General features: G+C 39.6%; 56 protein-coding genes and 1 tRNA gene (2 of these 57 cut by a window edge). 23 read left to right on the plus strand and 34 right to left on the minus strand.

Going from position 1 to position 57,671, the window contains the following annotated elements; translation table 11 throughout:
* Positions 1–281 carry the 3' portion of a CNNM family magnesium/cobalt transport protein CorC gene (gene corC, locus GQR47_RS04635; RefSeq protein ID WP_007585597.1) on the plus strand. 604 nt of this gene lie to the left of the window's left edge, so the window shows 281 of its 885 coding nt (coding positions 605–885); the start codon falls outside the window, past its left edge; the stop codon is at positions 279–281.
* Positions 262–1,812, plus strand: coding sequence for an apolipoprotein N-acyltransferase (gene lnt, locus GQR47_RS04640; RefSeq protein ID WP_279167430.1), 1,551 nt, complete (start codon positions 262–264; stop codon positions 1,810–1,812). Before corC ends, lnt begins: the two co-directional genes overlap by 20 nt.
* Before the next feature lie 55 nt (positions 1,813–1,867).
* Here lnt and GQR47_RS04645 read toward each other — a convergent pair whose 3' ends face one another.
* A complete protein-coding gene (locus GQR47_RS04645) occupies positions 1,868–3,454 on the minus strand; it encodes a TIR domain-containing anti-phage reverse transcriptase (protein WP_165723589.1) in 1,587 nt (528 codons plus the stop codon).
* A 246-nt stretch (positions 3,455–3,700) separates the two neighbouring features.
* Positions 3,701–4,711 carry an RDD family protein gene (locus GQR47_RS04650; protein WP_165723590.1) on the minus strand — a complete coding sequence of 337 codons (1,011 nt, stop codon included), beginning with the start codon at positions 4,709–4,711 and terminating at the stop codon, positions 3,701–3,703.
* 223 nt (positions 4,712–4,934) lie between these two features.
* On the opposite strand from GQR47_RS04650, the gene GQR47_RS04655 reads away from it, so the two are divergent.
* Both GQR47_RS04655 and GQR47_RS04660 read left to right on the plus strand, forming a co-directional pair.
* Entirely contained in the window at positions 4,935–5,510 is a 576-nt protein-coding gene (locus tag GQR47_RS04655; protein ID WP_024591117.1) for a hypothetical protein, read from the plus strand.
* 17 nt (positions 5,511–5,527) lie between these two features.
* Positions 5,528–6,076: a hypothetical protein gene (locus GQR47_RS04660; RefSeq protein ID WP_024591118.1), complete on the plus strand. Its 549-nt coding sequence runs from the start codon at positions 5,528–5,530 to the stop codon at positions 6,074–6,076.
* 63 nt (positions 6,077–6,139) lie between these two features.
* Here GQR47_RS04660 and GQR47_RS04665 read toward each other — a convergent pair whose 3' ends face one another.
* Complete coding sequence (locus GQR47_RS04665) at positions 6,140–7,228, minus strand: alkene reductase (protein ID WP_165723591.1); 1,089 nt, start codon at positions 7,226–7,228, stop codon at positions 6,140–6,142.
* A 180-nt stretch (positions 7,229–7,408) separates the two neighbouring features.
* On the opposite strand from GQR47_RS04665, the gene GQR47_RS04670 reads away from it, so the two are divergent.
* Together GQR47_RS04670 and GQR47_RS04675 are read left to right on the plus strand one after the other, a co-directional pair.
* Complete coding sequence (locus GQR47_RS04670) at positions 7,409–8,185, plus strand: hypothetical protein (RefSeq protein WP_024594699.1); 777 nt, start codon at positions 7,409–7,411, stop codon at positions 8,183–8,185.
* A gap of 67 nt (positions 8,186–8,252) precedes the next feature.
* Positions 8,253–8,777, plus strand: coding sequence for a CIA30 family protein (locus GQR47_RS04675; RefSeq protein WP_024594700.1), 525 nt, complete (start codon positions 8,253–8,255; stop codon positions 8,775–8,777).
* 144 nt (positions 8,778–8,921) lie between these two features.
* Here GQR47_RS04675 and GQR47_RS04680 read toward each other — a convergent pair whose 3' ends face one another.
* The 4 genes from GQR47_RS04680 to GQR47_RS04695 form a co-directional block, all read right to left on the minus strand.
* Entirely contained in the window at positions 8,922–9,176 is a 255-nt protein-coding gene (locus GQR47_RS04680; RefSeq protein WP_002958531.1) for a hypothetical protein, read from the minus strand.
* Positions 9,177–9,201: 25 nt separating this feature from the next.
* Positions 9,202–9,678, minus strand: coding sequence for an FKBP-type peptidyl-prolyl cis-trans isomerase (locus tag GQR47_RS04685; RefSeq protein WP_024594701.1), 477 nt, complete (start codon positions 9,676–9,678; stop codon positions 9,202–9,204).
* A 2-nt stretch (positions 9,679–9,680) separates the two neighbouring features.
* The gene (locus GQR47_RS04690) at positions 9,681–12,104 is read right to left on the minus strand and encodes an AAA family ATPase (RefSeq protein ID WP_024594702.1); all 2,424 of its coding nucleotides are present in this window, start codon (positions 12,102–12,104) and stop codon (positions 9,681–9,683) included.
* Between the two features lie 77 nt (positions 12,105–12,181).
* Positions 12,182–12,640, minus strand: coding sequence for a zinc ribbon-containing protein (locus GQR47_RS04695; RefSeq protein ID WP_165723592.1), 459 nt, complete (start codon positions 12,638–12,640; stop codon positions 12,182–12,184).
* 196 nt (positions 12,641–12,836) lie between these two features.
* On the opposite strand from GQR47_RS04695, the gene leuS reads away from it, so the two are divergent.
* The 13 genes from leuS to lipA all read left to right on the plus strand — a co-directional run bounded on the left by leuS (position 12,837) and on the right by lipA (position 25,585).
* A complete protein-coding gene (gene leuS / locus GQR47_RS04700) occupies positions 12,837–15,425 on the plus strand; it encodes a leucine--tRNA ligase (protein WP_024594703.1) in 2,589 nt (862 codons plus the stop codon).
* A 1-nt stretch (position 15,426) separates the two neighbouring features.
* Entirely contained in the window at positions 15,427–15,918 is a 492-nt protein-coding gene (gene lptE, locus GQR47_RS04705; protein WP_024594704.1) for an LPS assembly lipoprotein LptE, read from the plus strand.
* Complete coding sequence (gene holA, locus GQR47_RS04710; RefSeq protein WP_002958525.1) at positions 15,918–16,955, plus strand: DNA polymerase III subunit delta; 1,038 nt, start codon at positions 15,918–15,920, stop codon at positions 16,953–16,955. Before lptE ends, holA begins: the two co-directional genes overlap by 1 nt.
* A 17-nt stretch (positions 16,956–16,972) precedes the next feature.
* Positions 16,973–17,608 carry a nicotinate-nucleotide adenylyltransferase gene (nadD, locus tag GQR47_RS04715; protein WP_024594705.1) on the plus strand — a complete coding sequence of 212 codons (636 nt, stop codon included), beginning with the start codon at positions 16,973–16,975 and terminating at the stop codon, positions 17,606–17,608.
* 55 nt (positions 17,609–17,663) lie between these two features.
* Positions 17,664–17,981 carry a ribosome silencing factor gene (rsfS, locus tag GQR47_RS04720; protein WP_002958523.1) on the plus strand — a complete coding sequence of 106 codons (318 nt, stop codon included), beginning with the start codon at positions 17,664–17,666 and terminating at the stop codon, positions 17,979–17,981.
* 37 nt (positions 17,982–18,018) lie between these two features.
* Positions 18,019–18,489: a 23S rRNA (pseudouridine(1915)-N(3))-methyltransferase RlmH gene (gene rlmH, locus GQR47_RS04725; RefSeq protein ID WP_002958522.1), complete on the plus strand. Its 471-nt coding sequence runs from the start codon at positions 18,019–18,021 to the stop codon at positions 18,487–18,489.
* 9 nt (positions 18,490–18,498) lie between these two features.
* Positions 18,499–20,367, plus strand: a complete 1,869-nt coding sequence (gene mrdA, locus GQR47_RS04730; RefSeq protein WP_154903378.1) for a penicillin-binding protein 2 — start codon at positions 18,499–18,501, stop codon at positions 20,365–20,367.
* Positions 20,364–21,470 carry a rod shape-determining protein RodA gene (gene rodA, locus GQR47_RS04735; RefSeq protein WP_002958520.1) on the plus strand — a complete coding sequence of 369 codons (1,107 nt, stop codon included), beginning with the start codon at positions 20,364–20,366 and terminating at the stop codon, positions 21,468–21,470. The genes mrdA and rodA overlap by 4 nt, the downstream gene beginning before the upstream one ends.
* Positions 21,470–22,234 carry a septal ring lytic transglycosylase RlpA family protein gene (locus tag GQR47_RS04740; RefSeq protein ID WP_024603580.1) on the plus strand — a complete coding sequence of 255 codons (765 nt, stop codon included), beginning with the start codon at positions 21,470–21,472 and terminating at the stop codon, positions 22,232–22,234. Before rodA ends, GQR47_RS04740 begins: the two co-directional genes overlap by 1 nt.
* 99 nt (positions 22,235–22,333) lie before the next feature.
* A complete protein-coding gene (locus tag GQR47_RS04745) occupies positions 22,334–23,497 on the plus strand; it encodes a serine hydrolase (RefSeq protein WP_002958518.1) in 1,164 nt (387 codons plus the stop codon).
* A 174-nt stretch (positions 23,498–23,671) separates the two neighbouring features.
* On the plus strand, positions 23,672–23,950 hold the full coding sequence (gene ybeD, locus GQR47_RS04750; protein ID WP_002958517.1) for a DUF493 family protein YbeD: 279 nt from the start codon (positions 23,672–23,674) through the stop codon (positions 23,948–23,950).
* 19 nt (positions 23,951–23,969) lie between these two features.
* Positions 23,970–24,623, plus strand: coding sequence for a lipoyl(octanoyl) transferase LipB (lipB, locus tag GQR47_RS04755; RefSeq protein WP_010554695.1), 654 nt, complete (start codon positions 23,970–23,972; stop codon positions 24,621–24,623).
* Complete coding sequence (lipA, locus tag GQR47_RS04760; RefSeq protein ID WP_002958515.1) at positions 24,620–25,585, plus strand: lipoyl synthase; 966 nt, start codon at positions 24,620–24,622, stop codon at positions 25,583–25,585. The genes lipB and lipA overlap by 4 nt, the downstream gene beginning before the upstream one ends.
* Before the next feature lie 80 nt (positions 25,586–25,665).
* Here the strand turns inward: lipA and GQR47_RS04765 are convergent, their stop codons facing one another.
* Positions 25,666–26,952: a VCBS domain-containing protein gene (locus tag GQR47_RS04765; RefSeq protein ID WP_024597053.1), complete on the minus strand. Its 1,287-nt coding sequence runs from the start codon at positions 26,950–26,952 to the stop codon at positions 25,666–25,668.
* A gap of 242 nt (positions 26,953–27,194) precedes the next feature.
* Here GQR47_RS04765 and GQR47_RS04770 point away from each other — a divergent pair, with 242 nt between their 5' ends.
* A complete protein-coding gene (locus GQR47_RS04770) occupies positions 27,195–27,434 on the plus strand; it encodes an RNA-binding protein (protein WP_002958513.1) in 240 nt (79 codons plus the stop codon).
* Between the two features lie 394 nt (positions 27,435–27,828).
* Entirely contained in the window at positions 27,829–29,448 is a 1,620-nt protein-coding gene (locus tag GQR47_RS04775) for a M28 family metallopeptidase (protein WP_024597052.1), read from the plus strand.
* 36 nt (positions 29,449–29,484) lie between these two features.
* On the opposite strand, the gene GQR47_RS04780 is transcribed toward GQR47_RS04775, so the two are convergent.
* From GQR47_RS04780 to GQR47_RS04900, 25 genes are all read right to left on the minus strand, one after another.
* On the minus strand, positions 29,485–30,432 hold the full coding sequence (locus GQR47_RS04780) for a PDC sensor domain-containing protein (RefSeq protein ID WP_024603579.1): 948 nt from the start codon (positions 30,430–30,432) through the stop codon (positions 29,485–29,487).
* A 220-nt stretch (positions 30,433–30,652) separates the two neighbouring features.
* Complete coding sequence (locus GQR47_RS04785; protein WP_024597051.1) at positions 30,653–30,868, minus strand: EF-hand domain-containing protein; 216 nt, start codon at positions 30,866–30,868, stop codon at positions 30,653–30,655.
* A gap of 80 nt (positions 30,869–30,948) precedes the next feature.
* The gene (locus GQR47_RS04790) at positions 30,949–31,155 is read right to left on the minus strand and encodes a hypothetical protein (RefSeq protein WP_024597050.1); all 207 of its coding nucleotides are present in this window, start codon (positions 31,153–31,155) and stop codon (positions 30,949–30,951) included.
* A gap of 169 nt (positions 31,156–31,324) precedes the next feature.
* Positions 31,325–31,537 carry a calmodulin gene (locus GQR47_RS04795; RefSeq protein WP_007585535.1) on the minus strand — a complete coding sequence of 71 codons (213 nt, stop codon included), beginning with the start codon at positions 31,535–31,537 and terminating at the stop codon, positions 31,325–31,327.
* Between the two features lie 597 nt (positions 31,538–32,134).
* On the minus strand, positions 32,135–32,350 hold the full coding sequence (locus GQR47_RS04800; RefSeq protein WP_024596091.1) for a TIGR02450 family Trp-rich protein: 216 nt from the start codon (positions 32,348–32,350) through the stop codon (positions 32,135–32,137).
* A 70-nt stretch (positions 32,351–32,420) separates the two neighbouring features.
* The gene (locus tag GQR47_RS04805) at positions 32,421–32,774 is read right to left on the minus strand and encodes a cupredoxin domain-containing protein (RefSeq protein WP_024596090.1); all 354 of its coding nucleotides are present in this window, start codon (positions 32,772–32,774) and stop codon (positions 32,421–32,423) included.
* Between the two features lie 20 nt (positions 32,775–32,794).
* Positions 32,795–35,041: a heavy metal translocating P-type ATPase gene (locus GQR47_RS04810; RefSeq protein ID WP_154903377.1), complete on the minus strand. Its 2,247-nt coding sequence runs from the start codon at positions 35,039–35,041 to the stop codon at positions 32,795–32,797.
* Entirely contained in the window at positions 35,031–35,474 is a 444-nt protein-coding gene (locus tag GQR47_RS04815) for a MerR family transcriptional regulator (protein WP_024595963.1), read from the minus strand. Before GQR47_RS04815 ends, GQR47_RS04810 begins: the two co-directional genes overlap by 11 nt.
* A gap of 509 nt (positions 35,475–35,983) precedes the next feature.
* Positions 35,984–36,481 carry a DUF2059 domain-containing protein gene (locus GQR47_RS04820; RefSeq protein ID WP_024595964.1) on the minus strand — a complete coding sequence of 166 codons (498 nt, stop codon included), beginning with the start codon at positions 36,479–36,481 and terminating at the stop codon, positions 35,984–35,986.
* Between the two features lie 130 nt (positions 36,482–36,611).
* Entirely contained in the window at positions 36,612–36,944 is a 333-nt protein-coding gene (locus GQR47_RS04825; RefSeq protein ID WP_002958501.1) for a Na+/H+ antiporter subunit G, read from the minus strand.
* Positions 36,945–36,953: 9 nt separating this feature from the next.
* Positions 36,954–37,223 (minus strand): K+/H+ antiporter subunit F, encoded by a 270-nt coding sequence (locus GQR47_RS04830; RefSeq protein ID WP_007378493.1) that lies wholly within the window; start codon positions 37,221–37,223, stop codon positions 36,954–36,956.
* Complete coding sequence (locus tag GQR47_RS04835) at positions 37,217–37,753, minus strand: Na+/H+ antiporter subunit E (RefSeq protein ID WP_002958499.1); 537 nt, start codon at positions 37,751–37,753, stop codon at positions 37,217–37,219. The genes GQR47_RS04830 and GQR47_RS04835 overlap by 7 nt, the downstream gene beginning before the upstream one ends.
* Positions 37,753–39,270: a monovalent cation/H+ antiporter subunit D gene (locus GQR47_RS04840; RefSeq protein WP_024595965.1), complete on the minus strand. Its 1,518-nt coding sequence runs from the start codon at positions 39,268–39,270 to the stop codon at positions 37,753–37,755. Before GQR47_RS04840 ends, GQR47_RS04835 begins: the two co-directional genes overlap by 1 nt.
* Positions 39,267–39,620 carry a Na+/H+ antiporter subunit C gene (locus GQR47_RS04845; RefSeq protein ID WP_010554685.1) on the minus strand — a complete coding sequence of 118 codons (354 nt, stop codon included), beginning with the start codon at positions 39,618–39,620 and terminating at the stop codon, positions 39,267–39,269. Before GQR47_RS04845 ends, GQR47_RS04840 begins: the two co-directional genes overlap by 4 nt.
* A complete protein-coding gene (locus GQR47_RS04850; protein ID WP_024603510.1) occupies positions 39,620–42,412 on the minus strand; it encodes a monovalent cation/H+ antiporter subunit A in 2,793 nt (930 codons plus the stop codon). Before GQR47_RS04850 ends, GQR47_RS04845 begins: the two co-directional genes overlap by 1 nt.
* A gap of 215 nt (positions 42,413–42,627) precedes the next feature.
* Positions 42,628–43,803, minus strand: a complete 1,176-nt coding sequence (locus tag GQR47_RS04855) for a hypothetical protein (protein WP_024595966.1) — start codon at positions 43,801–43,803, stop codon at positions 42,628–42,630.
* Positions 43,790–44,668, minus strand: a complete 879-nt coding sequence (gene nlpI / locus GQR47_RS04860) for a lipoprotein NlpI (protein ID WP_002958493.1) — start codon at positions 44,666–44,668, stop codon at positions 43,790–43,792. Before nlpI ends, GQR47_RS04855 begins: the two co-directional genes overlap by 14 nt.
* 141 nt (positions 44,669–44,809) lie before the next feature.
* Positions 44,810–46,936 carry a polyribonucleotide nucleotidyltransferase gene (gene pnp / locus GQR47_RS04865; RefSeq protein WP_002958491.1) on the minus strand — a complete coding sequence of 709 codons (2,127 nt, stop codon included), beginning with the start codon at positions 46,934–46,936 and terminating at the stop codon, positions 44,810–44,812.
* 620 nt (positions 46,937–47,556) lie between these two features.
* Positions 47,557–47,826 carry a 30S ribosomal protein S15 gene (gene rpsO / locus GQR47_RS04870; RefSeq protein WP_002958490.1) on the minus strand — a complete coding sequence of 90 codons (270 nt, stop codon included), beginning with the start codon at positions 47,824–47,826 and terminating at the stop codon, positions 47,557–47,559.
* Positions 47,827–47,979: 153 nt separating this feature from the next.
* Complete coding sequence (gene truB / locus GQR47_RS04875; RefSeq protein WP_024595969.1) at positions 47,980–48,939, minus strand: tRNA pseudouridine(55) synthase TruB; 960 nt, start codon at positions 48,937–48,939, stop codon at positions 47,980–47,982.
* Positions 48,923–49,405 carry a 30S ribosome-binding factor RbfA gene (gene rbfA, locus GQR47_RS04880; protein ID WP_002958487.1) on the minus strand — a complete coding sequence of 161 codons (483 nt, stop codon included), beginning with the start codon at positions 49,403–49,405 and terminating at the stop codon, positions 48,923–48,925. Before rbfA ends, truB begins: the two co-directional genes overlap by 17 nt.
* A 109-nt stretch (positions 49,406–49,514) precedes the next feature.
* Positions 49,515–52,175, minus strand: coding sequence for a translation initiation factor IF-2 (gene infB, locus GQR47_RS04885; protein ID WP_002958484.1), 2,661 nt, complete (start codon positions 52,173–52,175; stop codon positions 49,515–49,517).
* A 25-nt stretch (positions 52,176–52,200) separates the two neighbouring features.
* On the minus strand, positions 52,201–53,700 hold the full coding sequence (gene nusA / locus GQR47_RS04890; protein WP_002958483.1) for a transcription termination factor NusA: 1,500 nt from the start codon (positions 53,698–53,700) through the stop codon (positions 52,201–52,203).
* 39 nt (positions 53,701–53,739) lie between these two features.
* A complete protein-coding gene (rimP, locus tag GQR47_RS04895; RefSeq protein WP_024595970.1) occupies positions 53,740–54,195 on the minus strand; it encodes a ribosome maturation factor RimP in 456 nt (151 codons plus the stop codon).
* Positions 54,196–54,476: 281 nt separating this feature from the next.
* Positions 54,477–54,553: transfer RNA gene (locus GQR47_RS04900), tRNA-Met, on the minus strand.
* Positions 54,554–54,988: 435 nt separating this feature from the next.
* Between GQR47_RS04900 and GQR47_RS04905 the strand changes: the two genes are divergently transcribed.
* A complete protein-coding gene (locus GQR47_RS04905; protein WP_002958480.1) occupies positions 54,989–55,450 on the plus strand; it encodes a globin domain-containing protein in 462 nt (153 codons plus the stop codon).
* A 311-nt stretch (positions 55,451–55,761) separates the two neighbouring features.
* On the plus strand, positions 55,762–57,318 hold the full coding sequence (locus tag GQR47_RS04910; protein ID WP_024595971.1) for a cryptochrome/photolyase family protein: 1,557 nt from the start codon (positions 55,762–55,764) through the stop codon (positions 57,316–57,318).
* Between the two features lie 60 nt (positions 57,319–57,378).
* Here GQR47_RS04910 and GQR47_RS04915 read toward each other — a convergent pair whose 3' ends face one another.
* Positions 57,379–57,671, minus strand: the 3' portion of a protein-coding gene (locus tag GQR47_RS04915; RefSeq protein ID WP_024595972.1) for an Hsp20 family protein. Its footprint extends 154 nt past the window's final position; only the last 293 of its 447 coding nucleotides appear in the window; the start codon falls outside the window, past its right edge — the gene reads right to left on this strand; the stop codon is at positions 57,379–57,381.

Consider the following 57,671-nt stretch of genomic DNA (forward strand, 5'->3'; position numbering starts at 1 on the left):
AAGATATTCGTCGACTTGCGAAACATGTTCACGTAGTGCAAGCACTCACACCTGTAGATGACTTTAACGAGCATTTTAAAACAGGCTACAGCACAGACGAAGCCGATACTATTGGCGGAACTGTACTGCACGCATTTGGCCATATGCCAAGCCGTGGTGAAACGATTGACATAGAAGGTTACCAATTTAAAGTAACCAACGCCGACAATCGTCGTATTTTGCAACTGCAAGTCACCGTTCCTAAGGCTGATGATAACGACAGTGAAGAAACTGCTAACTAGACTTACCCTATTAGCAAAAGATAAAAAAGCATGGCTCGCACTCGTTGCGGGCCTTGTTTTAACTTTTGGCTACGCCCCCTTTGAAATTTGGCCCATCGTATTTATTAGCCTTGGTGCCATAATTTTTTGCGTCAACCCCAATAATACCGGTAAAGCACACGCAAAAACCGCTGCTAAATATGGCTTTATATTTGGCCTAGGCTGGTTTGGTGCAGGTATAAGCTGGGTACATGTTTCTATTGCCACCTTTGGCGGTATGCCGCTTATAGCGTCGCTCTCGTTAATGGCTTTTTTGTGCGCCTACTTAGCGTTATTTCCCGCACTTGCCTTTTGGGCAACTACACGCTTTGCCAGTGGCCCTAAAAGCTTTGGCGCATTACTTATTGCCTGCTTTGCAATTAGTGAGTATTTACGTGGCACCGTACTTACCGGTTTCCCGTGGTTAAGTTTTGGCTACACACAAACCGACGGACCTTTAAGGTTGCTTGCCCCTTATATTGGCGAGTTTGGCTTAACACTTACCTGTGTCGCTATTGGCTTTGCACTATATAGACTTACCCAAAAAGATTTTAAAACCCCAGCGGTTACTGCTACAGCTGTTGCGCTTATTTTTACAGGCGCAAACACCACAGGTAGTATTCATTACACAGATAAAAACATGTCAGTATTGCTCGTACAAGGCAACATACAGCAACACCTGCGCTTTGAGCCAAGTGAGTTTTGGACCACAATGAGCAAATACCAAGACCTGACACGCCCACATTGGGATGCCGACTTAATAGTATGGCCCGAAGCCGCAGTGCCTGAAATAGAAATGCTTGCTGATTCCTACTTAGCCAATTTAGACAGTGCCGCCTCGTTTAATAAAACCGCCCTTGTTACCGGTATTGTTGACTACCAGCGAGACACCAAAAACATATTTAACACACTTATTGTAGTCGGTAATAAAGAGCGCGGCGACGAGCACGGGCATTACCATTACCTTGATAAAAACCGCTATCAAAAACACCAGCTATTACCTATTGGCGAATTTGTACCGTTTCAAGATTTTTTGCGCCCTATTGCTCCGTTATTCGATTTACCTATGTCGTCGTTTACTCGTGGCGACAAAGTGCAAAACAACTTACGCGCCAATGGCTATAACTTACTCCCCGCTATTTGCTACGAAATTGTTTTTGCCGACTTAGTACGCGGAAATTACAAAAGCGATTCCGACCTACTCTTTACGGTAAGTAACGATGCCTGGTTTGGCGACTCTATTGGGCCTTTGCAACATATGCAAATAGCCCGTATGCGCGCGCTCGAACTACAACGCCCTCTAGTACGAGTTACCAACAATGGGGTAAGCGCCGTATACGACCCTATAAGCCACGCACAACAAACCATGCCTCAGTTTGAAGCTACCATATTGAGAGCCAACATTAAGCTTATAAAAGGCGACAGCGTGTACAGCCAGTATGGCAACGTGTTTGTTTGGGGATTAGTGTTTTTGATGGGTCTTAGTGGTTTTGGAGTTAGGTTTAGAAAGTAAACTTTTATCTTACAGTGATTCTAAAGCGTTTACTCTTACTAGAATCACTGTAAATTTATTTTGCCATTAATAATGACTCAATCTTATCTGTAATTTCTTCGATATTATCTTTATATCCGACAAAAAGTTTATCTGCTAAAAGAGGTAGTTGACTAATTAAAGCGTCTCCATCTCCAACCATGAGAGGTAATAACTTTGTATTCTCTGCCCCTATCTCTGCTGATAAAACAGCATTGAGTTCTTTCATAGGCCAAGATTTTTTTACTGAATCCTCTGATATTATTGCAATGACATATTTAGACTTTTGAAGCGCCGTATTAATTTTTGCTACAAGAGAATCCCCCCAATTTATCGCGAAACAATCTATAAATGCATTTATATTACGCTTTTTAAGAGACTCATATAGAGGCAAAGCCACACTTTCTTTATCTTCACTCGCATGGCAAATAAAAACATCATACATTTCGAATATACCTTTTAATTTATTGATAAATGCAGGTGGGTTGTTATCTAGTTCCAAAACCTTTTTACATAATGTTAAGTACGGGGAATGATCCTCACCTCTAACCATTCTTATAAAGCTTAAGTTACCATAAACAGCTCTTTTATATATAGACCCATCTAGCTTACTCATATCAATTTCAGATTTTTCTGCATGATATCGTACTTTGATAAAGCGTTTTTCAGCTTCAATTAAGTTTTTCCCCCATTCATTTATCATTGCTCTAGTTTTACGAATGAATTTACGGTTTATATTAACACCCTTATTTACAACTAACCCAGTCACCTCCTGTCTTTGCGATTTATGCTGCAACCTAGTTTTCTTATGGTTAATCGAAAAACCAGAGCTAATAACAGCCGCCTCTAAAACATTCCCGACCTTATAAATATATTGCTCATCATCTAATTTAGATTTTTCAATAATGGCTTGTGAAAAGGGCTTATTACTTGAAAAAGTAATATCATCAGCGTATCTCGTGTAGACTAAATGAAACTTTTTAGCTATTTTTGTTAGCTTCCGGTCTAAACTAGTAGATGCTAAATTAGAAAGAACTGGTGAAGTAGAGGCACCTTGGGGCAATCTTCCTTTATAAGTACAAATTTGGGCAAGAACTGTTGCAGCTGGTACGCCCATATTAAATGGTACACTTTTAAATATTCCCTGTACTCGTCCGAAATTAACTGAATGAAAGAAATCTTTTAAGTCAATGTTTAATACAAACGCCTTTTTTTTATGCTGTTCTGCATTGGAAATAATACCTTTCCCATTCCCCACAAAACCATGTACTGGTTTTTTAACTCTATAGTGAGCTTCAATTAAAGGTTTAACTTTATCTTGTAAAATTTTAACAGAGCTACAAGGGCTTTCAATACTTCGATCCTCTCCTGATTTCTTTTTTACAGTAAAGCTTTTATAGTTTTGATTTTGAGAATATAAGATATATAAAAGCTGGCCTACAGGAAGCTCTAAAATATTGGCTACATCATTATCTGTTTGTAAGCCTAGAAATTTTTGTTGTGAGAAATTAAGTTCACGAGTTAAATGAGGGGAAAGTTTCGGGTTTATCCATGTATATCCTGAGCCATTGCTGATCTTTTTTGGCTCAAATAAATTTAAGTGAAATAAGAGATTATTCAACATATTTATCAATTAACATCCATGTGGTTATAGCGGCTTCAACCCAATCACTTTGCGCACTTTGAGAGAGTAATCAGATAATTTCAAGCAATCTGATACAGTTGACATAGGCGTATCTTACCCTGAGTTCCTAATCTAAAGCGGTAACAACTTCAGACATTTTGGGTCGAAACCGATAAAATAATACACTAAAAACAGCATAATTGATAAGTTCAAACTAAAAAGTTTTTAAATTATTTGCATTTCAATCTAACACTTAACCAGCTCCTCAAGCGTTTCAACGCTCACTGGCTGATTCAAGTTACCTTTAATAACTACTGTCGCTGATATTTTATCTTGAATCGCTTGTCTGTTTGGATCCCAATATATCTGTAAAAACCCTAACAAGCCTGTGGCAAAGCCTGCACCGTAGCCGCCGTAGCGACCAAAACAATCTAATAAACCTAATGGCTCACCGCTTAGGGCGACAACACGGATATTACAAACCTTTTTACCCGGCGTTTGGCCGCGCCAAAGTAGCGAGAACAACGTAAAGTAAACTGCAGCCCAGCCAAAACCTAAGCCTAAGTCTTGAATAATGCCTTTGCTCCACTGCAAAATACTATTTGTGGTTGTTTGTGCAGGTTTTTCTTCTATTAACTGTGCAGGCTTTATTTCGTTATTTTCACTGAGCACTAATAGTTGTAAAAGTACGGTAGCAAGTTGTGGGTTTTGTAGGTCGTCCATTTCTGCTAATTTGGGAACTTGCCCAATTAAATTATCAAACGCGTTTTGTTGGCAAGGTTGCTCACAGCTGTCATCGGCTGTTTGCGCTAAATAAGTATTTACCTGTTGTTTTTCTGTGGGAGTAAGCTGAATTTCATCTTGTATTTTTACGCCCTGAACAGCTAAAGCTTGATCAGCGTTATCGTCTTCTAGGTAATCTATGCCAATTGAAAGCACAGTAAGTGCGCTTACAAATAAAATACTTGCTGCCGTTACTTTTAAGATTCTTCGCCACACACTCGACATTTTTGGAAGGTATTGCTGCGCCGTACCTTTATAAAAAGCCATTGCAGCAACAAATGCTATTAAAGCCGCGCTAAGTTTGGCTGCTAAAAATATCAATGCAACATCAATAATAATCGCTAGTGCACGCCGAATTGGCGTAGCTAAAGGCAAGCCCAGTAAAGCACTGTCTATTTTAAAGGCGTAGGGGGTAACAACTTCTCGGGTTTCAGAATTTGATAATTCTAATTGTTCTATCTCTTTGGCTTTCATTTATTTTCTTGTTATTAGAATAGGTAACCCGGTTAACTTACGCGTTTTTTATTTTTTGCTCAAGATTAACTCTGCATTATTTTAAAGAAAATCGACCTCACAAACACTAAAAGTTACAACCGTTTACAAATATCCTGTTAACATAATTTACAAAGGTAACTATTGAACATATATTGATGCTGAAACTGCTTTCACACTAAAAATTAAATATATGGAGTATATTTTGAAGTTATTAACTAACATGTTTTTTTTGTTTTCGGTCCTTATTTTGAGTGGCTGTGCCCACCAGATAAGTTTAAATCCAGACACTGAAAAACTTCAGGTTACAGAAAATAAATCAGCATCAGTTGTAGGTTATTATATTTCTGAAGATGATATAAAAACACAAGTAAAAACACCTGGCGGTGGTGGCGATAATGTTAGTTACAAACCTTATAAAGACACAGAAGCAGCGCTGTATACTGTGCTTTCTAATAAATTTGAAAACGTCTATAAGCTTGAATCATTAACTGATAGTACATTTTTAAAAGATAAAAAAATTGAGTATGTATTCATACCGACAATAACAACGCAATCTAGCTCAGATAGCTTATTCACATGGCCACCTACAGAATTTACCTTCACGCTAAACTGTAAAACTTTAAATAACAATGGTGATATAGCATGGAATAGTGAAGTTAAAGGTTTTGGCAAAGCTGAATTTGATGAGTTTAAAAATGATTTTTCTTTATCTGCAAAACGTGCAACAGAAGAAGCATTTAACAAACTAGTTGTAGAACTTGATCAATCAAATTTATAAATAAGGACAGAAATAAAATGAAGTATAAAAGTTCACTAGGTCTAATCGCGGCTTTATTTTTAAGTGCATGTACCATTCAAGTTCCACCTTATAGTGCAGATATCAGTAACGTTTCTAAACTAAAAGAAGAGTCTAATACACCAGTCTCAGTCGGAAAAATTGAATCTGAAAAAAAATTAAATAAGATATCACTTCGAGGCTCTCCTCTTGTTTCATCTGTAGGCAACAGCTATGGTGAATATATTGAGAGCGCTTTAATACAAGAATTAAAACTGGCTAAACTTTGGTCTGGTGTTGCTAAAAAGCAAGTAACTGGCAAGGTTATTGACCAAGATATTGATGTAACAGGGTTCTCAGAGGGGAATTCATTTATAAAAGTAAATTTTGTTGTTTCAGAAGACGATGCAATTTTATTTGAGAAAGTAATTTCAGCTGAACATGATTTCGACTCTTCATTTATTGGAGCAATTGCAATCCCAAATGGTCAACGAAGCTATGTAGAGCTTGTTCAAAAATTACTTAAGAACTTGTATTCTGACGAAGAGTTTATTACTGCAATTAAGTAAGTACTCTCTGTGCAATTAAAACAAATAAGGAGCTGTATGTTACAGCTCCTTATTTATATAAATTTAATTTGTAACTGGATAATCGGTATAGCCTTGCTCTGCACCACCAAACAAAGTGTCGGGGTTGTGGCTGTTAATAGGCTTGCCTTGCTTTAAGCGTGCTGGTAAGTCTGGGTTTGATACAAATGGGCGACCAAAGCCAATCATGTCAGCCCAGCCTTCGCTAAGTGCTTTGTCTGCGCGCTCTTTGGTGTACTTGCCTGCGTAAATTAATACACCGCTGTAAGCTTTACGAATGGTGTGTTTAAACTCAACACTCATTAAAGGTGCATCATCCCAATCGGCTTCAGCTATATGCATATAACCTACACCGGCTTTGTTTAATGCCTCAGAAACAGCTAAATAAGTTTCCTCAGGATTTTCGTCTACTGTGCCATTAAGGGTTGTTAACGGGGCAAGTCTTACACCTACCTTGCTGCTACCAATTTCGTCGCTAACAGCATTTACCACTTCAATTAAAAAGCGTATACGGTTTTGCACGCTGCCACCATATTCATCGGTGCGAGCATTTGACTCTGAGTCTAAAAATTGGTTAATAAGGTAACCATTTGCAGCATGAAGCTCTATGCCATCAAATCCTGCATTAACTGCATTTTTAGCAGCTTGACGAAATTCGCCTATGGCTTGCGTAATATCTTGTTTGCTCATTCCGCGTGGGAGTTGGGTGTCTACAAACCCCGGTGCGCCGTTTGTATCTACAAATACTTTTACGTCTTTTGCAGGAATGGCCGAGGCTGAAATAGGCTGCACGCCACCGGTGTTGTCACTGTGAGTTACGCGACCAACATGCCAAAGCTGAGCAAACATCACGCCACCAGCGCTATGTACTGCGCTTGTTACTTTACTCCAGCCTGCAACTTGCTCATTTGAATAAATACCCGGAGTCCAAGCGTAACCTTTACCAAGCTCACTAATTTGCGTACCTTCGCTTACAATTAGCCCGGCACTTGCGCGCTGTGCGTAATATGTTGCCATTAAGTCGTTAGCTATATCGCCGGGCTGTGTTGAACGCGAGCGAGTCATTGGGGGCATAACAATACGGTTTTTTAATGTGTTACCTGCAAGTTCTATTGGTTCAAAAAGTAATGTCATAATGCCTCCTAAGTTTGATTGCGCTCATAATAACGTAACCAAGCACATGCAAAAACAACAAAAACTGCAAAATAGTTTTGTTGTATCTGCAATAAAGCCACAAAGTAAAACACATTAACTTTAGGTGAACTAAATGTATTTTGTTGACTCTTAACAGCACTATTAAGTTGAGGGTTTGATGTGAATAAAGGGAATGCATGGCCGTGGGTTATCTCGTTGTGTATACACGCTATTGTGTTGTACTTTTTGTTTTCGCAATCTATTAAAGTTGCGCCGCCAAAGGAGGAAAAAAACGCAATAATACAGGCCTATGTTACGGTTAATTTAGCAAGCCTACCTAAGCCAAGCTCAGTTGTTACAACAACCAATGCGCCTGATATAAAACCTGTAAACACTAAAACTGATGCACCAAATTCAGCAACCTCTAACACTACACCTATAAAAAAAGATTCTACAAAAGCCAAAGTAAGGGTAACTAAAAAAACGCAAGCCAAAACCATCACGTTACCAAAGGCACAAACAGAGCTTAAAAAAGCCCCTGTAAAACCTGTTGAACCCCTGGTAGCCGCGCCTTCAGAGCCTACAACAAAAGCTTCTCAAACATTTAAAAAGCTAAATCCATACGCGCCGCTATTTGGCTCTCCTGTAAATAATATGACTCATAAAAAAATGGTCTCCTTTGGTGAAGATAAAAGCTCTGAAAATGATGAGATAAACAATAAGCCCACAATTAAAACGCCAGTAAAATCTGATAATTCAGAAGTTATTAGCCAAAATACAACAGGCACACGACGATTAGAAAAATTTAACGGTAAATGCTATTTAATTGATACTTCAACCGTATTTGGTAGTAATGGCATGCCTCAAGGTAGCGGTAAACCCTGCCCTGAGGATAAAACTGATAAAGAAATTATGTTTGAAAAAATCATGAAAAAATGGAGCCGTAAAAATAATTAGCTTTAAATAAGTGAACAAATAATATGTTTATCCGTATTGATAAGCTTAAAGTACTTAGGAGTAAGCCATGATCACCAAACAACTATCATCACTTTTTGTATTTAATTTATTAGTTGTAAGTGCACAAGCGAATGCAAACCAGCGCTGGTACGTTATTAACGACTCAGTAATGGGCGGTGTATCTAATAGCCAAGTAACACAAACTCAAGAAAGTTTGCTTTTTACAGGCAATGTTTCGCTTGATAATAACGGCGGTTTTGCATCAATACGTACAGAGCTAAATACACAAAGCCAAAATACTAAAGCTATAGCGCTGCGTGTTAAAGGTGATGGACAAATCTATCAGCTCAGGCTCAGAACTACCAATTACCTTGATGGCGCAGCGTACACCCACTCATTTAAAACAGTAAAAAATGAATGGGTAGATATAAACTTTGCTCCGAGTGATTTTACTTTAACGTATCGCGGCCGCGTGCTTGAGCAACAACCGATTATTGATTTTGACGATATAAAACAGCTAGGCTTTATGATTGCAGGTAAGCAAGAAGGTAAGTTTAAACTTGAAGTGGGTAAAATTGAGTTTAAAAGCTAATCAAGCAGCAAGCTTTGGCATTGAGCGGTGTAATCATGAGCGCGAATGGTTGCGCTACTTTCGGTGTACTATTTAGCCCTACTAGCAAAAAGCCCCACTTTATTAAAGTAGGGCTTATACCAATTTATTAAACTAACTCATTGCTTACTTAGTGCTTTGGTTATCTTGTGAGAGCGCAATAAGTGCAAGCGCCGCATTTAGACGAGTATTTAAATTATTATAAATAGTCATTCCAAACACACCGATAATACAAACTATTAAACCCATTTGTAGGTTAACGCTCATCTCTAGTAAAAAAACAGCTGCAACTAGTAAGCATAGCGCTAATGCATAAATAATAGATTGAAAGGTAAAGTTAATATCACCTTTGGCTATTTTAAGTAATTCATCTTTATTCATAATTTACTTCCTTGTTATTTAATCCCTAAGACTCAATTGCCAGTAACTCTACTTCAAAAATAAGTACTGAGGCAGGAGGAATACTCCCTACTCGCTTTTCACCGTAGGCAAGTTGGTGCGGTACATAAAAAATGTATTTATCGCCTGGGCTCATCAGTTGTAAGCCCTCAGTCCAGCCTTTAATCACTTGGTGCAAGCCAAAACTAATCGGTGTTTTACGCTCTACTGAGCTGTCAAACACCGTGCCGTCGATTAGTGTGCCGTGGTAATGCACGTTAACCATACTTGTTGGGCTTGGTGTGTTTTCACTCTCACCTTTGTGTACTATTTTGTACTGCAAGCCAGAAGCTGTTTCTACTACACCTTCTACTTTTGCGTTAGCGGCTAAGTAATCGGCCCCTATTTGTGCATTTATGCCTGCTTGTTGTTTTGCTTTTTTACTATTTTGAAATATTAAAAAACAAAAAATGGCGATAACCACCGCCAAAATTATATTGATCATTATTAACCTTTTTCGTTATCTAGTTCTTCGTCTTTTTCGTCATCGTTATCGCCATTTACTATGTCGGCAATTTCTTTAAGGCGAGCAAGCGCAATTCCGTTTACTGAGTTTTCTGGATACTGGTCATCAATAATATCGCCAGCTTCTATATCCATTAGCAGGTTAAGCGCTTGGTCTACGGTTTCAACTGCGTAAATATTAAATTTACCCGCTTCAACTGCATTAAGTATTTCGTCATCAAGCACTAAGTTAACTTGGTTTGATTTAGGAATGATAACGCCTTGCGAACCTGTTAAGCCACGCATTTTACACAGTTTGAAAAAGCCTTCTATTTTTTCGTTTACGCCACCAATAGCCTGTACATCACCATGTTGGTTAATAGAGCCTGTCAGTGCAATTGATTGGCTAATAGGTAGGCTTGTAATAGACGAAATAAGCGCACACAACTCTGCCAAAGATGCACTATCGCCATCTATATAACCGTAGCTTTGCTCAATAGCGATATTAGCGCTAAGCGTTAAGCTAAAGTGCTGCGCGTATTTATTACCTAAATAACCGGTAAGTAGCATTACCCCTTTTGAGTGAATTGCTTTACCAAGCTCGGCTTCACGTTCAACATCTATTACGCCATCGGCGCCAGCATAAACCGTTGCCGTAATACGCGCAGGGGTACCAAATGAGGTATCGCCAATGTGTAATACGGTTAAACCATTTACTTTACCAATGGCTTGGCCGTCGGTTGCAATAAGTGTGTGACCTTCTTTTATATCGCTTAGCATGTTTTCACTAATTTGGCCGGTACGGTATTGCTTACCTTCAATGGCTTCATCAATATGATGCGCATCTACAACAGTTAATTTATCTTGTTTTGCGTAGTAACTTGCCTCTGCAACTAATTCAAGTACATCAGCAAAGCGCGCAGAAAGCTTATTGTGATGCTCTGCTTGGCGGTAGCTAAACTTAAGTAAACGCACCATAGCTGCTTGTGTGGTAGTGCACTTTAATGTTTGCTCGCAGTACTCGGTAACTTTAGTTATAAATTGGTACTGTAATTTATCGCTACTTGGTAAGTAGTAATCAAAGTCAGCTAATACTCTAAATAACTCTGCAAACTCTTCATCGTATTCACCTATGGTGTAATACAGTTCGCGCGAGCCTAATAAAATAATTTTTACATCAAGCGGTATAAGCTGCGGGCGAAGTGTAAAACTACTACCTACTGAGCTATCTTGATACGGTAAGTCGTTTTTAATTTGATGCGTTTTTAGCGAAAGTTTTAAACCATCCCACACTTGAGGGTTAGCCATTACCTTTTCAGCATCCATAATTAAATAACCGCCATTAGCACGGTGCAATGCTCCCGGCTGAATAGAGCGATAACTGGTAATTAAAGACCCTTGCGATGTGGAATACTCAATTTTACCAAATATATTACCAAATGTTGGATTGGGCTCGTACACCACGGGTGCTGCATCGTCTTCTTTAAACTCAACTAAAATATTAGGTGCAAAAAAGTCGGTAAGCATGCCTTTACGATCAAAGTCTTCTTTGCTTTCTTCGCTTTCGTCTTCGTCATCGAGCCACTCAAGTACCGCGTCTATAATTTCAACGCGTATATCTTTTAAATAACGCAGTACACCAATATGAGTTGCATATTTATGTTCTAAGTCTTTTAAAAGCGGTTTTGTGGCCTGCTCTGCAGTCGACTTTTTAAGATTACGCTGTTTTTCTTTTGATTCGCGCTTCCAGCGTGGCAGCTCAATTAACGCTTCTATTAATGCATCTTCTAGCTTTTCAATTTTTTCAAAAAACTCTTCGCGTAACGTTTCTTCAAGTTCGCCAAATTCGCTATCGCTTAATTGTTTACCATCTACAAGCGGTGCAAACCCAACTGAATTTTTTTCTTCGACTAATGCAACACTTTGCTCAAATGCCGCAATTTCTACTGCAGTAATAGCGCTGTCGTAGGCATCGTTAAATTCACGGTCGATTGATTTTTTTTTGCGTTGGTATCCTGGGTTATCAAATGCAGCAGGAAATGTGTCGAGTACTTCATCTAAAAATGAATCTATGTCGTCACTAAGTTGCTTGCTTTGACCTGCATGCATAAACAGCGCGATAGGCTCTCTGTGATCATCGTAATTATTTACGTATAACCATTCGTTTGGTGTTGGGCGGTCTTTTGCGTGTTGCTTAAGTTTATCTTTAACAAGCGTAAAGCGCCCATGGGCAGCCTCGCCCATTACATAAACGTTGTAACCAGGTAGTTCCATCCCTAAAGAGAAATCTAAGGCACTTTGGGCGCGTTGTTGGCCTATAAATGTTAGTTGCTCGGGGTATGGATTGCTCATACACGTATGTACGTGATTAGTAGAAATACTCGGTGCGAGCTTTGAAACAGATAGTGGCAGCAATTTTTTCGTCATTCTAACTTCTTTTTTTACCAACATATTCGCTGGCCTTTGGGCGTATTAAGTGGCCCGCAGCCACTTAATAATTATATTTAAGGGTGCAGCGCCTTACGACTAAAATAGATTCCATCACATTCAATACACGGTGTAATTTGTGTCGCGTGATAAACATCGTAACTATGGGTGCAATTCTTACATACTAATGTGCCCATGGCTATCCATTCGCCTGCGTGATACACACCATTGTGCTTAAAATCTTGACTAAGAGATTGCCACTCAAGCTGAGTTTTATCTTCTATGTGCGAAAGCTCAAACCATAAGGACTCTTTAAACTCTTGCCATGCAAGCGAATTATAGTGCGATTCGTTTTCTTGGACATGTTCTATATCGCGCTGTAAATAACTTTTATATAAAGCGTATCTTTCTTGCCCTAAATCTTTAAGTGCCTGCTCAGATTCAACAAATCGAGTAACTGCGTCTTTTACTTCATGATCTTTTACATCTTTTAGCCATTTGGTTAAATCGCCAAGCCATGCTTTATAATCTGCCATTTTTTACTCCTTCAAAATTGCTGTTAAATCAGTCTGTAACTTATGCCTTTAGCTAACCACACTATAAAAAGGCAGGTTAACCTGAACTGAAGGTTAGAATTTATCAAAACCGCGTTTTTGACGCTGTGAATAGCACTTTATTTGGGGTATCCTAATGTCAATTTTTTATTAGTTTGCAAGAAGTCTGGAACCATAGATGCAAGAGCAATATAACCCGCAAGATATAGAGTCAAAAGTACAAAGCTACTGGGAAGAAAACCAGGTATTTAAAGTCACTGAAGATGAGAGCAAAGAAAAGTATTATTGCCTTTCTATGTTTCCTTATCCGAGTGGTCGACTGCATATGGGTCATGTACGTAACTACACCATTGGTGATGTTGTTTCTCGTTTCCAGCGCCTGCAAGGCAAAAACGTAATGCAACCTATGGGTTGGGATGCGTTTGGTTTACCTGCAGAAAACGCTGCTATTAAAAACAAAACAGCACCTGCTAAGTGGACATACGAAAATATTGACTACATGCGTACACAGCTTAAGCAATTAGGTTTTGGTTATGACTGGGATCGCGAAATTGCGACGTGTCATCCAGAATACTACAAGTGGGAGCAGTGGTTTTTCACTAAGCTTTACGAAAAAGGCTTAGTGTATAAAAAAATGTCGACGGTTAACTGGGATCCAGTGGATCAAACAGTATTAGCTAACGAGCAAGTTATTGACGGTCGCGGTTGGCGTTCAGGCGCTGTGGTTGAGCAAAAAGAGATTCCACAGTGGTTTATTAAAATTACCGACTACGCACAAGAACTACTTGACGATTTAGACAAGTTGGAAGATTGGCCAGAGCAAGTTAAAACAATGCAGCGTAACTGGATTGGCCGCTCTGAAGGGTGTGATATTGAATTTAAACGCACCGATAACGACGAAACTTTTAGTGTATACACAACTCGTCCAGACACCTTTATGGGTGTGACGTATGTTGCTGTTGCTGGTGGTCACCCTATTGCACAAGAAGCCGCTAAAAATAGCGATGCTGTTGCAATGTTTGTTGAAGAATGCAAAAACACCAAAATTGCCGAAGCAGACATGGCAACAATGGAGAAAAAAGGCATAGCAACAGGCTTTTACGCAACTCACCCATTAACGGGCGAGCAAGTACCAATTTGGGTCGCTAACTTTGTATTAATGCATTACGGCTCAGGCGCTGTTATGGCGGTACCTGCACACGACCAACGCGATTTTGAATTTGCAACGGCTTACGGCCTAGATATTAAACAAGTAATTGCACCGGTTGAAGGCTCAGGTCTTGAAGTAAACCTTGAGCAAGAAGCATTTACCGATAAAGGCGTACTTGTAAATTCAGGTGAATTTGATGGTCTTGATTTTGACGCCGCGTTTAAAGCCATTGCCGACAAGCTTGAAGCACTCGGTGTTGGGGAGCGTAAAGTAAACTTCCGTCTACGTGACTGGGGTGTGAGCCGTCAGCGTTATTGGGGCTCTCCAATCCCAATGCTTAGCGACGAAGAAGGCAAAGAACTTGCAGCAACAGAAGATATGCTACCAGTTCGCTTACCAGAAGATGTGGTAATGAATGGTGTAACGTCACCTCTTAAAGCAGACCCTGAATGGGCTAAAACAACAGTAAATGGCGCACCTGCGTTTCACGAAACTGACACGTTTGACACCTTTATGGAATCATCTTGGTACTACGCACGCTACTGTAGCCCACGCTACGACGAAGGCATGCTAGATCCAGCGGCTGCTAACTATTGGTTACCAGTAAACCAATACATTGGTGGTATTGAGCACGCTATTTTACACTTATTGTACTCGCGATTTTTCCATAAATTATTACGTGACTTTGGTTTAGTAAATTCAGACGAGCCGTTCGACCGCTTACTTTGTCAAGGTATGGTGCTTGCTGAAACATTTTATCGTAAAGATGAAAAAGGCGGCGATGTATGGATTTCGCCAAGCGATGTAAATACCGAAACCGACGACAAGGGCCGCGTAACTAAAGCATGGCATAAAGAAGACGGTGAGCCGGTATTCTCATCAGGCATGAGTAAAATGTCGAAGTCTAAAAACAACGGTATAGACCCACAACAAGTAATTGCCCAATACGGTGCAGATACAGTGCGTTTATTTATGATGTTTACAGCACCACCAGAGCAAACGCTTGAATGGTCAGACTCAGGTGTTGAAGGCGCACATCGCTTCTTAAAACGTGTATGGAAATACGCAGTAGATGTTAAAACAGTAGGTTACCAAGCACTTGATAAATCAGCGCTCACTAACCCGCAAAAAGTACTACGTCGCGACTTACACAAAGCAATTGCTAAAGTGACTGATGATGTTGAACGTCGTCAAACCTTTAACACCGCTATTGCAGCCATTATGGAGCTTTCTAATAAGTTATTAAAAGCACCACTGAGCGACAAACAAGATGTAGCGATTGCTAACGAAGCACTTGAAGCATTAGTTATTATGCTTGCACCTATTACTCCGCATTTATCACATGAGCTTTGGAAAGAGCTTGGTAAAGAAGGCGAGATTTTAGATGCGCAGTGGCCAAAAGTTGACGAGTCGGCTCTTGTTGAAGATGAAAAACTAATCATCGTACAAGTAAACGGCAAGCTTCGCGCTAAGTTAACAGTGGCAGCTGATGCCACTCAAGAGCAAGTAGAAGCCCTTGCGTTTGCAGAATCTAACGTAACTAAATTTACGGATGGCGCAACTATTCGTAAAATCATTTACGTTCCAGGTAAACTACTTAACGTGGTAGCTAACTAATATGGCTGCATTTAACGCCATTAAAAATGGACTAGCCTTAGTGCTAGTCTGTTTTTTGTTATCAAGCTGTGGCTTTCATTTAAAAAAAGCCTCTAGCTTGCCTGATAACTTAAAACAGCTAACACTTGTAGGCGATGATGAAAAATCGACTTTATTTACTGAGCTTAAAAAAGAGCTTAAAGCGAGTAACGTAGAGCTAGTATCGTCAGCTAAAGATAAAGCCCAATTGTATTTACGCAAAGAAAGTATTGAACGCCAAACTCTTTCGCTGTTTCAAAATGGTCAGGTTGCTGAATACGAACTTGCTTATGGCGTGTCGTATGTAGTTAAACTCCCTGGCGAAAAAGCGATAGAAAAACGTTTTGAGCTTTACCGTAATTACCAAGACGATCCGGATCATGCATTAGCAAAAGCAAAAGAGCTTGAGCTACTCATTAGCGAGATTCGTGAGCAAGCCAGTCGTCGTATTGTTAGAGAGCTGTCGCAACTATAATGCGCTGCTATGCTAATCAACTACCGAGTGAATTAAATAAAGGGCTAAAGCCCTTTTATTTAGTATTTGGTGAAGAGCCTTTTCAAGAAGCGCAGTGCGTACAACAAATTCGCGACTGTGCTAAGCAACAAGGTTTTGATGAAGTAATTAAGTTTACTTTAATGCAAGGATTCGATTGGCAAGAAATCATAGCCCAGTATCAGAGCATGTCGCTGTTTAGCGCCCGCACTATTATTGAGCTTGATTTAAACCAACAAAAGCCAGGCGTTATTGGCAGCAATACCTTTAAAAAAGTAGTTGAGCTGGTTAATCCCGATACTATTTTAATTGTTAAAGGCGCTAAAGCCAGTCAAGAAGTACAACGTGGTGCGTGGTTTAAAGCCCTTGATAAACTAGGCGTGTTCGTACCTTGCTACCCACTTACGGGCTCTCACGTAAAACGATGGCTTGATGAGCAATGCCAACGTTTATCACTTAATATGCAAAGCGACGCCAAAGTAAGCTTAATAAATGCCACTGAAGGCAACTTATTAGCCTGTTTTCAGGAGCTTGAAAAGCTCTCGCTACTACACGGCAATGCATTAATTACTCAGCAACTAGTTATGCAAGGGCTGTTAAATCAAGCCAAGTTTGATATTTTTGATTTAAGCGATGCACTATTAAATGGCCACGCTAAACAAGCTATAAAAGTACTAAACAAACTTGCCAGCGATAACACCGAAGTGGTGAGTATTTTGTGGGCTATAACCAAAGAGCTTAATACACTTATAAGTGTGCAACTTGGTTTATTAAATGGCGAACCCATAGCAAATTTATTTAAACAAAAAGCAATTTGGAAAAACCAACAAGGTCCAGTTCAAAACGCAATTAACCGTTTAAATATGCACACACTGGAACAAATAAACAGTGATGTTGCGTTGTTTGATGCCAGTTACAAGCAAGGTAATTTAATTGCACCTTACCAAGCGCTTGCTCATATTTGTATTAAATTTTGCCAGCCGCTCAACATTCCTATGCCGTGCCACGCGGTTAATTAATAAATAATGGGTGTTAAATGATCGCAATTTTTGGTGGCACTTTCGACCCCGTCCATTTAGGCCATCTAAATATGGCGCAGCAATGCGTTAATGCGTTTAATTTAGATACGCTTTATTTTATGCCCTGTGCACTCCCTGCACATAAAGCAGCTCCGGGAATTAGTACGCAGCACCGTATTAATATGCTAAACGCAGCTATTGCACCTTATCCTCATTTTGAACTCGATTTAAGAGAGCTTAACCGAGCTGGTCCATCGTATTCGCTACTTAGTTTGCAAGAACTTCGTAAAGAGCACCCCACTACACCTATTTTATTTTTAATTGGTATGGACTCGTTTAACAATCTCGATAAGTGGTTTGAGTGGAAGGCAATAACACAGCTTTGCCATATTGTGGTGTACCAGCGCCCAGCTCAACATTGCACTGTAAAAGGTGAGCTCAAAAGCTATATGCAACACGCAAATGCTGGCGAAGTAGCGGCACTTAAACACTCACTTGCAGGTAAACTTTATTTTTTACCGGGCGAAATGCTCGATGCGGCCTCAAGTACAATTCGCAAGCAGCTAAAAAAAAGTAATAAAAAGAATGAACTATTGCCCGATGCAGTGAGTCATTACATAGAAGTGCATCAGCTCTATCAAATTGATGCTTAAAAACTCCTAGCGTGTTAAAATGCGCGCCATTAAATTTTTAAATTGAGACAAAACCTTGGATTCAAAACAACTACTCGCCTTTGCTATGGACAAAATTGACGATATGAAAGCGCGTGACATCGTTCATATTGACGTAACTGAAACATCAGATATTACAGATTACATGGTAATTTGTTCTGGTACTTCTAAACGCCACGTACAGTCAATTGCCGATCACTTAGCAAAAGAAGCGCGTCATGCAGATTCAGAGCCACTAGGTTATGAAGGTGAAGGCGACGGCGAATGGGCACTGGTTGATTTAGGTGATGTGGTTGTACACGTGATGCAAAACGAAGCACGTAGCTATTACGATCTAGAAAAACTGTGGGGCTAAACGCTCACTCATTTTAGACAATGCTTGGAAGTAATACGTGAAAATACAAATGATTGCTGTTGGTACTAAAATGCCAGCATGGGTAGAAACGGGATTTGCAGAATATCAGCGCCGTTTCCCTAAGGATATGGCGCTAGAGTTAATCGAAATTCCAGCCGGTAAACGTGGTAAAAATGCAGATATAAAGCGTATTTTACACATTGAAGGTGAAAAAACATTAGCGGCTATTCCAAAAGGCAATCGTATTGTAACGTTAGAGGTAACAGGGAAAGCACTGGATACTCACCAACTTGCTAAAAATATGGAAAAATGGCAACTCGATGGCCGCGATGTAAGTTTACTTATTGGCGGACCTGAAGGACTTGCTCCAGAGTGTATTGCAGCGTCTGAGCAAAAATGGTCGTTATCTAATCTAACATTGCCGCATCCTTTGGTGCGTATAATTGTTGCAGAGAGCCTTTACCGAGGCTGGAGCTTAAATAACAACCATCCTTATCATCGCGAGTAACCCCTTGCCATGCTAAAACATAGACCCACTATTCGTGACCACTCCGCAGAAGCAAACTTATTTGCTAGGCGAGCATTCGTGGGTTTTGTTTTTGTATTAGGATTAGTCGCAGTATTGCTTTCTAATCTTTATACTATTCAGGTCGAAGATCACCAAGACTACCAAACCCGCTCCAACGATAATCGTATTAAAGTTATTCCTATTGCACCCAACCGTGGTTTAATTTACGACCGTAACGGTGTGCTACTTGCTGAAAACAAACCTGTTTACAACCTTGAGGTCATCCCCGAAGAGGTAGACGACCTTGACGAATCGCTTGATCAAATAAGTAAAATAATTGCGATTACAGAGCAAGACAAACAAGACTTCTTAAAAGATATAAAACACACCCGTCGTTTTAAATCACAAGTATTAAAAGCTCGCTTAGACGAAACAGAAGTGGCGAAATTTTCGGTTAATCAACATAAATTCCCTGGTTTTAGCATTGAGGCACGCCTTGCACGCTACTACCCATTTGGCGACACACTAACGCATGCGCTCGGTTACGTTGCCAAGCTTAATAGAAAAGAGCTAAACCAATTAGAACAAGAAGACCGTGCAACCAATTACCGCGCTACGCACGACATTGGCAAACTCGGCATAGAAAAATATTACGAAGAAACACTGCACGGTAAAGTAGGCTCACAACGGGTAGAAGTTAATAACCGTGGCCGTGTAATACGCACCCTGAGCATGACCCAACCGCAACCTGGTAGCGACCTAGTACTTACTTTAGACGTGGGCTTGCAACAAATAGCACAACATGCGCTTAAAGATATGCGTGGCGCTGTTGTAGTTATGGACGCCAAAGATGGCGGCGTGCTGGCACTTTATTCAAACCCAAGTTACGATCCAAACTTATTTGTACACGGCATTAGCAGCAAAAATTATAAAGCGCTGCTTAACCAAGACCGGCCATTAATAAACCGTACTACGCAAGGTCGTTATGCGCCGGCCTCTACGGTAAAGCCCTTAATGGCTGTATTAGCGCTTGAAGAAAATATAGTAAATGAAACAACATCAATGTGGGATCCAGGCTTTTTTGAAATACGAAACGTAGAGCATAAATGGCGTGACTGGAAACGTTGGGGCCATGGTCATGTAGATGTATACAAAGCCATTGAAGAGTCGTGCGATACCTATTTTTACGATGCGGCTTATCGATTAGGCATTACTAAAATAAGCGATTTTATGGCCCGTTTTGGCTACGGTGATTTGTCAGGTATTGATATTCACGAAGAAACTACTGCTATTCTACCTTCAAAAGAATGGAAAGAAGGACGCTTTAAAGAGTCTTGGTGGCCTGGTGATACTATTTCGGTAGGCATTGGCCAAGGTTACTGGACTGCCACACCAATTCAAATTGCAAATGCAACTAACATATTAGTTAATCGTGGTATTAATCATCCCCCTCATTTGGTGCAAGTAATAAAAAAAGATAGCGACATAACGCAAATTAACAACGAAGAAAAACCTCCTGTTATTTTAAAAGATCCGCGCCATTGGCAAGTATCGTTAGATGCAATGCATAATACAGTACAAAAAATATCAGGCACAGCCCACAAAGCATTTAAAGGGACTAACTACGACTCGGCTGGTAAAACCGGTACCGCGCAAGTAGTTAGTATTGCCCAAGGTGAGCGTTACGATGCAGAATCTCTAAAAGAGCGCCAACGCGATAATACAATTTATGTAGGCTTTGCACCTTATAGCGATCCTAAAATTGTGGTTTCTGTTGTATTAGAAAACAACCACGGCGGCATTCAAATAGCTCGCCAACTTATGGATTACTACTTTGCAGCCAACCCTGTTAATCTTGCAAGGAACGAGACACCATGACCGCTTTGCACGATAAACGCTCTATTTGGATGCGTATGCACCTCGACCTACCGCTGCTTATTGCACTACTTATAATGATGGCTGGCAGCATAATGGTTGTTTACAGCGCAAGCGGGCAAGAGTCTTCTATGATGATTAGGCATATGACCCGCATGGGCGGTGCGATTGTTGCTATGATTGTTTTAGCCCAGTTTTCGCCTGCCACGTTAAAGCGGTTAGTGATCCCACTTTATTGTGTTGGGTTATTAATGCTAGTCGGTGTACTTTTATTTGGAGTAAGCTCAAAAGGCGCGCAGCGTTGGCTCAATTTAGGGGTGACACGGTTTCAACCTGCAGAATTAATGAAGTTGGCAGTCCCGATGATGGTGGCTTGGTATATAGGTAGAAATCACTTACCACCTCGCCCGCTACATTTAATTATTGGTTTTATGATTGTAATGCTCCCTACATTATTAATTAAAGAACAACCCGATTTAGGTACCGCTATACTTATTGCAAGCTCAGGTATATTTGTATTATTTTTGTCTGGGTTGAGTTGGCGTTTAATAGGGTTTTTAAGCTCGATTGTAGCGCTTGCTGCATGGCCATTTTGGCACTACGGTATGCACGATTATCAAAAACAACGTGTACTCACCTTTTTAGATCCTGAGAGCGATCCGCTTGGTTCGGGTTATCATATTATTCAATCGAAAATTGCTATTGGATCAGGCGGCATAGAAGGTAAAGGCTGGTTGCTTGGTACACAATCGCAATTAGAGTTTTTGCCAGAGCGCCACACCGACTTTATATTTTCGGTTTTAAGCGAAGAATTTGGCTTATTCGGCGTATGTGTTTTACTTAGCCTGTACTTATTTATTATTGGTCGTGGTTTATACATTGCTGTTAATGCACAAGATGCATTTGGTAAATTGCTCGCAGGCGCACTCACCCTCACCTTTTTTGTATATGTATTCGTAAACATAGGCATGGTATCGGGTTTATTACCTGTTGTAGGCGTACCTTTACCACTGATTAGTTATGGTGGTACATCGATGGTGACGTTAATGGCAGGATTTGGCATTATTATGTCAATCGCGACAGATAAAAGGATGCTTTTAAAATAATGCGACACACGAATCAGTTTATATTTACTACATTATTAATTTTACTTTTAAGTGCTTGTAGTAGTGGGCCAAGTAGCCGTTATAGTATGCGTCATGATGCAGCGCCATTAAGAGCTCCAACTACACTTGAGATGCAAGACGCTATAGTTACCGAAACCACTAAAAGTGCTAGCGCTAGCCGCCCATACACAGTGCTTGGTAAAAGCTATTCGCCCATGCTTGATGAGACGGGTTATAGTGAGGAAGGCATTGCCTCTTGGTATGGTCGTAAATTTCATGGTTATCACACCTCAAATGGTGAAACGTATGATATGTTTGCCATGACCGCAGCGCATAAAACGCTGCCACTACCTAGCTTTGTTAAAGTAACCAATACAGCAAATGGTAAGTCGGTAATCGTACGCGTGAACGACCGTGGCCCATTTCATGACGATAGAATAATTGATCTTTCGTACGCAGCCGCTTATAAGCTTGGCTACTACACCCATGGTACAGCAAAGGTTAAGCTAGAGGCCGTTACGCTTGCGGGCGCAACTGCGCGTCAAACCTATATTCAGGTAGCTGCAGGTAGTACACTTGCTAATATTGAAGCACTTGCCAGCACATTGCGAGAGCAATACAAATTACCAACAAATATTGTGCAAAAAGACGATATTTACAGACTGCATTTAGGGCCAATAAAAGATACCCCTCATGCAAACGAAGTATTAAAAAAATTAAAAGAAAATCAATTTCAAAACGCGTTCTTGCTTTACACTCAGTAAGACTAATACCCAAACCAGCCCAAGATGCTCGCATCTCGGGGTAGTTTGGGTATAAAATGGCGTAACGCGAATCTTTAACTTTAACCATTAATGAGTATGATGAAATCTATTAAACATAAAATCCTCAAAGGTGTATGCGGCCTAGTTTGTACAGCCGCCGTATTCTCAGCCAGCGCCCAAATTATTCCGGCACCACCTCAAGTTAATGCGAAAGGTTATTTTTTAGTCGACTTTACAACTGGTAAAGTTATTGCTGAAGGTGAAGCCGATACACAGCTAGCACCTGCAAGTTTAACTAAAATGATGACCAGTTATGTAATTGGTACTGAAATTAAAGCAGGTAATATTGCCACTACCGATATGGTAACGGTAAGCGAAAAAGCATGGGCTAAAAACTTTCCAGAATCTTCAAAGATGTTTATTGAAGTAGGTAAACAAATTAGTGTTGATGAGCTTAACCACGGTATTATTATTCAATCAGGTAATGATGCATGTGTAGCAATGGCTGAGCATATTGCTGGAAGCGAAAGCGCATTTGCTGATTTAATGAATGCCCATGCTGCTAAATTAGGTATGAGCAACAGTCACTTTATCAACAGCCACGGCCTTGATACTGACGAGCACTTCACAACTCCACGCGATATGGCGACACTTGGTGCTGCTCTTATTCGTGATGTGCCAGATGAATATGCACTTTATAAGCAAAAGTCATTTACTTATAACGGCATTAAGCAATATAACCGTAACTCATTATTATGGGATGAAAGCTTAGATGTTGACGGCATTAAAACAGGGCATACATCAGAAGCTGGTTACAGCCTAGTTACCTCAGCAACTAAAAACGATATGCGTTTAATTGCTGTTGTTATGGGTACCTCAAGCGAACGAGCTCGTAAAGTAGAAAGTAAAAAGCTACTTAACTATGGTTTTCGTTTTTATGAAACAATTACTCCGTACAAAGCAGGCGATAGCTTTGCAGAACAACGTATTTGGATGGGTAACAAAGAGAACGTATCTTTAGGTATTTTAGAAGATACACCAATTACTATCCCACGTGGTCAGCATAAAAACCTTAAAGCTAACTTTGAGCTAGATAATACGCTTGAAGCACCACTTGCTAAAGGTACTAAAGTAGGTACGTTATTCTTACAACTAGAGGGCGAAGATATTGCTCAATACCCACTAGTTACACTTGAAGAAGTGGAAGAAGGCAGCTTCTTTAGCAAAATTTATGATTACTTACGCTTACAGATCATGCAGTAATTTATATCTCCCCTATTAACTAGGTAACTAATTTAAACGTCTCCACTGTGAGGCGTTTTTTTTTGCTTGAAAAATGTTAGAATGCGCCCCATATAAGCAAGACTGCTAATTGCCTATCTGTATTAAGCTTCAAGCTTGCATAGAGTCCACACTTTTGTATGAGGAGTCACCGTCGTGGTTCAACCTGTTAAAGATACTAAATTTGATGAGTACCTAGAGTACCCTTGCCCATTTACATTCAGAATAATGGGTTTAGCTAACGTAAACTTAACTGATCAAATTTTAGCTAAGTTACAACCAATAGCACCTGGCGATTACGCCCCTAAAGTAAAACCAAGCAGCAAAGGTAATTACGAGTCAGTAAGCCTTGTAGCAACAGTTACTAGTGGCAAACACATTGAAGAAATTTACAACGTGATCAGCAATATTGATGACGTACGCCACATGCTTTAATCCATAGTTGAGATTTGTTGTGAACGAAAACACTTTGATCGTACGCCAACTGGGTCGTCAGCGTTATATGCCAATTTGGCAAAAAATGCAGGACTTTACCGACACCCGTGATGAAAATACGCCAGATGAAATTTGGCTTGTAGAGCACGAGAGTGTATTCACCCAAGGTCAGGCTGGTAAGGACGAACACTTACTAGCTCCAGGCGACATTGAGGTGATTAAAGTTGACCGTGGCGGGCAAGTAACTTACCACGGCCCTGGCCAGCAAATGATGTATGTATTATTTAATCTACGTCGTTTAAAGATTGGTGTACGTGAACTGGTTACTTGGCTTGAAGAGTGCATTATTGAATCACTCGCCGAGTATGGTATTGAAGCTTATGCTAAAGCTGATGCACCAGGTGTATACGTTAATGACAGTAAAATTGCATCCCTTGGTTTAAGGGTTCGTCGTGGTTGCTCGTTTCATGGCTTAGCATTAAATGTTAACATGGACCTAAGTCCATTTTTACGCATTAACCCATGTGGTTATGCGGGCATGAATATGGTGCAAACTAAAGAATTAGATGGTCCTCAAAACCTAGAAAGTGCGGGTGAAGGATTGGTGAAACACATGATCAAGAAGCTTAATGCAACACAGGTTAAGCATACTGAAGGGTTTGAAAACGAATGAATAAACCAGTCAAAATGGAACCAGGTGTAAAACTACGCGACGCAGAAAAAATGGCGTTGATCCCAGTAAAAGTTTTACCTACAGAAAAAACTGAAATGTTGCGTAAGCCAGAATGGTTAAAAATTCGCTTACCTAAATCAACCGATCGTATTGACGGTATTAAAAAAGCGCTACGTAAGCATGGCTTACACTCGGTATGTGAAGAAGCTTCGTGCCCTAACCTATCTGAATGTTTTAACCACGGTACAGCTACCTTTATGATTTTAGGTGCTATTTGTACTCGTCGTTGCCCATTTTGTGATGTTGCTCACGGTCGCCCATTAAAACCTGATGCCACTGAACCTGAAAAGCTAGCACTTACTATTAAAGATATGAAGCTAAGCTACGTTGTAATCACTTCAGTTGACCGTGATGATTTACGTGATGGTGGTGCACAGCATTTTGCCGATTGTATTCGCGAGATTCGTAAACATAATCCAACTATTACTATCGAAATCTTAGTACCTGATTTTCGTGGCCGAATGGACCGCGCACTAGAGATACTAATCGAGACGCCACCAGATGTGTTTAACCACAATCTTGAAACTGCGCCACGTTTATACAAACTAGCTCGTCCAGGTGCTGACTATAAATGGTCTTTAGAATTACTTCGTCGCTTTAAAGAAGCTCACCCAGAAGTAAAAACTAAATCAGGCTTAATGGTTGGTTTAGGTGAAGAAATTAGCGAAATTGAAGAAGTACTTCGCGATTTACGTGCTCACAACGTTGACATGCTAACTGTAGGCCAGTACCTACAACCTTCTAAGCATCACTTACCGGTTAAGCGCTACGTGCCACCAGTAGAGTTTGACGGCTTAAAAGCGTATGCAGACGAAATTGGCTTTACTCACGCGGCTTCTGGCCCGTTTGTACGTTCAAGCTACCATGCTGATCAACAAGCAGCGGGTAAAGAAGTGAAATAATCACTTTTATCAAAAAATTAAAAAAGCCGTTAATGATGCATAATTATTAACGGCTTTTTCATGCTAATTGATAAAATAGCTTACTGCGCTATCTTACCTTTTGTAATAGAAAAATCAGCAAACCTAACACGTTCTTCATCAGCGCGAAGGCTGTCGGTTTCAACAATTGAGCGGTATATTCCCCACTTAGGACGAGCAAAATCAGCATCACTAAAGCCGCGCCACATATCTATGTTTTGCTCGCTTATATTAAATATCTCTGCATTATCGCTTAAGCGCGTTAACGTCATATCAAACTTACCGTTTTCACTAAATGTAGCTTGTACAAATACCTTGACCCATTCATCTGTAATGAGTGACCAGTCGGTTTCAATGAGGTTTTTATCAAGCCCTGTGCTGTTACCGTTTTCATCAAAGCCTGCACTATATCGCACTTGCAGTTGATTGCCTGTACTGTTTTTTTGTGCACCCGAGAGCGTAATAACAGGCTGGTCGTCATTACCATTAGTATTATCGTTGCTGTCATTTCGGGCTTTTATTTGAAAAAAATGGCTAAACTTACTCGTAAGCTCAAGCTCGCTGCTTACTTTAAATTTCCAGCTATATTGAAATGTCTCACCCTCAAACGCCAGTGTTTCTTGTGGTGATTTATCGTAGGTTTTTATTTCGTTACGTTGTCTATCACTTGCGCCTTTGTCTTTATCTTGGTCATCATCTCGGTGAGCTAAAAAGACAAAATGGTTACCAATTATCGTATCGGTATCTTCAATAATATGGACAACACTTTGATGATTGCCAGCATATAAGTCTGGAGATTCAATTGACCCTTCGCCGAAGGCATTTTCAATAAGCGTGTATGCGTCAAGCCCCGAATTAACGCCATCTGATCGCAATAAAACGTGTGATATTTTCTCAAAGCCATCAGCTTGAGCTATTGGTGCACCTACAATTGTTATGATAATTTGTGCGCTGGTACTATCTACAGAGTTTACTGTTATTGTATCTTGTAGTGTTTCACCTTCACTTAAAGATGTTATTGAAGCGTTTAAATCGTCAAGTGTGTATGACCAATCTCCACCAGCATTTAAGCTAAAAAAACCATAGCTTGTAGCGCTATTTTCTTGTGCTACAAAAGCAGCTTCACCTGATTGTTGATCCGTAATAGTTAACGAGCCTGTTATTGCATCATTACTATCGCTAATAACTTCACCTAGAGTGTTACCACCAATTGTTGCAGGAGTTTGTGAAGAAATCGCTTCATTATTTTGCACCGTAGGATCAGAGCCTGAGCTGCCACAACCAGTAACTAAACAAGATAGAAGTATAGCTGTAACTGTATTACAGGGTTTAAGGGTATATTTAGACATGAGTAGTTCTGCGGTTAATAGTAAGTTAATTAAATATGAACTTACCAATTTATTGTACAAATAACCACAACTCAATTACCAATTTACTGATATTTTAAATTTAATTATAAAATCTATTATTTTCATAGTGATACAAAAAATTATTTCTATAGAGTGTTTATTTATATTTGTTTTAAAATAAAATTAGGTTAAACCTGAGTTACTTGAGATAATTAATACTGACATAATTATTTAGGTTCATTATGAAACTATTAGTTCGTAACTTGTCTCGTGCTACCACTGAGCATGAGCTTCGTACTTTATTTGCAGAGCACGGTAAAGTGACTACTTGTAACTTGGTACTTGATAAAGAAACTGGCCAATCTAAAGGTTTTGCCTTTGTAGAAATGCCAAACGACATAGAAAGTAAAAGCGCAATTACTGCACTTAACCAATCTACTGTTGATAAAAGTAAGATCCGCGTAAAACTTGCAGACGCATAAAGCTAACTGCAACCTATGCAAAAAAAACCAGCTAATGCTGGTTTTTTGCTTTTAGTGCCAAGTATTGTATTTAAGCTTTATATTTAGCTAAAAAAACTAAGCGGTTATTAAATCGCTTTTTTTATACTTATAGTGCCCAGTATTATAAAAGAAGCAGACAGCACAAAAAATGTCTCCTGCTCAGCTAATATTGCAGCAGCAAAAAATGCAATGCCACTAGCTATAAATACCCACTTTTTTACATTGGCCCATTATGTGCTCCTTTAGATTGTTCGTTATTTATACGCCTTATAATATCAATCTGCAATTGAATGAAAAGTTCTCTATAAAAATTCGACATCGCTGCGGTGCTTCCTTTATATTGAAAGCCTAATTAAATAACAATATGAAGACTATGGCATCTACTCTTTTAAAAAGCGCTAGCCTAAGCTTGCTAGTTGCACTCTTTGGCTGCTCAGAGCCTGCAAGCGAACAAACTCCATTAGAAAATACAGCAGGTGTAAGCCTTAGCAATATTAAACAGCATATTAAAACGCTAGCCTCTGATGACTTTGAAGGCCGAGGCCCGCTTACTCATGGTGAAGTAAAAACCGTAGGCTACTTAAGCGAGCAATATAAAGCGTTGGGTTTAACCGGTGCTTATAAAGGTAAATACTTACAGCCTGTAAAAATGGCAATGGTGACAGCTAATCAGGATATGCAGTTAAAGGTAGGTGATTTAAGCTTTGAATCAGGTAAAGACTTTACCGCACGTACCGAGCAACTTCAGCCATTAATTGATGTACGCAATTCTGACGTTATATTTGTTGGCTATGGTATTAATGCACCAGAATATAACTGGAATGACTATAAAAATATTGATGTAACTGGTAAAACTGTGGTTGTGCTAGTTAACGATCCAGGCTTTGCTACTCAAAACGACGCCCTTTTTACTGGTAATGCAATGACCTACTACGGTCGTTGGACTTATAAATATGAAGAAGCCGCTCGCCAAGGTGCAAAGGCTGTATTTATTGTTCATGAAACCGCGCCTGCGGCATATCCTTGGGGCGTAGTTGAAAGTTCAAACACCGGCACTAAATACACGTTAATGGATAACAATTTAAACGCGTCTAAATTACCGGTTATGGGCTGGCTAACACTTGATGCGACCGAGCAAATGTTTAACGCCGCAAAGCTTAACTATCAAGATTTAAAACAAGCAGCATTAAATAATGACTTTAAAGCGACGCCACTTAACTTAAAAGCAAACCTTGCCTTTAAAAACGAAGTATCACATGCCAAATCGCATAACGTAGTTGCACAAATTACAGGTAGCGAATCACCTGACGAATACGTTGTTATTAGCGCTCACTGGGACCACTTTGGTACTAAACAAACTGATACTGGCCCTAAGATTTATAATGGCGCAGTAGATAACGCTTCAGGCACTGCAGCCACGCTTGAAATAGCACGTATAATGAGCGAAATGAACAAGCAAAAACCATTTAAACGCTCAATTATTTTTGCTAACTTTACAGCAGAAGAAACAGGGTTAATTGGTTCTGAAGAATTTGCATCAGGTGCGGTTGTACCTACAAAACAAATGGTCGGTTTATTAAATATTGATGGCATGAACGTGCTTGATGGCACTGACTACATTTTACAATACGGTAAAGATTTATCGACAATGGAAAACTATTTAGCAAAGGCTGCAAAATCACAAGGCCGTGTTGTTAAAATGGATCCTCGCCCGCAAAATGGTTTGTTTTTTAGATCAGATCATTTCTCGCTTTCTAAGCAAGGCGTGCCTAGTTTATTATTTATGAGTCTGGGTGATACCGATCCTGAGTACATTGCGCTTAAATACCATAAAGAAGCAGACGACTACTCAGCTGGTTGGTCGTTAGGTGGTGTTAAGCAAGATATAGATCTTATTGTTGATATAGCCACACAGCTTGCAAATAATGGCGATTGGCCAAAGTGGACGAGCGAGTCTGACTTTAAAGCCAAACGCGCGCAAGATAAGCAATAAATAGCTATTAAATAGTTATGTAATATAAAAATCCTCCTACTTGGAGGATTTTTGTTTTAAACGAGCGCGCATTAATAGCGTTTCGGCCTTTGCCCCTAAATAAACATAAATAGCCAGTGCAATTAAAAGCCCTACCACTGCCAGCATCATCGCTATGGCAGGCATTAAATATTCCGATTGCCCCAACGCCGCTTTAAACATAGTTAACAGCGCCTCAATTGATATAGCAATCAACACAGTAGAGATAAACCGTGTAATAGTGCGCCGCGTAGACGAGTGCCTAAAAATATCCTTATGCATCAGGATTTCTTCTTCGAGTATTGTTTTACCTAAATCGAATACTGCTAATGCTAGGGTGATGTAAATAATGATGCTAAAGGGTTCAAGTGGGTCTGATGAGGTATCTACATGAGTTAATAGAGCGTATATATCACTAAAAACGATATTTAGTAAAAATAATACTAAGCAAAATAAGCACGCCACAATAATACCGTAACCCGCCTTGAAGTAAGGCGACATATTAGCGCGCGCAGTATCACCCATTACAAACTCAATAAGCTGCGTTAAGCTCACATCAACAACCAAGTAATGTTGATTATTAATTGGTTTTTTTAGCTCTTTAATCGCCGATATACATAAATGGTTAGTCGCTATAGAAATATAGGGATCAGTAAAGCACACTTTATCACTTGCTTTAGCGTTCAAAAAATAGGGTCGCTCACTTAAATCTTGTTGATTACCACTTTCACCTAATTTTTTGCTGTATGCGCGTTTAAAGCAGACGTTATTACCCTGCTGCAAACCTTCTGCATTTAAACAATATTGTAATTCTAAAAATGGGTACTGCTTAATCAGATAGCGAGTATCACGTTCTTTAGTTAATCCGTCCTCAATACTCATTAAAATAGATTCAAGTAAACTGTGTATTACATGCTCATATTCGTGGTAGCGCTCAACACTACTGATATAACTCATTCGCGCCATTTTAAATACTCATTAACCTAAGTTATAAATAGATTTGCAAGTTTAAAACCAACAATAAAATAACTTAACAATCAGTAACTTGACACTATTCAAACTCAAGTTTTGCACTACTTTGGTGACTAAATAGTAATATATTAAATTAAATGCACAAAAAAGCAGCTAAGTATTAATTACTTAGCTGCTTTGTGAGTATGACTGGTAAGGTTCTACATAGAGCTTATTACTGAACCTTCGAAAACTCTTCTTTAGATAACTCGCCATTTCCATCTGTATCTAATTGATCAAAAAGCTGTACTAGTTGCGAATTTACTTGGGCTTCTGTTTTGCTAATTACCCCGTCGCCATCTGTATCAAAAGAATCAAAATCTACCGCAGCAAACGCCGCTGAAGAAGAAGCTAGGGCTACAAGAGCTAGAGTTTTATGTAATGTTTTCATAATCGTTTCCTTAGGCTTTGGGCCTGATTAGGGGTAAGAAGTCCTTTTCAAAGATCCTTTAGGAGTAAAGTGTCTATAAATTAATATTCAAAAAAATCATTTTCTGTCGGACCACCGCTACTTTGAACATTCAGCTCGTCAAATTGCTCTATCACTTGCGCCGATTCTTCAGAGCGACTAATTGAAGCGTTGTCGTCTGCATCGCGTGTTTCAAAGTCTGTGCTTGCAAATACTACTGACGAAGAAACAATAGCCATAAGTACAAATGTTGATTGTAGCTTTTTCATAATTTAATCCTTCAAAAGTATGCGGTGTCCTAAATAAATTTGCTCTATAGTGCTCTCTAGTCACTTCCTGGTTATTCTTTTTAGTAGGCTCCCTTGCCTACTTAGGTTGTCTTTGGCAACTCAGAATTTAGATAACATCACAGAGCATTAACTGCTTAAGGCTTTAATTTTAGGCCTTAGAAAACTCATCTTCAGATAGCTCACCATCTTGGTTAGTATCGAGTTCTTCAAACTTGCTTAAAAGCTCAGCATCTACTGAGGCTTCGGCTTGGCTGATTGCGCCATTACCATCTACGTCTAGCGTATCAAAATCTGTTGCTGCAAAAGCCGCTGATGAAGAAGCTAGCGCCATTAGTACTAATGTTGATTGAAATGTTTTCATAATAGTATTCCTTCATTGGGTTGTTGCGATTAAGGCCTTTGGCTTTCATCACGTTTTGCTTAATACACTCTAGGTATTACAACTTCGGTGCCACTTTTTATTTATTATTTAAAAACAATGAGTTAAATGATATAAAGCGAGAAAAGCTTAATTTGGGGAGGTGTTATTGTTGCTATTTAGCAACAGCCGTTTAACTAAAAATAATAAACCATTATAAATCAATTGGTTAAGTTTAATTAAAAAGACACACTTTTGCTAAAAAGCCAATAAGGGGGCGTTTAGGTTAGCCTTCAAAATAAACTGAATATGAACATGGAAATTACATAGGATTTATTTGCGGCTATTAAATAATTAATTTATTTACAATCAGTAAGTTATATTGTTTTTGAAATTTATTATAAAAATTTTGGAAAGATATTTTGAAATTAACTGTTTTGTTGCCAAATGGCGAATTTATCTAGGAAGGTTTCAATGCTAAAGCTAAGTTGTAGCATTCAACTCATAGTTTAATGCGCTGTAAAATGTAGGTTTGCTTAAATTAAGCAAACCTACATCGCGTGCCAGCTATTGGAGTGAGGTAAATTATGTAGATTTAAACTACTTCCACCCTTGCAGCCACTTTTGGTTATCCTTTAAATCTCGCCAACTAATTGGATATTGATTTTTTGACATAACAGCCTCAGTAATACATTCAATTACATTGCCGTCTTCATCAAATTCCACCTCAACAATAATGAAGTGTTTTTCTTTATTTATAGCAGGTGATGCGGTCCATTTACTATTCAATAATTTTTTAGGGTTTAGTTTATTCATTTAATGTAACCACTCCTACTCATAGCTTATATAAGGCAACTATACGACCCCAACACCTACTTAGTTCAGACTACTCTGCAACTAGCTTGCCTTTGTACATTTGCATTTGGCAATGAAAGTCATACTCACCGGCTTCAAGCGCAGGTAGTTTAACCGTATTGCCATCACCCATTGCCAGCGTTTTACTTATATCAAGCTGTGGAAATACCACTGTTTCGGCGCACGGCGCGCTGTCTTTTCTATCAAAGGTAAGTACAACCTCTTTGTTGGCTGCCACTTTAATGTGTCTTGGCTTATAAACACCGTTATCAACGACTATCGTTACTTTGTTGTCATCACTTTGTGTTTGCTCTGGTTTGTATAGCCAAAACCAATAAATAATTGCAGCTATTAACAGTGCACCACCTATATTAATCATCAACATAATGTACTCCTTAGCTTAAATTACGATTTATTTGGTTTGAAAAAACGTAAGCGATTAGCGTTACTTACCACTGTAAGCGATGAAAGTGCCATAGCTGCACCTGCAACAACAGGGTTAAGTAGGATGCCAAAAAATGGATACAACACGCCGGCTGCAATCGGAATACCCGCCACGTTATAAATAAAGGCACCAAATAGGTTTTGTTTAATATTTGAAATAGTTGCATTACTCACTGCAATTGCATCAGCAAGGCCATGTAACGAACCACGCATTAAGGTAATGTCTGCACTTTCTATTGCAACATCGGTACCTGTACCAATTGCAAATCCTACGTCGGCTTGTGCAAGTGCGGGAGCATCGTTAATACCATCACCTGTCATACCCACTATTTCACCATTTGCTTGGCGTTTTGTTACTTCGTTTACTTTATCATCGGGCATTACTTCTGCAATAAAGTCATCAATACCAACTTGTTTAGCAACGGCTTGTGCAGTGGCTTTGTTGTCACCTGTTAGCATGACTAGGTGGGTACCTTTATCTTGCAGGCGTTTAATAGCTTCAACTGAATCCTCTTTAATTGGATCGGCTACTGCAATAGTAGCGTGGAGCTTATTATTACTTGCAAAATACATGGGCGTTTTAGCATCACTGGCAAGTGTTTGAGCTTGCTCGATTGCATCATCAACGGCCACGTTGTATTTATCCATTAGCGCTTTATTGCCAAACAACAATGTTTGCCCGTCAACACTGCCAGTGACACCTTTACCTGTAATTGCATTAAAGTCGGCTACTTTACTTAAAGCTAAGCCCTGCTTTTTAGCGTGTGCCGTAATTGCTTGGGCTAGTGGATGCTCTGAGCTACTTTCAAGGCTTGCAACAAGTTGCATTACTGTATTTTCATCACTGTTATTAAAGGTAACTACATCGGTAACTTGCGGTGTGCCTTGAGTAATAGTGCCTGTTTTATCTAAAATCATGGTGGTGATTTTAGATGTTGTTTGCAGCGACTCACCATTTCGAATTAATATTCCTGACTCTGCAGCTTTACCAATACCCACCATAACCGACATAGGGGTTGCGAGTCCTAGCGCACAAGGACAAGCAATAATAAGTACAGTGGTAACCGCAACAACGGCATAAGCAATTGATGGCTCAGGTCCAAAGTTTAACCATGCAAGGCCTGCAAGCACCGCAATAATCATGACTGTTGGTACAAATATTCCTGATATAACATCAGCTAAGCGCCCTATTGATGGCTTTGAGTTTTGTGCACGCTTTACCATATTGATAATATTGGCAAGTGTGGTTTCGCTACCAATGTGCGTGGCTTTAAATAATAAAGTGCCACTTTTATTAATACTTCCGGCAACGACTTTATCGCCCGTTTTTTTGCGGACGGCCATTGGCTCACCAGTAAGCATTGACTCATCAACCGTACTGCTGCCTTCAATAACATCGCCATCCACAGGGATTTTTTCACCCGGGCGTACGCGTACTTCATCATTTTTTACAACATCACTAATGTCGATGTCTTGCTCTTGACCATCACGAATTACGCGTGCAGTTTTTGGTTGCAGGCCAATTAAGCGTTTAATTGCTTGTGAGGTGCGCCCACGTGCTTTTACTTCAAAAGCGAGCCCTAAACTAATTAAACCGATGATCATCGATGATGCTTCAAAATATACGTGTCTTGCGACTTGTGGTAATAAGTTTGGTGCTATTACCACAAACATTGAATACAACCACGCAGTACCTGTACCAAGCGCTATTAATGTATCCATATTGGCAGCATGGTTTTTGAATGCCTGCCATGCACCGTTGTAAAATTGTTTACCTGATATAGCCATAACCACAAGCGTGACTATACCCACTAAAAACCAGGCTATTCGTTGTGTGTCGGTGGTCACACTCATATCAAAAATAAGCCCGTATATCATTAACGGTGCACCGACCCCTAACGCTAATATCATATTACGCATTAGCTTTTTGTAATGTGCCTCATCCGATTTTGCTTTTTCATCAAGTGCATCTTGATCAGACTCGTTACTCATTGGCTTAGCTGAATAACCAATGTTTTCGACTGCTTTAATAAGCGTGCTTTCGCGGGCTTTACCTTCTACACGTACTGTACGCTGTGCAAAGTTCATTTCTACATTTTGCGCACCTTGCACGCTATTAAGGGCTTTTTCAATTTTAGCCACACAACTGCCGCAATTAGCGCCTTCAATAATAAAGTTTTGCGCGGTGTCTTTTGTATTAGTCGTCATTACGCTGCTCCTTATTTGCAGAATCGTTTATTGGATCAACAAAAGATTCTATTAAACTACACACGTCACTGGCATTTGCACCATCGGCTGATGTATCCCATTGCGCCAGAGCTGCATGCATTCTATTTCGTAATTTTAATGTTTCTTGAAATAGTGCTTCGGTTTCTTCTAGGCGTTTAGTAATGAGTTTACGCGTTAACGGACAAGGACAATTCCCCTGCTCAGACTCGCCTATAATGTGTTGAATATCTTTGAGAGAAAAACCAAGTTGACGAGAGCTAATAATAAACTTTAAACGCTGCTGGTCTTGCTTTGTATATTCTTGATAACCATTTTCTTCACTGCGTATTGGATGAAGTAACCCAATTCGTGTGTAATGACGAACAGTATCTGCAGTCACGCCCATTAACTTGGCGAGTTGTTTAACATACATAATTTAACTCCGTCGTGTTTCAATAGCTTCATAATAAACCTAGGTGCAACACATAGGTCAATGGCTATTTTAAAACTAACAAAATAATACTAATTGGCTTAATTAAGTGCTCTATTTAAGGACAATAAATCGAGTGGATAACAAGGCAAAGGTTTCGTTATTTAGTTGTTATTATTAATTGCCCCTGCATTCATGCAGTCGTATATAAAAAATGTTTTATGCAGTTAGCGCCGTACTTAATCCCTCAAATTGATTAAGTATTGTTGCTCATTGGCATAATGACACAAACATAATTAACTTAAGCTGATATTGGCCGTGTATTATCTGAAGGGGATGTAATTTAGCAGAGAAGCGCCTAAGTAAGGCGCGTATTAATCTAAGAGCGTGTTGATCATTGGTGATTTAATTTATGCAGACTGTTTGGTCTTTAGGCAAGGCAGAGCCTATGTTGTGTGGTTATCCCCCATAAACAGGCGATAACGCAGCATAAATACCAAACATGCGCTGCCCTAGTTTGATTCGCTACGGCTTTGCTCTAATTCGTCGCTTAGTTGCTGCGCCAAAGTTTGTATTTTAGGCATAGCATCTTTCATTAAGCTTTGTGACATTTGCATAGACTCTTGCATTACAACAGGCATTTTTTCGAGTATTTTTTGCCCTGTATCTGTTTTATAAAATGCTAACATATCGGCAATTTCTTGCTCACTAAAATGCTTGTCGTATACATTGACCATCATTGGCTGCATTTTAGCCCAACTCATCTCAGTTTTTAATACCGTCGTCATGTCGCCGTAGTACTTATCAAAAATTGCTTGCTCAGAAGGCTTAACACCCATTTGGTCTGACATGCCTTTCATCATACCTTCAACCTGGCCGTACATAGAATCAACCATTGAATCTAAATTCATTACACTAATGAGTTCATCTATTTTTTGCTGCTTAGTATTTTGTTCAGCATATAAACTACTAGAAAAAATCAGTAATGATAAAAGTAGTACTTTACCCATAATAATATCCTTTCATATAAATAATGGATTTATAGTCACATGAATAGTTTGTATTGTAAAGGGTACAAGCAATCATTAAAAAGGCCGAATAAAATGAATTTATTCGGCCTTTTATAAATTACTTTTTGCGTTAGTCGTCTTCTACATTATCTAGGCCTTTAGTGCCTTCTTTGGCTTTTAGCTTATGATGAATAGCTGACTTTATTAGCATGTAACCACTAATCGGTGCTGTAATTAGTAAAAATATAGTAATGAGTATTTCTTTAACACTTAGGCCATGCTCTGAACTTGCAAAATAAACCATAGCCGCAATTAACATACTCGCCATGCCTAACGTGGTTGCTTTAGTTGGTCCATGCAAACGCATAAAAAAGTCAGGTAGTTTAATTAAACCTATTGAGCCAATTAAAATAAACGTACCACCAAATAACAATAATATTGATACAACCCATTCGCTGATCATGTTTTCACCTTATTCAATTATATCGCCACGTAGTAAATACTTACACACTGCAACCGTACTTATAAAGCCGAGCATGGCAATGAGCAGTGCAGCTTCAAAATAAAGCCCTGTATCCATACTAATGCTGTATAAAATAATCAGTGCGATGACGTTAATGTACATAGTATCGAGCGCTAAAACACGGTCAGGCACTGACGGACCGATGATCAATCGCCATAAATTAAGCAATAATGATAAGCCAATCATCGAAAAAACAATGAGTAATACAGTATCTAACATTGAAATATCTCCTTTAGTGGAGCTTCGTAGCGTTGTTTTATTTGTTTGATAAGTGCTTCTTCATCTTTAAGATCAAGCACATGTATCAGTAAGTAGCGTTGCGTTGGCTCTTCACCTTCAGGTAACGACTCAGCAATTGGATAAACCTCTGCACTCACAGTACCAGGTGTAAGCGATACACAACTAGCCAATATAGTAATTGGCATGTCGTGTGTTAAATCTATAGGAACTTTTATAAAGGCCGGACGCAATTTTTTTGATGGTCCAAGTATAAGTAAAGCCACTTGTAAATTTGCAACAACAATATCGTATAGCACTATAAGTAACTGCTTAAGCGCCAAGCCTGGCTTTAAAATCAGTGGCTGAGGGTCTCGAAACGAAAAACTCAATATAGGGATAAGTATCGCAAAAATAGTCGCTAATACTAAGTGCCCTACCGATACGCTATTGTTTAACAATAACCAAACCATAAACAAAAATAAGCTACGAAATGGCGTTGGTAACCAACGAAAACGGGCTTGTAATCTCATCACATGCCTCCTTTAAGTACAGCATTAATACCGCCGCTTAGATCATGTAACTGAGTAGCAGCATTTAGCATATATTCACTTATTGGTCCGCCCAAAATAACTAGCAATGGCGAACATGCAAGTAAAGCTATAATTACAGTTACCTGCAACGGGTGTGCACTTGCACAATCGGCATTTTCGCTACTTTTGCTTCTATGCTCCCAGAACAAAGTTGTGCCAGCGCGCGAAAGCGCTACTAACAACGCAAAACTTGTTACTAAATATACTGGCCAAAATAGTAAAGCTTGCTCACTGTTTAATGTCGCTTTAAGTATCCAAATTTTACCTACAAAGCCTGACAGTGGTGGCATACCAACTACCGTTAAAGACGCAATAATAAAGCACACACCTAATAAAAATGGCTGTTTTACAGAGCGACCTGCTACTAGTCTATCGCCAACTTTACCGCGCTGGATTGAAACTAAGTCTGCTAGTAAAAATAGTGCGGCACTAACAAGTGTTGAATGCACTAAATAATATAAAAGTGCAGCAGTGGCATTTACATTTTGCAATGCTATTAGCGCAACCAGCGTACCTACCGATACTAATACTAAGTTAGATGTGAGTTTACGTAAGTCTTGTGCTGCCATCACACCAATTGCACCTACTATAATGGTCGCAATTGCTAAGCCCCAAAGCCAAGGCTGCGCCATGTGTTCAAGCGCTCCGGCTTGTTCACCAAATATCACCGTATAAACACGAAGCATAGCGTAAACGCCTACTTTAGTCATAATCGCAAACAATGCAGCAACCACAGGTTTAGCACTTGCGTAAGTATTTGGAAGCCATAAATGCAGAGGTAATAGTGCGCCTTTTAAAGCAAATACTATTAATAGCAGTAAGCCGCCTGCTTTTGCTAGATATACATCATCACCTGTAAGTAGTGATACCTTTTGCGTCATGTCTGCAATATTAAGCGTACCAAGCACACCGTACAAAATACCCAAACCAATTAAAAATACGCTTGAGCCAACTAAATTCAATATTACATATTGCAATGCCGCGCGAGTATTTTGTTTATCACCTGCGTGCATTAACAATGCATAAGATGCAATCAGTAGCACTTCAAAAAATACAAATAGGTTAAATAAATCGCCAGTTAAAAACGCGCCATTTACACCTAATATCAAAAAGTGAACAAGTGGGTGATAAAAGCTGCCTTTTTCATCATCGCCAGCACTACCATATAAAATAGCGCCCAAACCTAAAAATGAAGTTAACGTAACCAATAAGGTAGACAACATATCGGCTACTAAGACTATTCCAAATGGTGCAGACCAATTACCAATAGCGTAAACGTTAATACCTGTATTATTAACATGTACAAGTAAAAGCACACTAATGGCAAAAGTAGCTATTGCCATTACAATTGAAACTAAGCGGCGAATTTTAACGCTTTTACCACATGGTGGCAGCAATAAAATAACAGCCGTCAGCATAGGTAATAAAATAGGGAGCGAAGCTAAATGTTGGATCATTTTTGCTCCTTATTATCTGCAGAGGTGTTGGGCACATAACCATCAACATGGTCGCTACCTAAATCGGCGCGTCCACGTATTGCCAAAATAACCACGAATGCGGTCATCGCAAAACCAATAACAATAGCTGTAAGCACTAAAGCTTGAGGTAGAGGATCGGCGTATTCTGTACCAGTACCAAGCACTACCGCTTTATTAATAGTAAGACGACCTGCTGAAAACAAAAATAAGTTAACAGCATATGAAATCATAGTAAGCCCAAGTACTACAGGGAACGTACGAGCTCTTAGCAGTAAAAACACACCGCAACTGACCAATACTCCAACGCAAGATGCGTACAATAATTCCATTAAATATTTACCTCTTTTTTCTGGGTATCTGCCGTCATATTACCTAAGCTTGCCAAAATCATTAGCGTAGCGCCTACAACCGTTAAGTAAACACCTAGGTCAAATGCAATCGCGCTGGCAAGCTCTGTTTTACCGACAAACGGAATATCAAAGTAGTCAAACCAAGTTGTTAAAAATGGCTTATCAAAGAACCAGCTACCCACACCAGTGAACAGTGAAATACCAATGCCTGAAGCTATGATTTTACGATAATTAACATCAAAACGTCCGTTTATCCATGCTGTACCATGCGCCATGTATTGCAAAATAAACGCGATTGACGTTACCAGTCCAGCAATAAAGCCACCGCCAGGTAAGTTATGTCCGCGTAAGAAAATATATGCAGAAACCAATAACGCAAGCGGTAATAAACTTTGTGAAATACTCGCCAGTAAGATTGGATGGCGCTCTCGTGCCCATGGGCGCCCTTCGCTGTCACTTGCTGGCATAAATAATGGGATTCGAGAAAGTACTTTAAATATACCTAATGCGGCAATGCCTAATACGGTAATTTCACCAAGCGTATCAAAGCCCCTAAAGTCGACTAAAATAACGTTAACTACATTAGTTCCACCGCCACCAATTTTAGCGTTAGCAATAAAGAAGTCTGAGATTGAATCTAATGGACGTGTAAGTAATGCATAACAGATACTCGCTATAACTACACCTAACGTAGAGGCAATTCCTAAATCTCGAAGTACGCGTAATGAACTTGATTCTTTTGGCGTATGCTGGGGCAAGAAAAACAATGCCAGCATAAGTAAAATAATAGTAACAACCTCAACAGTTAACTGTGTAAGTGCTAAATCAGGAGCAGAAAAGCGTGTGAATACAACCGATACCATTAACCCTACGATTGAGAGCATTAACAACGATACCATTCGAGAGCGATGCCAAATAACGGTAGCAAGAGCACCAATAATCAATAAGCCCGCACCAATTGCATTGTGCACATCAACAGGGGTAAGTGGCATGCTGCCAGCAAGTTGTTGCATTTCAAATAATGGCCAACCGGCACACAGTAAGACTACCGCTAACATAATTACTAGGTAGCGCTGCAGCGATCCATTTTCGATACTGCTTACCTTTGACTGACACCAAGCAACAACACTTAAAATTACACGTTCAAAGGTTTTTTTAGCATTTAAAGGTGGTAATGACGCTTGAAACTGAAATAGATATTTACGATTAATATAAATAAATAAACCGCCAGCAATCGCCATTGCACTCATTAATAGAGGCAAGTTAAACCCGTGCCAAATAGCCAATTCGTAAACTGGCATTTCTTTTCCAAGTACAGCTAAAGACGCCGCAGATAAAATGCCATCAATTGTAAAGTGTGGGAACATACCCACTAGTAAACAAATCACAACTAATATTTCTATTGGTACCCGCATATAACGTGGCGGTTCGTGCGGCGTGCGAGGTAAATCAATTGGTTCACCATTAAAGAACACGTCATGAATAAAGCGTGCGGAGTACGCAACAGCTAATGCGCCTGCAACCGTTGCCAGTACTGGAATTAACCACGACATAGAACCAAGCACTTGCTGATGCAGCGTTTCTGCAAAAAACATTTCTTTAGATAAAAACCCATTAAGTAATGGAACCCCTGCCATAGCAGCCGCCGCGACCATTGCAAGCGTTGCAGTGTATGGTAAGTATCGCCACATACCATTTAATTTACGCATATCGCGCGTGCCTGTTTCATGATCGATAATACCAACGGCCATAAATAACGACGCTTTAAACGTTGCATGGTTAATTATATGAAATATAGCAGCAACAGTCGCAAGCTCAGTATCAAGCCCGAGTAATAGCGTTATTAAACCCAAATGGCTTATTGTTGAGTAAGCTAACAATCCTTTTAAATCGTGTTTGAATAATGCTATGTAAGCACCAAACAACAGCGTAGCTAAACCTGTTAACCCAACAAGTAAGAACCACGTATCGGTGCCAGCTAAAGCAGGATGAAAACGTGCTAATAAAAATATACCGGCTTTTACCATGGTTGCAGAATGTAAATACGCGCTCACTGGCGTAGGCGCTGCCATTGCATGAGGAAGCCAAAAATGAAATGGAAATTGTGCCGATTTAGTAAACGCACCCAATAGCACCAATACTAATGCTACTTCGTATAAATCGTGAGATTGAATTATCGCTTTACTCGCTAGGATAACATCTAGGTCATAACTACCAACAATATCACCTAATAGCATTAAGCCTGCAAGTAACGCTAAGCCGCCCGCGCCTGTTACAGCAAGAGCCATACGAGCACCCTTTCGCGCTTCAGACTTATGCCACCAAAAACTAATTAATAAAAATGAGCTGATGCTCGTTAATTCCCAAAACAACCACAGCTGAATAACATTGTTAGACATAACAATGCCAAGCATTGCGGTCATAAACAGCATTAAATAACTATATAACTTAGCCATTGAGTCGTTGGCACTGAGGTAGTAACGCGTGTAGAGGATAACGAGCAAGCCTATGCCTAAAATCATAAACATAAACAATAAACTGAGGCCGTCTAACCGCAGAGATAGGTCGAGCCCTATTGACGGGATCCAAGCGAAAGAGTAACGAATGGTTTCGCCCGCTAAAACTGCAGGTGCATGGTATAAAGTTATTCCCAAAGCCGTTAAAGGCGCAAGAGCCGTTAAACTAGTGCTTAAATTGCGGGATAACTTACCTGTGCATGCAGAAATAACACTGCCAATTAAGGATAACAAGGGTATCCAGAGCAAAGTCATAATGTAGGGCCTTTTATAATCATAAGTTTATCAGGGCATCTCTTTTTAATACTAAGGGATGCTTTTACTGCCTGTTTTTAAACGACATTAATGACTATAGTTATACTGAAAAACACTGATTTTGTCTATAAAAAGCGGTTCTGTATGGGTGTTTTTTAAACATGAACTAACAATTTATTAAGCCTACAAAAACAATTAATTAATACTGATAATTGTTAATTTAATATGGCCTTATTTGCAAATGTAAGCGCGCTGGAGTGGCGATAAGAATTACCATTGGTCATATCTAAATGCTTCAACCAAATCTCTCTATACTGCGCCGAGAGCCCTAACTGCTGATATTGCATAATAGACCAATTTTCACTAGGTTTATATGCAACACCACCTATCTGGCAACTCTTTGCTTTATGCCAGCCTATTGGGGGCGACTCATCATGAGAGATAAATAAATTAGGTGCCACAAAACCCGTTTTTGCACACAACCATGCTTGTTTAGCTTTAGGTAGCGCATATTCATCTTCAAAACCGTTAAAATGCATCAACTCATGCAAAAACACACTGTATTTTGCTTTTGAGTTTATTAGCATTGTTCCTTTAGTAACATTAGCCGTTCCATCTTTTGGCATCATTACTATAAAATTAAAATTGTTAGGAAGCTGGTTATTGAGTTTAGCTGATTGCCAGTCACACTTTGCTATTTGATTAGTGCTACTTTTACACTCAAGCATACCTGCAACGTAAACTGGTTTTGAAAAGCAAAAAATATTTTCACGGGGCTCTGGCTGTTTATTATAAGCATTAATAAACTCGGTGAGTTTATATAAGCCACTACGATGATCGCTCATAGTCAGCACGTTAAACATACATTGCTTATTAGGTTTACTTATATTTATTAAAGATGAAAAACCGAGAGCGTGGATAAACTCACTAGATACTTTACTCTGTGGTGTTTTTAACTGAAGCTTTAGATGATTTAGCACATCCCCTGCTGGTAATTTGTTTTTACTAGCGAGTAACTTTAAATCGCTCCAACGTGAGTGCTCAAGTAACTTTGTTGCTAATATTTTACGCTCTGGGCTTGTTAAATCATTTAATGCTCTGAGCCAAAATTGTTTTGCAGTATCGCTCTGACTGTTTTTAATAAGCTTAAGAGAATACATATATTGGGCTGAAGAAATTTTACTGCGGGCGAGTATAGCTAAAGAGGTATTTGGTAACTGCTCTAAGTGATCAGAAAAATAACCAGGTGATTTCCAATAACTTTGTAGCACATTAGCTTTTGCGTTTAAAACATGCCAAAAGCCAATAGCGCCTAGGTGATTACTCGAGCCTGTAATTAACAAACAACATAGTAATACACCTATTAATTTAAAACGCTTAACTTGCGTCAACACCTTGCATCAACTCAAGCTCTAAACGCGCATATTTGTACTCAATAAACTCGTGTACATTAGTTGCTAGCGCAAGCCTAAAGTAGTCTGATGCTAAATACAGCTCACCTGCTGCTTGATGCATTTTAGCTAAATAAAAATAAGCTTCGCATAAACGCTGCGCATATTCTTGCTCAGTTCTAACACCATCACTAATGCCAGATAAAAATGCATGTTCACTCATATCCCCCGTATAAAGAGAAATTAACTGGTACGCCCATTGTGATTCATCAAGCGCAGTGGCATTTTGTTTAAGTGCATCAAGCGCAACGGCTTTATCCTCTTGTGCTTGTGCTAAATAAACCCATAAAACTCGGTACGGATCTTTTGGAGAGCGAGCTAAAAATTCATTAAAATCATTTTTAGCAAGGCCTGCTCTGTCGCCGTAATACAGTGCGATACCTCGATTTAAATAGGCGTATTCATGCTCTTCATCAAGTTCTAGGGCAGAATCGAAAAACTCATAGGCTTTTTCATACTGCTGCATAAGCGTATGTTGAATACCTAAAAAATTATACACTTCAGCTAAATCAGGCTTAAGCTTTACTGCGCGATTAAAATCAATACGCGAAAGAGTTGTCATACCTAGACTATCAAAAAGTACACCACGGTCGTAATAAAGCTTAGCTTGTTGCTCTTCGCTTAAGTCGGCTCTATTTAATAGCTCTGAGTAGCGTGCAATAGCAATTTCACTTCTAAAGTCAGAAGCTAAAGGTGCAGTAAATGGCACATTAACAATCGGGGTTGGTTCTGATTCTGTTGTAGTTTGGCAAGCGCTTAAAGACAAAATAGCAAAAGATGCCAAAGCTAAATGTTTGAGTATCATTAAAATCCTTAATACCAAGATATATCGCGATTAATATAAGACAGACCTTGTCCAATAAGGTTTCATTAAAGCATAAAAAAAGGGGCTAAACAGCCCCTTTTTTACTATCTAGCTAATATAACTAGATTAATAAGTTAGCAATTACGCGTCAGTAGGCGCGTCAGCTGCAGGTGCTGCTGATTCCATTGCTTCTTTAATACTTAGACGTACACGGCCTTGGCGATCTACTTCTAGTACTTTAACTTTAACTTCTTGACCTTCAGAAAGGTGATCAGCCACGTTATTAACGCGCTCAGTACTAATTTGAGAAATGTGTACTAGACCATCTTTACCAGGAAGAATGTTTACAAACGCACCGAAGTCTACGATACGTACAACTTTACCTTCGTAGATAGTACCTACTTCAAGTTCAGCTGTTAATTGCTCAATACGGCTAATTGCATTAGCTGCACTTTCGCCATCTGTAGCGGCAATTTTAATTGTACCGTCGTCACCGATTTCAATCGTTGTACCAGTTTCTTCAGTAAGCTGACGAATAGTTGCGCCACCTTTACCAATAACTTCAGCGATTTTCTTCTGTGGGATTTTCATTGTGTATATGCGAGGAGCAAACATTGATAGCTCTTCAGAAGGAGCAGAAATCGCTTCATCCATCACTTCTAAGATATGTAAACGTGCAGCTTTTGCTTGTTTAAGCGCAATTTGCATGATTTCTTGAGTGATACCTTCGATTTTGATATCCATTTGAAGTGCAGTAATACCTGCAGCAGTACCGGCAACTTTAAAGTCCATGTCACCTAAGTGATCTTCATCACCTAAGATGTCAGAAAGAACAACGAATTTATCGTCTTCTTTAACTAGACCCATCGCAATACCGGCAACAGATGCTTTAATTGGTACACCCGCGTTCATAAGTGCTAGAGAAGTACCACAAACAGACGCCATTGAAGAAGAACCGTTTGATTCAGTAATTTCAGATACTACACGGATTGAGTAAGGGAACTCAGTAAGTGTAGGCATTACAGCTGAAATACCACGCTTAGCAAGGTTACCATGGCCGATTTCACGACGCTTAGGAGAACCAACAAAACCAGTTTCACCTACACAGAATGGAGGGAAGTTGTAGTTAAGCATAAAGTGGTTTTTATGAGTACCAGTTAAATCGTCGATTAACTGTGAATCACGTTCTGTACCAAGTGTCGCTGTTACTAACGCTTGAGTTTCACCACGTGTAAAGATAGCAGAACCGTGAGTACGCGGTAATACGCCAGTCATTACGTCTAGTGCACGAATCATATCTGGTTCACGACCATCGATACGTTTTTCGCCAGCAGCTATACGGCCACGAACGATTTTCTTCTCAAGTGAACCGAAGATTTTGCCAATTTCTTGCTTGTCTAAAGACTCGCCTTCAGCAAGTTCAGCTGTTAATACTGCAACAACTTCATCTTTAGCTTCACCAAGAGCTTCTTTACGCGCTACTTTATCAGTGATTAAGTAAGCTGCGCCTACTTTTTCAGCAGCAATAGTTGCTACTTTATCTTCTAGTGCAACATTTTTCTCAGGTGCAGTCCAATCCCAAGTAGGCTTGCCTGCTTGCGCTTTAAATTCTTCGATTGCAGTAATGATCGCTTGAGATTGCTCATGACCATATACAACAGCGCCAAGCATTACGTCTTCTGCAAGTACGTTAGCTTCTGATTCAACCATAAGTACCGCTTTATCAGTACCGGCTACCACTAAATCAAGTTGGCTTTCTTCAAGCTCTTTTAATGTAGGGTTAAGTACGTATTCGCCGTTGATGTAACCAACACGAGATGCACCAATTGGACCACTGAATGGAATACCAGAGATAGCAAGTGCTGCTGAAGTACCAATCATCGCAACCATATCAGGTTGGATTTCAGGGTTAACAGAAACAACAGTAGCAATAACTTGTACTTCGTTTACAAAGCCGCTTGGGAAAAGTGGACGAATTGGACGGTCAATAAGACGTGCAATAAGAGTTTCGCCATCGTTAGGACGACCTTCACGCTTTAAGAAACCACCAGGGATACGACCAGCAGCGTACATACGCTCTTGGTAGTTAACTGTTAGTGGGAAAAAGTCTTGACCAGGTTGTGCTTCACGCTTACCAACAACAGTTACTAAAACTGAAGTGTCGCCAATGCTTGCAAGTACAGCGCCGTCTGCTTGACGAGCGATTGCACCAGTTTCTAGAGTCACTGTATGTTGACCTAGTTTGAATTCTTTAATAATTGCTTGCACTTAAAATATTCCTTAAATGTATTCTAATAAGTTGTCATCAAAGTACCAATTACAGTACATAATTGTATTCAGTTGGAAATCAATTAAGTACTACAATTGGCAATGATGTGAATAATTGCAGATAAACCTTTTTACCTACGCGCATAGTATATACCAAAGCTACTTCAAAATGCGAGTCTAGGGTGTGTTGATCTTTGTGGATTGAAATTTGTTCAATCTAGGGGCGATTTAATCACGGCGCGAGATTTGTAACCTAGTGGGCTAAGTAAAAATCGAGTAACAAAGAGTTAATCGCCCCTAGGATGAACCCGCAGGGCAGCGCATGTTTGGCATTAATGCTGCGTTATCGCCTATTTGTGGCGAATAACCACACTACATAGGCGCTGCCTTGCCTAAAGACCAAACATACAGCTGCAAAATTAATCACGAAAGGTCAACACACACTAGCTACTAGATTTAAGCTGGGCTAATGAGTGGGTAAATACAACGATGCTTGATAAGCTATGAAATAGGAGTTTTACAATATAATTCAATAAGTTTATAAATTTGTTTTATTTTCAAACACAAATTTTAGGCACAAAAAAAGGAGCTAAAAAGCTCCCATTTCTATAATCTAGTTCTTAACGACGTAGGCCAAGTTCTTTGATTAGTGCAGTATAACTAGTGATATCTTTACCTTTAAGGTAATCAAGTAGTTTACGGCGAGTGCTTACTTTACGAAGCAGACCACGGCGTGAGTGGAAGTCATGCTTGTGATCAGCAAAGTGACCTTGAAGCTTGTTGATATCATAAGTAAGTAATGCTACTTGTACTTCTGATGAACCTGTATCGCCTTCTGCACGTGCAAATTTAGCAATGATATCGATTTTTTCTTGATTGCTTAGTGACATAGTAACTCCAAAAATTAAATTTAAAAGGTGTCTTAGCCGATCACTAATTCAGCCAAAACGATTAAGCCGGCGTATTCTACCAACTGTAGGAATAACTACAAGTTAATTATTCCCATCTACAACTAATAAGCCACTGCTGGGCACACTAGTTGCTTATTCAGGCTTTACGTAATCATCTTGCTGGCTAGCAAGACCACGTTTAACCTTTAAATGGCCACTTGAGTTGCGCTCGCCAGTACCAATAAACACACCATCCGCAACAACTTTAATTGCCCCCTCAGGTAAAGCTTCAGGTAACTCGACTGCTTGCCCATGACTAAATACTTTGCCCTGCTCTTTCGAAATTTCAATAACAGGTAAATCAGTTAAAGCAGTGTCTATAGGTAATAACAACGCGTCTAAATAAGTAGAAGGCGCAAGCTCTTCTGCTTTCGCTTTAGCAAGCAACGCTTCAATTTCATCAAGCGAAACCATTTTATCTGCCGGATACTGACCAACAGCAGTTCTGTGAAGCATTATAACGTGTGCGCCACACCCTAGGTTTTCGCCCAAATCATCAACGATTGTACGAATATACGTCCCTTTTGATACATGAGCCGTCATTTGTAATACGTTGTTTTGTTCATCAAATTCGTCAAACGATAAGCTAAACACATTTATTTTTCTGCATTTACGAGGGACTTCAATACCCTCTCGTGCGTACTTATATAATGGTCTACCTTGATACTTAAGTGCTGAGTACATTGATGGATATTGATCTGACTCTCCAACAAAAGCTGCAATTTCTTTTGTTAACTGCTCACGCGTCACATTCACATCTTTCGTGCTTACGATTTCGCCATCAGAATCTGATGTTGTTGTACGCTCACCCAGTTTTGCACGAACGATATAGGTTTTATCTGTATCGAGTAAAAACTGCGTAAACTTAGTCGCCTCACCAAAACAAATTGGCAGCATACCTGTAGCAAGCGGGTCTAAAGCCCCAGTGTGGCCAGCTTTTTGTGCAAAATAAACACCTTTCGCTTGCTGCAGAGCTTTATTTGATGAAATGCCTTGCGGTTTGTTTAACAACAAAATACCGTCAACTGCACGGCCTTTACTGCGCTTTGCCATCTGTATCAGTGCCTTCTTCGCTATCTGTATCTTCTACGTGCTTAGTACTTTGTTCACTATCTGAAATATCAGCATCAACACTTTCTACATCTTCATCGACATGCTTTGCGTTATCTTCGCGGATAATAGAATCCACTAAATTAGAAATACGCATACCTTCCATCAGTGAATTATCAACTACAAACTTTAACTCAGGCATTATACGAGCACGAATACGCTTACCAAGTAACGAGCGAATATAACCCGTTGCTTCATTAAGTACTTTAGCGCTTTGCTTAGCTGCATCTTCATCTTGTGTGTTAAACACAGTGATGAAAATTTTGGCATAAGATAAATCACGCGATACTTCTACCGCTGACACTGTCACCATACCTAAGCGTGGATCTTTAATTTCGCGTTGTAAAATTACAGCAATTTCTTTTTGGATTTGCTGTGCAACACGATCAGTGCGAGAAAATTCTCTCATTGCATTTGTCCTAAAATCATAACTTATTGAAATTTAATAATAAGCTAATTAAATAATGGATACACAAATGGGGGCTAAGCCCCCATTTATTAGTTTAGCGAGCTAACAATTAAAGAGTACGTTGTACTTCAACTGTTTCAAATACTTCGATTTGGTCACCAACACGTACGTCATTGTAGTTCTTAACGCCGATACCACATTCCATGCCGTTACGAACATCAGCAACATCGTCTTTAAAGCGACGAAGTGACTCAAGTTCACCTTCATAGATAACCACGTTTTCACGTAGTACACGGATTGGAGCGCTACGTTTAATAACACCTTCAGTAACCATACAACCAGCAATTGCGCCAATTTTTGGAGACTTGAATACGTCACGAACTTGCGCAAGACCAATGATTTCTTGTTTAAACTCAGGTGCTAGCATGCCTGACATTGCTTGCTTAACTTCTTCGATTAAGGCATAAATTACGCTGTAATAACGAAGGTCTAAGTTTTCAGTATCAATCACTTTACGAGCAGAAGCATCAGCACGAACGTTAAAGCCAACTACAATTGCGTTAGACGCTGCAGCTAGTGTCGCATCAGTCTCAGTAATACCACCAACACCAGAGCCTACAATCTTCACTTTCACTTCATCAGTAGAAAGTTTAGTTAGTGAATCAGAGATTGCTTCGATAGAACCTTGAACGTCTGCTTTAAGTACCACGTTAACTTCAGAAACATCACCTTCAGTCATGTTAGTAAACATGTTTTCAAGCTTAGCTTTTTGTTGACGTGCTAGTTTAACATCGCGGAACTTACCTTGACGGTATAAAGCAACTTCACGCGCTTTACGCTCGTCTTTAACAACAGTTGCTTCGTCGCCCGCAGCTGGAATACCAGAAAGACCTAAAATTTCCACTGGAATAGATGGACCTGCCGACTTGATGTCTTTACCGTTTTCATCGCGCATTGCACGAACACGGCCATACTCAAGACCACATAATACAATGTCACCTTGGTTAAGCGTACCAGATTGAACAAGTACTGATGCAACTGGACCGCGGCCTTTATCAAGACGAGATTCAATAACAACACCTGCAGCCATACCTTCGGTAGGGGCAGAAAGCTCTAAAAGCTCAGATTGCATAAGTACGGCTTCAAGAAGGTCATCAATACCTAGACCAGTTTTAGCTGAGATATGAACGTACTGCGTATCGCCGCCCCATTCTTCAGGGATAACGTCTAGCTGAGCTAGTTCGTTTTTAACGCGATCTGGATCTGCGCCTTCTTTATCCATTTTGTTTACAGCAATGATTAAAGGAACGCCAGCTGCACGTGCGTGCTGTACCGCTTCTTTAGTTTGTGGCATAACACCATCATCTGCTGCAACCACTAAGATTACGATATCTGTCGCTTTAGCACCACGAGCACGCATTGATGTAAATGCAGCATGTCCTGGAGTATCTAAGAAGGTAATCATATTGCCATTTACATCAACATGGTATGCACCAATATGCTGTGTAATACCACCGGCTTCGCCAGAAGCAACCTTCGCAGAACGAATGTAATCTAGAGTCGATGTTTTACCATGGTCAACGTGACCCATTACAGTTACTACTGGAGCACGAGGCTCTGACTTACCATCTTCATGGCGGTCGTTAAGTACTGTTTGCTCTAATTCGTTTTCTTTAACAATGATAACCTTGTGACCCATTTCTTCTGCAACTAGTTGTGCAGCTTCTTGGTCAATCACTTGGTTAATAGTAACCATGTCACCCATTTTCATCATTGTTTTAACAACTTCAGCGCCTTTAACAGCCATGCGTGATGCAAGCTCAGCTACTGTAATTGTTTCGCTAATACGCACTTCATTTTTAACATCAACAGTTGGTTTTTGGAAACCATGCTGCAGCGATGCTGGTGCTTTTAATTTAGACTTGTTACGGCCTCTTGACGCTGCAAATTTATCTTTTGCTGGCGCTTTTTTCTTTTTCTTAGCACGGCGAGTGCCTTGCTCATCACGAGCATCGGCAACATCTTCTGCTTCACGTGCATAAGTTGAAGTCGTAAGATGGTGATCCGCTGTTTCTTCGCGTTTCTTACGTTCTTCTTCTTCTTTCTTCCAGCGTGCTGAATTCTCTTCAGCTAGCTTTCTTGCCTCTTCTGCTTGACGTTTCGCTTCTTCTTCAGCTTTCTTCAATGCGGCCTCTTCTGCTTCTTTTTGCAGACGCTCAGCTTCTATGCGATCTTTCTCAGACTTAGCACTTTGCTCTGGGGTCATCTGCTTTTGTTTCGCTTTACGCTCTGCATCAGCTTTGCGTTTAGCTTCTTCTTTGGCTTTACGGTCAGCTTCTTCTTTCGCTTTACGTTCTGCCTCTTGTTTCGCTTTTAATTCTGCGGCTTCTTGTTCAGCTTTTTGTTGCTGTTCAAGACGGGCTTTTTCTTCAGCGGCTAAGCGTGCTTGCTCTTGTTCTTGCTCCATTGCGCTTTTCTTCACGTAGGTACGTGTTTTACGAACTTCAACTTGAACATCTTTAGCTTTACCCGTAGAACCAGTCACACTTAATGTGCTTTTGCTCTTACGTTGTAAAGTCATACGCGCTGGGCCATCTGAACCTGTACCACCATGATGCTTGCTTAAATGATCAAGTAACGTTGCTTTTTCAGCTTCTGTTACGTTATCAGTTGCTTGCTTAGTGATACCTGCTTGTGAAAACTGCTGTAGCAATTTATCAACAGTTGTACCTATATCGCCGGCTAGTTTTTCAACATTTACTTCTGCCATAGTGTGTAATACCTCCGTTAATAAATTACTCGTCTGCAAACCAACAAATGTTTCGTGCAGCCATAATCAGTTCACCCGCTTTTTCAGATGAAAGTTCTGTGATATCAACTAATTCGTCAATACCTTGCTCTGCCAAGTCTTCAAGTGTAACAACACCTTTGCTTGCCATAACAAATGCTAAGTGACGCTCTAAGCCTTCAAGCGCAAGTAAGTCTTCAGCAGGCTCTGCGCCATCTAAGCTTTCTTCCGTTTTAAGTGCTTTAGTTGTCAATGCATCTTTTGCGCGTGAACGCAATAAATCTACAGTCTCTTCATCAAGACCATCAATTTCTAAAAATTCAGACGCAGGTACATACGCCACTTCTTCAAGTGTCGAGAAACCTTCGTTAATAAGTAATGATGCAAACTCATCATCTATATCTAAATTTTCAGTGAATAAGTTAAGTAACTTATCAGATTCAGCTTCATTTTTAGTACGCATGTCTTCAACAGTCATTACGTTCAGTTCCCAGCCAGTTAATTGGCTTGCTAAACGAACATTCTGACCATTACGACCAATTGCTTGTGCTAGGTTATCGGCTTCTACAGCGATATCCATTGAGTGAGTGTCTTCATCCATTACGATTGAAGCAACTTCTGCTGGCGCCATTGCATTGATAACAAATTGTGCTGGGTTGTCATCGTAAAGTACGATATCAACACGCTCACCACCAAGCTCAGACGATACAGCTTGAACTCGTGCGCCACGCATACCAACACATGCACCAATTGGATCAATGCGTTTGTCGTTAGATTTAACAGCAATTTTAGCGCGTGAACCTGGATCACGTGCAGCTGCACGTAACTCAATCATCTCTTCGCCAATTTCTGGCACCTCAATGCGGAATAATTCCATTAGCATTTCAGGTTTAGAGCGCGTTACAAATAATTGTGCACCGCGTGCTTCAGGTTTAACTTCATATAAAAGACCACGGATTCGATCACCCGGGCGGAAGTTTTCACGTGGCAACATGTCATCACGGTAAATTACCGCTTCTGCGTTGTTACCTAAATCAAGTACGATTGCATCGCGAGTTGCTTTTTTAACAACACCCGTTACCAGCTCGCCTTCTTGATCTTTGTATGCTTCAACAACTAAAGCGCGCTCAGCTTCACGTACTTTTTGTACGATAACTTGCTTAGCCATTTGTGTTGTAATACGGTCAAATTTGATTGAGTCGATTTGCTCTTCAACATAATCACCCATTTGCAAATCAGGTTCTTCAACCTGTGCTGCTTCTAGAGTGATTTCGCTGTATGGGTTCTCTAATGAACCATCTTCTAATACAGCGGCAATTTGCCAGCGACGGAACGTATCGTAATCACCGGTTTTACGGTCAATTGCTACACGTACTTCAATTTCGCCATCGTGTTTTTTCTTTGTCGCCGTCGCTAGAGCGAACTCTAGAGCTTCAAAAATCTTTTCTTTTGGAACCGCTTTCTCATTGGAAACGGCTTCAGCAACCAATAATATCTCTTTTGCCATGGGTAATGCCTCGCTTGCCCTATTCCTTCGCACTCGAATTTAAAACTTCGCGATTAAATTCGCACGTTCGATGTTACTAAGCATGATCAGATGCTCCGCACCATCGTTAGATAGTGTGATCATATCGCTGCTAACTGCTACTAAGTCGCCTTTAAAATTACGACGACCATCCTGTGGAAGTTTAGTACGCACGCGTACTTCCTCTCCTTGCGCCTGCTCGTAGTGATCTTGTTTGAATAATAGACGATCAACACCAGGAGACGATACTTCCAAATCATATTCATTTGTAATTGGGTCTTCGACGTCTAAAATCGCACTAATTTGGCGACTGGCATCCGCACAGTTATCAACTGAGATCCCATCCTCATGAGCAATATATACTCTTAAGGTAGAATGGCGACCCGCTTGTACAAATTCAAGACCATGCAACTCAAAGCCTAACATTTCTACCGCAGGCGTTAACATGGTTACTAAATCTTGTTCAAGTTTTGTCACGAAAATCCTCCATACAAACAAAAAAAGGGCTTATAGCCCTAAAATACTGAGTTTAAATTTTAATTTGATAGCAATTGCCACAAATCGTAAGGTGCAGATACAACAACGCCCCGAACCAAGCGGGGCGTCACACCAATAAAGCATAAAACTGTGTGGCCGAGGGCCAAGCTTGGTTGCGAGTCAGTAAACTGACCTAATTAAACTACATAGCCTAAAACGCAAAACGCGCATTACTTAGAATGCGCGATATAAATTAGTAAGGTAATACCTACTAGTAGAATTGGTTGCGGGAGCCGGATTTGAACCGACGACCTTCGGGTTATGAGCCCGACGAGCTACCAGACTGCTCCATCCCGCGCCAATAGATATCAAACCTTAAATTTAATATCGCTGTTAGCTGTTATACAACACACTAAACAATGGCCGCTATTATAAGGATGTACAGGATAATTAGCAACTATAATACGCAATTAGTTTATAAAATTTGCAATTCGTCAAGATGCTAATTTAATGTATATGTAAGTAACATAAGTAATCAGCCAACTTTATAAAATCCCCATACTTGAGCCATAAAATGTAGTAGCTTATTATTTCAGGATAAAAATCAGATAAACTGAAGTTTAATAACTCTTAAAATACGTTTTAAAGGCTCACTAATTACCAGAAAGTAAATAGATATAACAAAAAGCCATACTTTCACACTAAAAAAACGTGCAGAATTTGAACTGCCCGCTATAATCAACATTATTCCTACTTGATAATAATAGTTATTACTCACTGCAACGAGATAAAAATGAATCAACAACAATCAGCATTATTAAATAACTTAACAATTATTAAGCCTAACTTTCATGCGTTTACGGCTAAGTTTCATAGTAAATTAGCCCAATCTAGTATTGAGATGAATTACCCGACGGCCTTACAGTTTAACGAAAAGAGCTTTACCCTCTTTTGCGTGTTAGAACGAATTGTTAAACATTTAGATAAACCAGCATCGGTAGCTCCTTTTTTAGCTCACCATTTAATGTATCTAAAAAAAAGCGGCGCTTCACACAGTGACATTGCCCTTTTATCTAACGCTTTTTACGAAACCCTTGAAGAGCACCTTGGTAAGCATTTTACTACTGAGAGTCAACTCGCTTGGAAAAAAGCGCTTAGGTACTTTGAAAGCTTTGCAAGCAATGTTCTTTTCAACGTTACCAACGTGGTTTCGTTACAACAAAGAATGCAGCAAAAGCAAAGTAATAAAATTTAGATATTCAATTGGGGGGAGACTTAATTTACTTAATCTCCCCTTAATTATGCTCATTTTAACACCATGGTCAAAAACGCCTTGATATGCGGTTAAACTTTTTTGCCCTATTGCTAACAGCACAATGTATTGTGTTATTTAACGCTTCTATTCGTTTTACTAATCCATTATTAAACTCAAGAAACAACTAATCCCCAGCATTAAAAACAGCAAACTATTGTCGTTATGCACTTAATTACTCCTATTTGCTTGTTATAAAATATTAAAACGATCGTTTAATTAACTATGTCCGTATAAGAAAATTTGGCTTTACTATGACCTATCATAAAACACTTAGATTAATATTAGGCGATCAGCTAAACCTATCTCATTCATGGTATAAACAAAAAGACGACGACACGCTTTATCTCATCGCAGAATTAAAACAAGAAACCAACTACGTTAAGCATCACATTCAAAAACTGTGTGCTTTTTTTAATGCTATGGAAAACTTTGCAACTGCATTAAAAACGGCAGGATTTAATGTTTTGCATTTAACACTTGACGATACAGCTGACGACAAAGATTTAATTGAATTACTCAAGCGAATTGCTGATAAATACCAATGCGAAACTATTGAATATCAATATCCTGATGAGTTTAGGCTTAAGTCTCAATTAGCTAAGTTTAAAAGTGATGGCTCATTTGATGTAATTGCCACAGATACTGAACATTTTTTATTACCGTTCACCGATATAAAAACACGCTTTACAAAAAACAAGCATGTGACAATGGAGCACTTCTATCGTGCTATGCGTAAGCAGTTTAATATATTAATTGATGATACTAAGCCAACCGGTGGCAAATGGAATTTTGACAGTAATAATCGTAATAAATTTTCCAAAGCTGACTTAGCGTGTATACCAAAACCTAAGCTATTCAATAATGATGTTAAGAACATCATTTCTCGCTTAAATAAGCACAAGATCGTTTACTTTGGCGAAATAGCCGATCAGAAACTAGAGTGGCCAACAACGCGTAAACAAGCCATTGAATCTCTCGAATACTTTTGCGAGCATTTACTTAGTTGCTTTGGTCACTTTCAAGATGCGATGACAGATCAAAGTAAAAATAATACCAGCTTGTACCATAGCCGATTATCGTTTGCCCTAAACGCAAAAATACTCCACCCGTTATATGTAATCAAACGTGTAATAAGAGAATACGAACAAAGACCAAGTGAAATATCCCTCTCGCAAGTAGAGGGCTTTACTAGGCAAATATTAGGTTGGAGAGAACATGTACGTGCCATTTATTGGATTAACATGCCCGACTACGCTGTTAAAAATCAATTACAAGCCAAAAACACACTACCATCTTATTTTTGGAACAGCTCAACAAAAATGAATTGCCTAAGCCACTCATTAAAACAAAGCCTTGAAACCGCTTATGCCCACCATATTCAACGCCTAATGGTTATTGGAAACTTTTGCATGCTTACAGGAATAAACCCTGATAACGTAGATAACTGGTACCTAGGTGTTTATATTGATGCCATAGAGTGGGTAGAGATGCCCAACACCCGAGGAATGAGCCAGTTTGCCGATGATGGAATAATTGCGACTAAACCTTATGCTGCAAGCGGTAACTACATTAATAAGATGAGCGATTACTGCAAAAGCTGTCAGTACGATGTTAAACAAAAAGTAGGTGATAAAGCTTGCCCGCTAAATAGCCTGTACTGGCATTTCATGAATAAACACAGAGACAGGCTAGAAAAGAACCCACGTATTGGTATGGTATATAAAAACTGGGATAAACAAGAAAAAACACTCCAAGAACAAACGCTGCAACAAGCAACCTACTACCTTAATAATTTAGAAGCGCTGTAAACAAAAAAGCCGCCTCGAATGAGGCGGCTAAGTAATCAGGGGAATATGTACTTTAGAAGATTATTTACCTTCTATTAGATTGCTATTACCAATTTCAATTTTACGTGGTTTTAGCGCTTCAGGGATTTCACGTTCTAAGTCAATACTTAGTAAGCCATTGGCTAAATCTGCGCCAAGTACTTTTACATGATCTCCTAACTGGAATTTACGTTCAAAGTTACGCTCAGCAATACCTTGATGAATAAATTTACGCTCTGCGTTTTCATCTTTATTTGCTTTAGTACCTGTAACTTTTAATGTGTTATTTTCTGACTCAATAGTTAATTCGTTATCGCTAAAACCGGCAACGGCCA

Origin of the sequence: Pseudoalteromonas sp. Z1A2, from assembly GCF_011378755.1 — a bacterium.
Taxonomy (GTDB): Bacteria; Pseudomonadota; Gammaproteobacteria; order Enterobacterales; family Alteromonadaceae; genus Pseudoalteromonas; species Pseudoalteromonas distincta.

Bases quoted from the DNA above. Each gene is read 5' to 3' on its own strand.
- mrdA (WP_154903378.1), top strand. From the start codon at position 18,499: ATGCTAAAACATAGACCCACTATTCGTGACCACTCCGCAGAAGCAAAC.
- GQR47_RS04795 (WP_007585535.1), bottom strand. From the start codon at position 31,537: ATGAAAACATTTCAATCAACATTAGTACTAATGGCGCTAGCTTCTTCA.
- GQR47_RS04645 (WP_165723589.1), bottom strand. From the start codon at position 3,454: ATGTTGAATAATCTCTTATTTCACTTAAATTTATTTGAGCCAAAAAAG.
- GQR47_RS04685 (WP_024594701.1), bottom strand. From the start codon at position 9,678: ATGATCAATATAATTTTGGCGGTGGTTATCGCCATTTTTTGTTTTTTA.
- GQR47_RS04665 (WP_165723591.1), bottom strand. From the start codon at position 7,228: ATGACATTACTTTTTGAACCAATAGAACTTGCAGGTAACACATTAAAA.
- GQR47_RS04660 (WP_024591118.1), top strand. From the start codon at position 5,528: ATGAAGTATAAAAGTTCACTAGGTCTAATCGCGGCTTTATTTTTAAGT.
- GQR47_RS04790 (WP_024597050.1), bottom strand. From the start codon at position 31,155: ATGAAAAAGCTACAATCAACATTTGTACTTATGGCTATTGTTTCTTCG.
- GQR47_RS04775 (WP_024597052.1), top strand. From the start codon at position 27,829: ATGGCATCTACTCTTTTAAAAAGCGCTAGCCTAAGCTTGCTAGTTGCA.
- nadD (WP_024594705.1), top strand. From the start codon at position 16,973: ATGATCGCAATTTTTGGTGGCACTTTCGACCCCGTCCATTTAGGCCAT.
- GQR47_RS04650 (WP_165723590.1), bottom strand. From the start codon at position 4,711: ATGAAAGCCAAAGAGATAGAACAATTAGAATTATCAAATTCTGAAACC.
- truB (WP_024595969.1), bottom strand. From the start codon at position 48,939: ATGGCAAAGCGCAGTAAAGGCCGTGCAGTTGACGGTATTTTGTTGTTA.
- GQR47_RS04815 (WP_024595963.1), bottom strand. From the start codon at position 35,474: ATGTATGTTAAACAACTCGCCAAGTTAATGGGCGTGACTGCAGATACT.
- rbfA (WP_002958487.1), bottom strand. From the start codon at position 49,405: ATGAGAGAATTTTCTCGCACTGATCGTGTTGCACAGCAAATCCAAAAA.
- nlpI (WP_002958493.1), bottom strand. From the start codon at position 44,668: ATGATACTCAAACATTTAGCTTTGGCATCTTTTGCTATTTTGTCTTTA.
- holA (WP_002958525.1), top strand. From the start codon at position 15,918: ATGCGCTGCTATGCTAATCAACTACCGAGTGAATTAAATAAAGGGCTA.
- GQR47_RS04695 (WP_165723592.1), bottom strand. From the start codon at position 12,640: ATGGCAGATTATAAAGCATGGCTTGGCGATTTAACCAAATGGCTAAAA.
- GQR47_RS04850 (WP_024603510.1), bottom strand. From the start codon at position 42,412: ATGACTTTGCTCTGGATACCCTTGTTATCCTTAATTGGCAGTGTTATT.
- GQR47_RS04770 (WP_002958513.1), top strand. From the start codon at position 27,195: ATGAAACTATTAGTTCGTAACTTGTCTCGTGCTACCACTGAGCATGAG.
- nusA (WP_002958483.1), bottom strand. From the start codon at position 53,700: ATGGCAAAAGAGATATTATTGGTTGCTGAAGCCGTTTCCAATGAGAAA.
- leuS (WP_024594703.1), top strand. From the start codon at position 12,837: ATGCAAGAGCAATATAACCCGCAAGATATAGAGTCAAAAGTACAAAGC.
- GQR47_RS04690 (WP_024594702.1), bottom strand. From the start codon at position 12,104: ATGACGAAAAAATTGCTGCCACTATCTGTTTCAAAGCTCGCACCGAGT.
- GQR47_RS04765 (WP_024597053.1), bottom strand. From the start codon at position 26,952: ATGTCTAAATATACCCTTAAACCCTGTAATACAGTTACAGCTATACTT.
- GQR47_RS04825 (WP_002958501.1), bottom strand. From the start codon at position 36,944: ATGATCAGCGAATGGGTTGTATCAATATTATTGTTATTTGGTGGTACG.
- GQR47_RS04680 (WP_002958531.1), bottom strand. From the start codon at position 9,176: ATGAATAAAGATGAATTACTTAAAATAGCCAAAGGTGATATTAACTTT.
- GQR47_RS04840 (WP_024595965.1), bottom strand. From the start codon at position 39,270: ATGATCCAACATTTAGCTTCGCTCCCTATTTTATTACCTATGCTGACG.
- rpsO (WP_002958490.1), bottom strand. From the start codon at position 47,826: ATGTCACTAAGCAATCAAGAAAAAATCGATATCATTGCTAAATTTGCA.
- infB (WP_002958484.1), bottom strand. From the start codon at position 52,175: ATGGCAGAAGTAAATGTTGAAAAACTAGCCGGCGATATAGGTACAACT.
- GQR47_RS04740 (WP_024603580.1), top strand. From the start codon at position 21,470: ATGCGACACACGAATCAGTTTATATTTACTACATTATTAATTTTACTT.
- GQR47_RS04800 (WP_024596091.1), bottom strand. From the start codon at position 32,350: ATGAATAAACTAAACCCTAAAAAATTATTGAATAGTAAATGGACCGCA.
- lptE (WP_024594704.1), top strand. From the start codon at position 15,427: ATGGCTGCATTTAACGCCATTAAAAATGGACTAGCCTTAGTGCTAGTC.
- GQR47_RS04810 (WP_154903377.1), bottom strand. From the start codon at position 35,041: ATGACGACTAATACAAAAGACACCGCGCAAAACTTTATTATTGAAGGC.
- GQR47_RS04845 (WP_010554685.1), bottom strand. From the start codon at position 39,620: ATGGAATTATTGTACGCATCTTGCGTTGGAGTATTGGTCAGTTGCGGT.
- GQR47_RS04910 (WP_024595971.1), top strand. From the start codon at position 55,762: ATGACCTATCATAAAACACTTAGATTAATATTAGGCGATCAGCTAAAC.
- GQR47_RS04785 (WP_024597051.1), bottom strand. From the start codon at position 30,868: ATGAAAACATTACATAAAACTCTAGCTCTTGTAGCCCTAGCTTCTTCT.
- GQR47_RS04780 (WP_024603579.1), bottom strand. From the start codon at position 30,432: ATGGCGCGAATGAGTTATATCAGTAGTGTTGAGCGCTACCACGAATAT.
- GQR47_RS04905 (WP_002958480.1), top strand. From the start codon at position 54,989: ATGAATCAACAACAATCAGCATTATTAAATAACTTAACAATTATTAAG.
- lipA (WP_002958515.1), top strand. From the start codon at position 24,620: ATGAATAAACCAGTCAAAATGGAACCAGGTGTAAAACTACGCGACGCA.
- rodA (WP_002958520.1), top strand. From the start codon at position 20,364: ATGACCGCTTTGCACGATAAACGCTCTATTTGGATGCGTATGCACCTC.
- GQR47_RS04820 (WP_024595964.1), bottom strand. From the start codon at position 36,481: ATGGGTAAAGTACTACTTTTATCATTACTGATTTTTTCTAGTAGTTTA.
- GQR47_RS04805 (WP_024596090.1), bottom strand. From the start codon at position 32,774: ATGTTGATGATTAATATAGGTGGTGCACTGTTAATAGCTGCAATTATT.
- GQR47_RS04675 (WP_024594700.1), top strand. From the start codon at position 8,253: ATGATCACCAAACAACTATCATCACTTTTTGTATTTAATTTATTAGTT.
- GQR47_RS04835 (WP_002958499.1), bottom strand. From the start codon at position 37,753: ATGAGATTACAAGCCCGTTTTCGTTGGTTACCAACGCCATTTCGTAGC.
- GQR47_RS04745 (WP_002958518.1), top strand. From the start codon at position 22,334: ATGAAATCTATTAAACATAAAATCCTCAAAGGTGTATGCGGCCTAGTT.
- GQR47_RS04830 (WP_007378493.1), bottom strand. From the start codon at position 37,223: ATGTTAGATACTGTATTACTCATTGTTTTTTCGATGATTGGCTTATCA.